At 50.5% G+C, this 57,671-nt stretch carries 59 protein-coding genes, 1 tRNA gene and 1 other RNA gene (1 of these 61 running past the window's edge); 52 read left to right on the top strand and 9 right to left on the bottom strand.

Annotated features, from left to right (window positions below; genetic code table 11):
* From ribD to LPW40_RS12660, 10 genes are all read left to right on the top strand, one after another.
* Positions 1 to 261 carry the end of a bifunctional diaminohydroxyphosphoribosylaminopyrimidine deaminase/5-amino-6-(5-phosphoribosylamino)uracil reductase RibD gene (ribD, locus tag LPW40_RS12705; RefSeq protein ID WP_230822617.1) on the top strand. It extends 777 nt beyond the left edge of the window, so 261 of the gene's 1,038 nt are visible here — the last part of the coding sequence; its start codon lies beyond the left edge, outside the window; its stop codon occupies positions 259 to 261.
* Entirely contained in the window at positions 262 to 891 is a 630-nt protein-coding gene (locus LPW40_RS12700) for a riboflavin synthase (protein ID WP_230822616.1), read from the top strand.
* The gene (gene ribB, locus LPW40_RS12695) at positions 884 to 2,071 is read left to right on the top strand and encodes a 3,4-dihydroxy-2-butanone-4-phosphate synthase (protein WP_230822615.1); all 1,188 of its coding nucleotides are present in this window, start codon (positions 884 to 886) and stop codon (positions 2,069 to 2,071) included. Before LPW40_RS12700 ends, ribB begins: the two co-directional genes overlap by 8 nt.
* The gene (gene ribH, locus LPW40_RS12690) at positions 2,068 to 2,535 is read left to right on the top strand and encodes a 6,7-dimethyl-8-ribityllumazine synthase (RefSeq protein WP_230822614.1); all 468 of its coding nucleotides are present in this window, start codon (positions 2,068 to 2,070) and stop codon (positions 2,533 to 2,535) included. Before ribB ends, ribH begins: the two co-directional genes overlap by 4 nt.
* Before the next feature lie 69 nt (positions 2,536 to 2,604).
* Positions 2,605 to 3,012, top strand: a complete 408-nt coding sequence (locus tag LPW40_RS12685) for a FixH family protein (RefSeq protein WP_230822613.1) — start codon at positions 2,605 to 2,607, stop codon at positions 3,010 to 3,012.
* Between the two features lie 76 nt (positions 3,013 to 3,088).
* Entirely contained in the window at positions 3,089 to 3,772 is a 684-nt protein-coding gene (locus LPW40_RS12680; RefSeq protein ID WP_230822612.1) for an SDR family NAD(P)-dependent oxidoreductase, read from the top strand.
* A 125-nt stretch (positions 3,773 to 3,897) separates the two neighbouring features.
* Entirely contained in the window at positions 3,898 to 4,866 is a 969-nt protein-coding gene (locus LPW40_RS12675) for an ABC transporter permease (RefSeq protein WP_230822611.1), read from the top strand.
* On the top strand, positions 4,859 to 5,818 hold the full coding sequence (locus LPW40_RS12670; protein ID WP_230822610.1) for an iron chelate uptake ABC transporter family permease subunit: 960 nt from the start codon (positions 4,859 to 4,861) through the stop codon (positions 5,816 to 5,818). Before LPW40_RS12675 ends, LPW40_RS12670 begins: the two co-directional genes overlap by 8 nt.
* The gene (locus LPW40_RS12665; protein ID WP_230822609.1) at positions 5,815 to 6,624 is read left to right on the top strand and encodes an iron ABC transporter ATP-binding protein; all 810 of its coding nucleotides are present in this window, start codon (positions 5,815 to 5,817) and stop codon (positions 6,622 to 6,624) included. The genes LPW40_RS12670 and LPW40_RS12665 overlap by 4 nt, the downstream gene beginning before the upstream one ends.
* 137 nt (positions 6,625 to 6,761) lie before the next feature.
* The gene (locus LPW40_RS12660; protein ID WP_230822608.1) at positions 6,762 to 7,835 is read left to right on the top strand and encodes an ABC transporter substrate-binding protein; all 1,074 of its coding nucleotides are present in this window, start codon (positions 6,762 to 6,764) and stop codon (positions 7,833 to 7,835) included.
* 50 nt (positions 7,836 to 7,885) lie between these two features.
* Here LPW40_RS12660 and murB read toward each other — a convergent pair whose 3' ends face one another.
* Complete coding sequence (gene murB, locus LPW40_RS12655; RefSeq protein ID WP_230822607.1) at positions 7,886 to 8,824, bottom strand: UDP-N-acetylmuramate dehydrogenase; 939 nt, start codon at positions 8,822 to 8,824, stop codon at positions 7,886 to 7,888.
* Between the two features lie 140 nt (positions 8,825 to 8,964).
* Between murB and LPW40_RS12650 the strand changes: the two genes are divergently transcribed.
* Positions 8,965 to 9,882 (top strand): EMYY motif lipoprotein, encoded by a 918-nt coding sequence (locus LPW40_RS12650; RefSeq protein ID WP_230822606.1) that lies wholly within the window; start codon positions 8,965 to 8,967, stop codon positions 9,880 to 9,882.
* 10 nt (positions 9,883 to 9,892) lie between these two features.
* On the opposite strand, the gene LPW40_RS12645 is transcribed toward LPW40_RS12650, so the two are convergent.
* Positions 9,893 to 10,132, bottom strand: coding sequence for a hypothetical protein (locus tag LPW40_RS12645; RefSeq protein WP_230822605.1), 240 nt, complete (start codon positions 10,130 to 10,132; stop codon positions 9,893 to 9,895).
* Between the two features lie 106 nt (positions 10,133 to 10,238).
* Here LPW40_RS12645 and ytxJ point away from each other — a divergent pair, with 106 nt between their 5' ends.
* Positions 10,239 to 10,559: a bacillithiol system redox-active protein YtxJ gene (gene ytxJ, locus LPW40_RS12640; RefSeq protein ID WP_097042274.1), complete on the top strand. Its 321-nt coding sequence runs from the start codon at positions 10,239 to 10,241 to the stop codon at positions 10,557 to 10,559.
* 30 nt (positions 10,560 to 10,589) lie between these two features.
* Here ytxJ and LPW40_RS12635 read toward each other — a convergent pair whose 3' ends face one another.
* Together LPW40_RS12635 and LPW40_RS12630 are read right to left on the bottom strand one after the other, a co-directional pair.
* Positions 10,590 to 11,633 carry a GGDEF domain-containing protein gene (locus tag LPW40_RS12635; RefSeq protein WP_230822604.1) on the bottom strand — a complete coding sequence of 348 codons (1,044 nt, stop codon included), beginning with the start codon at positions 11,631 to 11,633 and terminating at the stop codon, positions 10,590 to 10,592.
* A 27-nt stretch (positions 11,634 to 11,660) separates the two neighbouring features.
* Positions 11,661 to 12,620, bottom strand: a complete 960-nt coding sequence (locus tag LPW40_RS12630; RefSeq protein ID WP_230822603.1) for an LCP family glycopolymer transferase — start codon at positions 12,618 to 12,620, stop codon at positions 11,661 to 11,663.
* A 125-nt stretch (positions 12,621 to 12,745) separates the two neighbouring features.
* Here LPW40_RS12630 and LPW40_RS12625 point away from each other — a divergent pair, with 125 nt between their 5' ends.
* On the top strand, positions 12,746 to 13,804 hold the full coding sequence (locus LPW40_RS12625) for a glycosyltransferase family 4 protein (protein ID WP_230822602.1): 1,059 nt from the start codon (positions 12,746 to 12,748) through the stop codon (positions 13,802 to 13,804).
* On the opposite strand, the gene LPW40_RS12620 is transcribed toward LPW40_RS12625, so the two are convergent.
* Positions 13,801 to 14,280, bottom strand: coding sequence for a hypothetical protein (locus tag LPW40_RS12620; protein ID WP_230822601.1), 480 nt, complete (start codon positions 14,278 to 14,280; stop codon positions 13,801 to 13,803). The genes LPW40_RS12625 and LPW40_RS12620 overlap by 4 nt on opposite strands.
* Before the next feature lie 18 nt (positions 14,281 to 14,298).
* Positions 14,299 to 14,931: a YigZ family protein gene (locus LPW40_RS12615; protein ID WP_230822600.1), complete on the bottom strand. Its 633-nt coding sequence runs from the start codon at positions 14,929 to 14,931 to the stop codon at positions 14,299 to 14,301.
* Between the two features lie 99 nt (positions 14,932 to 15,030).
* On the opposite strand from LPW40_RS12615, the gene LPW40_RS12610 reads away from it, so the two are divergent.
* The 22 genes from LPW40_RS12610 (at position 15,031) to LPW40_RS12505 (ending at position 40,114) form a co-directional block, all read left to right on the top strand.
* Entirely contained in the window at positions 15,031 to 15,900 is an 870-nt protein-coding gene (locus LPW40_RS12610) for a DegV family protein (RefSeq protein ID WP_230822599.1), read from the top strand.
* 56 nt (positions 15,901 to 15,956) lie between these two features.
* Positions 15,957 to 17,213, top strand: a complete 1,257-nt coding sequence (locus LPW40_RS12605) for a DEAD/DEAH box helicase family protein (RefSeq protein WP_230822598.1) — start codon at positions 15,957 to 15,959, stop codon at positions 17,211 to 17,213.
* Positions 17,210 to 17,884, top strand: coding sequence for a ComF family protein (locus LPW40_RS12600; RefSeq protein WP_230822597.1), 675 nt, complete (start codon positions 17,210 to 17,212; stop codon positions 17,882 to 17,884). Before LPW40_RS12605 ends, LPW40_RS12600 begins: the two co-directional genes overlap by 4 nt.
* A 55-nt stretch (positions 17,885 to 17,939) precedes the next feature.
* Positions 17,940 to 18,503 (top strand): ribosome hibernation-promoting factor, HPF/YfiA family, encoded by a 564-nt coding sequence (hpf, locus tag LPW40_RS12595; protein ID WP_230822596.1) that lies wholly within the window; start codon positions 17,940 to 17,942, stop codon positions 18,501 to 18,503.
* A gap of 153 nt (positions 18,504 to 18,656) precedes the next feature.
* Complete coding sequence (secA, locus tag LPW40_RS12590; RefSeq protein WP_269063333.1) at positions 18,657 to 21,185, top strand: preprotein translocase subunit SecA; 2,529 nt, start codon at positions 18,657 to 18,659, stop codon at positions 21,183 to 21,185.
* Positions 21,186 to 21,196: 11 nt separating this feature from the next.
* Positions 21,197 to 22,298, top strand: a protein-coding gene (gene prfB, locus LPW40_RS12585; protein ID WP_230822595.1) for a peptide chain release factor 2 whose coding sequence is annotated in 2 segments (ribosomal slippage) — positions 21,197 to 21,268 and positions 21,270 to 22,298 — 1,101 coding nt in all. Because the reading frame shifts where the segments join, the coding sequence is not laid out codon by codon here.
* 585 nt (positions 22,299 to 22,883) lie between these two features.
* A complete protein-coding gene (locus LPW40_RS12580) occupies positions 22,884 to 23,645 on the top strand; it encodes a CHAP domain-containing protein (protein WP_230822594.1) in 762 nt (253 codons plus the stop codon).
* Between the two features lie 142 nt (positions 23,646 to 23,787).
* Complete coding sequence (locus tag LPW40_RS12575; RefSeq protein ID WP_230822593.1) at positions 23,788 to 24,375, top strand: TlpA family protein disulfide reductase; 588 nt, start codon at positions 23,788 to 23,790, stop codon at positions 24,373 to 24,375.
* Positions 24,375 to 25,013, top strand: coding sequence for a YfbR-like 5'-deoxynucleotidase (locus LPW40_RS12570; protein ID WP_230822592.1), 639 nt, complete (start codon positions 24,375 to 24,377; stop codon positions 25,011 to 25,013). The genes LPW40_RS12575 and LPW40_RS12570 overlap by 1 nt, the downstream gene beginning before the upstream one ends.
* 3 nt (positions 25,014 to 25,016) lie before the next feature.
* Positions 25,017 to 25,253, top strand: coding sequence for a DUF2198 family protein (locus LPW40_RS12565; protein WP_097042247.1), 237 nt, complete (start codon positions 25,017 to 25,019; stop codon positions 25,251 to 25,253).
* An 80-nt stretch (positions 25,254 to 25,333) separates the two neighbouring features.
* Entirely contained in the window at positions 25,334 to 27,304 is a 1,971-nt protein-coding gene (gene uvrB / locus LPW40_RS12560) for an excinuclease ABC subunit UvrB (RefSeq protein ID WP_230822591.1), read from the top strand.
* 5 nt (positions 27,305 to 27,309) lie between these two features.
* Positions 27,310 to 30,162: an excinuclease ABC subunit UvrA gene (gene uvrA, locus LPW40_RS12555; RefSeq protein ID WP_230822590.1), complete on the top strand. Its 2,853-nt coding sequence runs from the start codon at positions 27,310 to 27,312 to the stop codon at positions 30,160 to 30,162.
* The gene (locus LPW40_RS12550) at positions 30,152 to 31,345 is read left to right on the top strand and encodes a DUF4097 family beta strand repeat-containing protein (RefSeq protein ID WP_230822589.1); all 1,194 of its coding nucleotides are present in this window, start codon (positions 30,152 to 30,154) and stop codon (positions 31,343 to 31,345) included. Before uvrA ends, LPW40_RS12550 begins: the two co-directional genes overlap by 11 nt.
* 102 nt (positions 31,346 to 31,447) lie before the next feature.
* Complete coding sequence (hprK, locus tag LPW40_RS12545) at positions 31,448 to 32,386, top strand: HPr(Ser) kinase/phosphatase (protein WP_230822588.1); 939 nt, start codon at positions 31,448 to 31,450, stop codon at positions 32,384 to 32,386.
* The gene (lgt, locus tag LPW40_RS12540; protein WP_230822587.1) at positions 32,376 to 33,284 is read left to right on the top strand and encodes a prolipoprotein diacylglyceryl transferase; all 909 of its coding nucleotides are present in this window, start codon (positions 32,376 to 32,378) and stop codon (positions 33,282 to 33,284) included. Before hprK ends, lgt begins: the two co-directional genes overlap by 11 nt.
* A gap of 1 nt (position 33,285) precedes the next feature.
* Positions 33,286 to 33,774 carry an acyltransferase gene (locus LPW40_RS12535; protein ID WP_230822586.1) on the top strand — a complete coding sequence of 163 codons (489 nt, stop codon included), beginning with the start codon at positions 33,286 to 33,288 and terminating at the stop codon, positions 33,772 to 33,774.
* Positions 33,767 to 35,188 carry a tetratricopeptide repeat protein gene (locus tag LPW40_RS12530; RefSeq protein WP_230822585.1) on the top strand — a complete coding sequence of 474 codons (1,422 nt, stop codon included), beginning with the start codon at positions 33,767 to 33,769 and terminating at the stop codon, positions 35,186 to 35,188. The genes LPW40_RS12535 and LPW40_RS12530 overlap by 8 nt, the downstream gene beginning before the upstream one ends.
* Positions 35,189 to 35,272: 84 nt before the next feature.
* A complete protein-coding gene (trxB, locus tag LPW40_RS12525) occupies positions 35,273 to 36,202 on the top strand; it encodes a thioredoxin-disulfide reductase (RefSeq protein WP_230822584.1) in 930 nt (309 codons plus the stop codon).
* 170 nt (positions 36,203 to 36,372) lie between these two features.
* Complete coding sequence (rapZ, locus tag LPW40_RS12520; RefSeq protein ID WP_269063332.1) at positions 36,373 to 37,257, top strand: RNase adapter RapZ; 885 nt, start codon at positions 36,373 to 36,375, stop codon at positions 37,255 to 37,257.
* Positions 37,244 to 38,239 (top strand): gluconeogenesis factor YvcK family protein, encoded by a 996-nt coding sequence (locus LPW40_RS12515; protein WP_230822583.1) that lies wholly within the window; start codon positions 37,244 to 37,246, stop codon positions 38,237 to 38,239. The genes rapZ and LPW40_RS12515 overlap by 14 nt, the downstream gene beginning before the upstream one ends.
* 10 nt (positions 38,240 to 38,249) lie before the next feature.
* On the top strand, positions 38,250 to 39,197 hold the full coding sequence (gene whiA / locus LPW40_RS12510) for a DNA-binding protein WhiA (protein WP_230822582.1): 948 nt from the start codon (positions 38,250 to 38,252) through the stop codon (positions 39,195 to 39,197).
* A gap of 170 nt (positions 39,198 to 39,367) precedes the next feature.
* Entirely contained in the window at positions 39,368 to 40,114 is a 747-nt protein-coding gene (locus tag LPW40_RS12505) for a SurA N-terminal domain-containing protein (RefSeq protein WP_230822581.1), read from the top strand.
* A 311-nt stretch (positions 40,115 to 40,425) separates the two neighbouring features.
* Here the strand turns inward: LPW40_RS12505 and LPW40_RS12500 are convergent, their stop codons facing one another.
* Both LPW40_RS12500 and clpP read right to left on the bottom strand, forming a co-directional pair.
* A complete protein-coding gene (locus tag LPW40_RS12500; protein ID WP_230822580.1) occupies positions 40,426 to 41,340 on the bottom strand; it encodes a TIGR01777 family oxidoreductase in 915 nt (304 codons plus the stop codon).
* A gap of 102 nt (positions 41,341 to 41,442) precedes the next feature.
* Positions 41,443 to 42,036, bottom strand: a complete 594-nt coding sequence (gene clpP / locus LPW40_RS12495; protein WP_230822579.1) for an ATP-dependent Clp endopeptidase proteolytic subunit ClpP — start codon at positions 42,034 to 42,036, stop codon at positions 41,443 to 41,445.
* 155 nt (positions 42,037 to 42,191) lie between these two features.
* On the opposite strand from clpP, the gene LPW40_RS12490 reads away from it, so the two are divergent.
* The 10 genes from LPW40_RS12490 to eno all read left to right on the top strand — a co-directional run bounded on the left by LPW40_RS12490 (position 42,192) and on the right by eno (position 51,117).
* Positions 42,192 to 42,263, top strand: a tRNA-Arg gene (locus LPW40_RS12490).
* A 214-nt stretch (positions 42,264 to 42,477) separates the two neighbouring features.
* The gene (locus LPW40_RS12485) at positions 42,478 to 43,269 is read left to right on the top strand and encodes a threonine/serine exporter family protein (RefSeq protein WP_230822578.1); all 792 of its coding nucleotides are present in this window, start codon (positions 42,478 to 42,480) and stop codon (positions 43,267 to 43,269) included.
* A gap of 12 nt (positions 43,270 to 43,281) precedes the next feature.
* Entirely contained in the window at positions 43,282 to 43,734 is a 453-nt protein-coding gene (locus LPW40_RS12480; RefSeq protein ID WP_230822577.1) for a threonine/serine exporter family protein, read from the top strand.
* 8 nt (positions 43,735 to 43,742) lie between these two features.
* Positions 43,743 to 43,994: a glutaredoxin family protein gene (locus LPW40_RS12475; protein WP_230822576.1), complete on the top strand. Its 252-nt coding sequence runs from the start codon at positions 43,743 to 43,745 to the stop codon at positions 43,992 to 43,994.
* A gap of 173 nt (positions 43,995 to 44,167) precedes the next feature.
* Positions 44,168 to 45,127 (top strand): sugar-binding transcriptional regulator, encoded by a 960-nt coding sequence (locus LPW40_RS12470; RefSeq protein WP_230822575.1) that lies wholly within the window; start codon positions 44,168 to 44,170, stop codon positions 45,125 to 45,127.
* Between the two features lie 22 nt (positions 45,128 to 45,149).
* Positions 45,150 to 46,148: a type I glyceraldehyde-3-phosphate dehydrogenase gene (gap, locus tag LPW40_RS12465; protein WP_230822574.1), complete on the top strand. Its 999-nt coding sequence runs from the start codon at positions 45,150 to 45,152 to the stop codon at positions 46,146 to 46,148.
* 101 nt (positions 46,149 to 46,249) lie between these two features.
* Positions 46,250 to 47,437: a phosphoglycerate kinase gene (locus LPW40_RS12460; RefSeq protein WP_230822573.1), complete on the top strand. Its 1,188-nt coding sequence runs from the start codon at positions 46,250 to 46,252 to the stop codon at positions 47,435 to 47,437.
* A gap of 17 nt (positions 47,438 to 47,454) precedes the next feature.
* Positions 47,455 to 48,210, top strand: coding sequence for a triose-phosphate isomerase (gene tpiA / locus LPW40_RS12455; protein WP_230822572.1), 756 nt, complete (start codon positions 47,455 to 47,457; stop codon positions 48,208 to 48,210).
* Positions 48,207 to 49,736, top strand: a complete 1,530-nt coding sequence (gpmI, locus tag LPW40_RS12450; RefSeq protein WP_230822571.1) for a 2,3-bisphosphoglycerate-independent phosphoglycerate mutase — start codon at positions 48,207 to 48,209, stop codon at positions 49,734 to 49,736. The genes tpiA and gpmI overlap by 4 nt, the downstream gene beginning before the upstream one ends.
* A 79-nt stretch (positions 49,737 to 49,815) precedes the next feature.
* Positions 49,816 to 51,117 (top strand): phosphopyruvate hydratase, encoded by a 1,302-nt coding sequence (gene eno, locus LPW40_RS12445; protein ID WP_230822570.1) that lies wholly within the window; start codon positions 49,816 to 49,818, stop codon positions 51,115 to 51,117.
* 364 nt (positions 51,118 to 51,481) lie between these two features.
* Here the strand turns inward: eno and LPW40_RS12440 are convergent, their stop codons facing one another.
* Positions 51,482 to 52,390: a nuclease-related domain-containing protein gene (locus LPW40_RS12440; RefSeq protein ID WP_230822569.1), complete on the bottom strand. Its 909-nt coding sequence runs from the start codon at positions 52,388 to 52,390 to the stop codon at positions 51,482 to 51,484.
* Between the two features lie 234 nt (positions 52,391 to 52,624).
* Here LPW40_RS12440 and secG point away from each other — a divergent pair, with 234 nt between their 5' ends.
* The 7 genes from secG to LPW40_RS12405 all read left to right on the top strand — a co-directional run.
* The gene (gene secG / locus LPW40_RS12435; protein WP_097042193.1) at positions 52,625 to 52,855 is read left to right on the top strand and encodes a preprotein translocase subunit SecG; all 231 of its coding nucleotides are present in this window, start codon (positions 52,625 to 52,627) and stop codon (positions 52,853 to 52,855) included.
* 114 nt (positions 52,856 to 52,969) lie between these two features.
* Positions 52,970 to 53,719 carry an alpha/beta hydrolase gene (locus tag LPW40_RS12430; RefSeq protein ID WP_230822716.1) on the top strand — a complete coding sequence of 250 codons (750 nt, stop codon included), beginning with the start codon at positions 52,970 to 52,972 and terminating at the stop codon, positions 53,717 to 53,719.
* A 13-nt stretch (positions 53,720 to 53,732) separates the two neighbouring features.
* Positions 53,733 to 56,009 carry a ribonuclease R gene (gene rnr / locus LPW40_RS12425; protein WP_230822568.1) on the top strand — a complete coding sequence of 759 codons (2,277 nt, stop codon included), beginning with the start codon at positions 53,733 to 53,735 and terminating at the stop codon, positions 56,007 to 56,009.
* 6 nt (positions 56,010 to 56,015) lie between these two features.
* Positions 56,016 to 56,480, top strand: a complete 465-nt coding sequence (gene smpB, locus LPW40_RS12420; RefSeq protein WP_097042188.1) for an SsrA-binding protein SmpB — start codon at positions 56,016 to 56,018, stop codon at positions 56,478 to 56,480.
* An 82-nt stretch (positions 56,481 to 56,562) separates the two neighbouring features.
* Positions 56,563 to 56,925, top strand: a transfer-messenger RNA (tmRNA) gene (ssrA, locus tag LPW40_RS12415).
* 205 nt (positions 56,926 to 57,130) lie between these two features.
* On the top strand, positions 57,131 to 57,331 hold the full coding sequence (locus LPW40_RS12410) for a cold-shock protein (RefSeq protein ID WP_230822567.1): 201 nt from the start codon (positions 57,131 to 57,133) through the stop codon (positions 57,329 to 57,331).
* Positions 57,332 to 57,545: 214 nt separating this feature from the next.
* A partial coding sequence (locus LPW40_RS12405) for a cold-shock protein (protein ID WP_230822715.1) occupies positions 57,546 to 57,671 on the top strand: 126 nt, incomplete at its 3' end.

Below are 57,671 nucleotides of genomic sequence, written 5' to 3'. Positions count from 1 at the left end.
GAGGAAATATTGAAGAAGTTATACATTGATTACGATATCGGCAGTGTTTTGGTTGAAGGCGGCAGCCGGATACATACTGCCTTCATCAAGAGCGGACTTTACGACCAGATGATTTTATACATTGCCCCGAAATTATTTGGCAGGTCCAGGCATGAACTGTTTCAAGATGCACTCAGCGGCATGGAAGAAACGATTGAGCTGGAACTTGCAGACGTCGAAAAACTCCGGTCAGATTTAAAATTGACTTACAGGAGGAATTAGATGTTTACAGGTTTGATTGAAGAAAAAGGCAGAATCGCAGAAATCAGAAGTTCAGAGGAAGATACGGAAATAAAGATCACACACACAACGCTCGATGACATCAAAGAAGGTGATTCCATCGCCGTGAACGGTGCCTGCCTCACGGCATATGACATAAGCCCGGAGTCATTCAAGGTGACGATGATCAATGAAACGAAGCGGATCACGAGCCTTGACGGCATCCAGACCGGCGACGCGGTGAATCTCGAGAGGGCGGTGAGATTGTCGGACCGCCTCGGCGGCCATCTCGTCAGCGGCCATGTCGACGGCACAGGGGAAGTCGTTTCCCTGAGGCATGACGGCAACGCCCTGGTCATGAAGGTGGCTTGCCCGAAACGTCTGATGAAATATATGACGGATCAGGGTTCAGTGACGATCGACGGCACAAGCCTCACTTTATTCGAAGTCGATCACGGGGCGTCGGTCATCACGCTGAACCTCATCCCGGAAACTTTGGAGCGTACGATATTATCGGACAAGGCGACAGGCGATAAGGTGAACATTGAAGCGGATCAAATCGTAAAATATGTGGAGCATCTGCTTAAAAACGGCGATGCAGAATTATTGAAAGCAGGTGGTCTGAATGTTTGATTCAATAAAATCAGCGCTCGAAGATTTGAGGCAGGGAAGGCTGATCATCGTCGTCGATGATGAAGACAGGGAAAACGAGGGAGACCTCGTCGGCATTGCGGAATATATGCAGCCGGAGTCCATCAACTTCATGGCAACGCACGGGCGCGGCCTGATCTGCGCGCCGATCTCGAAATCCATAGCACAAAAGCTTGAGCTTTCGCCGATGGCGGAGAAAAACAGCGATCCGCACGGCACGGCCTTCACCGTCTCTATAGACCATGCGTCCACGACGACGGGCATCAGTGCATTTGAACGTTTTGATACGATACAGGCATTGATTGACGACAACACAAGGTCGGCGGATTTCAATACACCCGGCCATATATTCCCGCTCGTCGCAAAGGACGGCGGGGTGCTCGAGAGGATGGGGCATACCGAGGCGGCGGTCGACCTCTGCTGGCTGACGGACGCAAAGCCTGCAGGCGTCATATGCGAAATCATGAATGACGATGGTACGATGGCAAGGGTCGACGATTTGAAGTCATATAAAGAGAAGCACGGACTGAAGATGATCACGATAGAAGACCTGAAAGCATATATTGCCTCGAATCACCGGGTGGCGCTGGACAGTGAAGTCAAGATGCCGACCAGATACGGCAGTTTCAAAATGTTCGGCTTCAAGGACAGGGTGACGGGCGAGGAACACATCGCGCTCCTTCACGGGGAAGTGCGCGCGAATATGAATGTAAGGATTCATTCGGAATGCCTGACGGGCGATGTTTTCCACAGTGAGCGCTGCGACTGCGGGGAACAGCTGGACCTCGCGATGAAAATCATGAGTGCCGAAGACGGCGTCATCCTGTATATGCGCCAGGAAGGCAGGGGCATCGGCCTTTTGAATAAGCTCAAAGCCTATGAGCTGATCGAGCAGGGATTTGATACGGTGACGGCCAATGCACATCTCGGATTTGATGCGGACCTCAGGACTTATGAAGCGGCGGCGGGGATGCTGAAAAGCCTCGGACTCCACCAGGTGACGCTGCTGAGCAACAACCCGGCCAAAGTGTCGGGCCTTGAAAAGGAAGGAATCGAAGTCAACAGACGCAGTCACATCATAGAAGCGAACGTCAATAATGCCGACTACCTGAACGTCAAAGAAGAGAAGCTCGGCCATCAATTACAGGAGGAAACAAAATGAATATCATTCAGACAGGCATGAAAGGTGAAAATTTAAAGGTCGCGATCGTTGCGGGCAGGTTCAATGACTTTATCACGGAGAGGCTGATCGCCGGTGCGGAAGGTACGCTGACCGCCCACGGTGTGGATGCTGAAGACATCGACCTCGCCTATGTACCGGGTGCATTCGAAATACCGATCGCTGCAAAACAGATGGCGGAATCGGGGAAGTATGATGCAATCATCGGCCTCGGCTGTGTCATAAGGGGCAGCACGACCCATTATGATTATGTCTGCAGCCAGGCTGCATCCGGCATCATGGAAGCGGGCCTTTCGACAAATGTGCCGGTGATGTTCGGGGTAATCACGACGGAGACGATAGAGCAGGCGATAGAGCGCGCCGGAACTAAGCTCGGGAACAAAGGCTCGGACGCTGCCGCCGCCGCGATCGAAATGGCGAACCTCCTCAGTGAAATAAAGTCATAAAATGGTTATAAACTCCGGGGGCCGGCCGTTTCAACAGATGCTATAGTGATAAGGAAAGGAGTTTTTCAAATGAAACTTAAATCTTTATTGCTCGTATTATTTACAGGCATCCTCCTTGCAGGCTGCGGCAACGGCGGGGACTCCGGGGAAATGAACCATGATGCGCCCGACTCCGATGAGATGAGGACGCTGGAAGTCGATCTTGCCGCACCGGACCATATCATGGCAGGGGACACTGAAGTCCTGACGGCCTATGTGACATCGAACGACGAAGATGTGACCGATGCGGACCGTGTGATGTTTGAAATCCAGGACGAGGAAGGCGAAACGGTTGAGGAAATCGATGCCGAACATTCCGGTAACGGCGAGTACACCGTGGAATATACTTTCGAAGAAGCGGGTACATACACCGTCATCTCCCATGTCGATGCATACTCACTGCACACGATGCCAAGCTCGGAGGTCATCGTGGAATAATTCCTGCAGGCGAAAATCTGTGTAATCCAATGTCCGATTGGGTATAATACTGGTATCACAGTAGCAGGAGGTAAACATGAGACTGGATGATAAGACTTATATCATAGCCAATGCGACATCGCCTCTTGGTTCTGATTTATCCAAACACCTTGCGGGTGTCGGTGCCAATCTGATCCTGACGGGGTTGGACCATGTTGCACTGGACCGGTTGCTCGAAGAGATACAGGAAGGGTCCGGGGGGCATCACAGTGCTGTACTGCTGCAGCAATCGAAGGAAATCGACTGGCAGAATGTGCTCTCTGAAATAGAGCGGGACTTCGACAGCCTGAATGGCATCATCCTGATCCACACGATCCACAGTGAAAGCAAATCAATCTATGACTTGACGTTCGAAGAATTCAACGAAGTGGTCTATGAGCACGTGTGGGGCACTTATCTCGGCACAAGAGTGCTGCGTCCGCTTCTGAAGGATGAAAGTGAAGCGAAAATCATCAATGTGATTGAACCTTCCTTTGAAGAAGTTTATGAACGCAATTTATACTATACTGTGACGGGTGCCATCGAAGCGCTGACCCACTCGACGGCGATCGAGCTCAGTAAGGAAGACATCGATGTGTATGCACTCAGTTACAGACCTTCATACAAGGAATCCATGGAGGATTCGCTGGAGCGGTCCAACCCACAGGCCATCAATACATTAATGGATATTTTATCGGACGGGGGCAGCCAGCCCACGGGAGAAACGATAATCATCAATTAAAACTACCTTGCCAAAGGTAGTTTTTTCTTGGGATTGTCACTCTTCCAGCTTGAAAATCGAGATATACGGTGTATAATACTAATTATGATCGTATTGATAATCATTATCAGTTAAGGATGGTGGAAATGGCACAAAAATTATTTCGTCTTGATATATTGATTATCATACTTATAATCCTATCAATAATTTCAATGTTTGTAGGAGTAATTCCACTATCTATAAACGAAATATTCAACTTGTCGGAACAGCAGCAGAACACACTGGCAACCAGCAGGTTCCCAAGGACCGTTTCCATCATCATAGCGGGTGCATCCCTTGCTGTCAGCGGTTTGATCATGCAGCAGCTGACCCGCAACAAATTCGTATCTCCCACGACGGCGGGGACGATGGACTGGGCACAGCTCGGCATACTGATCGGGCTCGTCATGTTCCCGGCGATCAACCTGTTCGGCAGGCTGGCGTTCTCACTGGCGCTTGCGATTTTCGGCACACTGCTCTTCATGCAGATCATCACCAGAATCAAATTGAAAGATGTGATTTTCGTCCCGTTGATCGGGCTGATGCTCGGCGGTGTGGTTTCAAGCATAGCGACCTTCATTGCACTCAGGACGAATTCACTGCAGGTCATATCCGGATGGATGCACGGCAGCTTTTCAACCGTCATCTCCGGAAGGTATGAAATTCTATACATAAGTATTCCATTGCTCATCATCGCGGTTTTATTTGCAAATCAGTTCACTGTGGCCGGCATGGGGGAGGATTTCTCCAAAAACCTTGGAATGAATTACACGAGGGTTTTATATACCGGGCTCTTCATCACTGCGGCAATCACGGCGCTGGTCGTGGTGACGGTGGGCATGCTGCCCTTCCTCGGACTGATCATCCCGAACATCGTATCGATGTTCAAAGGTGATCACCTTCAGAAGACGATCTACTCCACTGCAGTTCTCGGTGCGATCTTCGTCATGTTCTGTGACATACTGGGCAGAGTACTTATTTATCCATACGAAATATCGGTCGGTCTGATGATCGCGATATTCGGCAGCTTCATCTTCTTGTGGATGATATACAGGAGGGTGAAGACAAATGCTTAAAGACTACAAGAATAAACTCCTTTTGGGGCTGTCCATACTGACGCTCCTTGTGACAGGCTTTTATCTGCTCTATCAAATCGATATGGATATCTTCTTTTATCAGGCGCCCTCACGCATCCGGCGTGTGGCTGCCATCGTCATAGTCGGAGTTGCCATCGCGGTTTCAACGGTGATTTTCCAGACCATCGTGAAAAACAGGATCCTGACACCTTCGATAATGGGACTGGATTCGGTGTACGTCTTCATACAGACGACGATCGTCTTCCTGGCAGGCGTGAGCTCGCCCCTGCTTTTGAATTCACAGTTGAACTATTTCCTCAGCCTCATCATGCTCACTTTGTTCACGCTTTTCGTGTTCAAGTACCTGTTCAGGCTCACGAGGAACAACATATTCATATTACTGCTCATCGGAATCATACTCGGGACGTTTTTTGGAAACCTGTCCACATTCATGCAGCAGCTGATCAGCCCCGATGACTTTTTGGTTTTACAGAATGCGTTATTTGCATCGTTCAATGCGGTCAATGAAAACCTGATGGTGCTTACGGCAGTCATACTCATCATCATGCTCATCATCGTGTTCATGGATTTTCATTCGCTCGATGTACTGGCGCTCGGCAGGGATGCCGCAATCAACCTCGGCGTCAATTATGACAGGAAAGTTTCACAGCTCCTTGTCATAATCGCAATCCTCGTATCGGTGTCGACGGCGCTCGTCGGACCGATCATGTTCCTGGGCCTGCTCGTCGTGAACATAGCCCATGAACTTTTCAAGACGTATAAACATGTATATCTGTTGGTGGGCACATCCTTGATCAGCATCATCGCACTTGTCCTCGGACAGATGATCGTCCAGTTCGTTTTTCAGAACAGTGTGGAAATCAGTGTTATAATCAACTTAGTCGGCGGCGTTTACTTTATTTATTTAATGCTTAGGAGGGGACGCAAATGATTAGCGTCAAAGGAATCACAAAGCTGTACGGTGACAAAAAAGTGGTGGATGATGTATCGTTATCGATTGCGAAAGGAAAGATCACTTCATTGATCGGCCCGAACGGGGCGGGGAAAAGTACCGTCCTGTCCATGATCACACGGCTCCTGGACAACGATTCAGGTGATGTGCTGCTGGAAGGTGAAAACATCTTCACACAGCCGAACAGTGAACTTGCCAAAAAGATCTCGATACTGAAGCAGTCCAATCATCTTGAATTGAAGATCACCGTCCGCGAGCTGATTGCATTCGGACGTTATCCCTATTCAAAAGGGCGGTTGACCGACGAGGACAATGCGCTCATAGACGAAGCCATCGATTACATGGAGCTCGGTGAATTTGAAGACAGGTTCATAGATGAACTCTCAGGCGGACAGAGGCAGCGTGCATACATCGCAATGACGATCGCCCAGGATACGGAGTATATCTTCCTGGATGAACCGCTCAACAATCTGGATATGAAGCACTCGGTGCAGATCATGCAGATTTTGAGGCGTCTTGTGCGCGAGAGGAATAAGACGATCATCATCGTCATACATGATATCAACTTCGCATCATGTTATTCGGATAACATCGTTGCACTGAAAGACGGCGAAGTTGCGATCAGCGGCACCAAGAATGAAGTGATCAAGAAAGATATCCTTGAAGACATATATGAAATGGAAATCAACATCGAATGCATCATGGGCCATCAGATCTGCATCTATTTTGATGAACATGCCGATGCGACGGTGGACGATTTCGTCAAGGAGCAGGCACAGATTTAGAGCGTCATACTTTAAGGAGGTGATGGGCTGAATATCGAATGTAACGTGGTAGTAGTTTTTAGTGGGGGCTAAAAATCACTATTATTTGGAAAGAGGTAGGAGTTATGAAGTTTAGAAGTTTTTATTTGATGTTGGCAATGGCACTTGTACTGGTGCTTGGAGCATGCGGCAACGCCGGAGATGAAGGCGCTGCTTCCGAAGGTGCGGAAACGGATGAAGGCGCAGAAACAGAAGAAAGCGCAGAATCTGAAGGCAGCACGGAAACGGTGACTTTCGACAATACATTCCAGGTGCTCCCTGGTGACGGTGAAGACAATTCAGCTGAAGGCGAAGAAGTTTCAGAAACTGTTGAAGTGACGAAAAACCCGGAAAAAGTGGCAATCTTCGATCTTGGTGTCGCTTCGACATTCCAGGCACTTGATGTACAGGAAAATATTGCAGGCTTACCTAAAGGTGAAGGAGATACGTCCTTATCCGATGAACTGGCGGAATTCGATTCTGATGAGTATGCAAACCTCGGTGGATTGAAATCGCCGGACTTCGAAGAAATGGCAAGAATCCAGCCGGACCTGATCATGATCAGCGGCCGTCAGGCGACTGAAAACAACCTGACCGAGTTTGAAAGGGTTGCGCCTGATGCAGAAATCGTTTATGTGGCTGCGGACAGCACTACATACTTTGAAGATATTGCGGAAATGACGAAGAAGATCGGTGAATTATACGATAAGGAAGAGGAAGCCGAGCAGCTTGTCGAGGAAATGGAAACAAGGATCGATGATGTAAATGCGAAAGTTTCCGAACTGGAAGACAACTCAATCCTTTACCTCCAGACAAATGGAGAAAGGGGCGTTTCATTCCACGGACAAGGTGGAAGATTCAGCTACCTTTACGATACATTCGGTTTCAGTTCAGCCGATGAGTACGATGAGGAGACGGACAACCATGGTTCCCAGGTCAACTATGAGTTCATCGCCAATGCAGATCCTGCAATCATGTTCGTGATGGACAGAGGTGCAGTGGCCGGCGGCGGAGATGCGACACCGGTCGATACACTCATCAACTCGACGACTGAATCTGCGACAGCAGTCCAGAACGAAAATATTTTTGAGCTTGATCCATATGTATGGTACTTGAATGCAGGCGGTCATGAGACCGCGATGGCTCAAATCGATGAAGTTGAAGCGGCAGTGGACAATTATACTGCAGAGTAAATATAAAAAAAGTATGCGGTCAGTTTAAACTGACCGCATACTTTTTATATTCATTTATGTCTGTCCGAACGTTTATAAACCGGTTCGCCGATGACCCGGACTTCGGTGTCCAGTTCAATGCCGTATTCTTCCTTTACGGTCTGCTGGACGAAATTGATCAATTCTTCGTAATCCCCGGCTGTGCCGTTATCGATGTTCACCATGAATCCGGCATGCTTTTTGGATACTTCGACGCCGCCGATCCGGTGGCCCTGAAGGCCTGCATCCTGGATCAGTTTGCCGGCAAAGTTGCCGGGCGGCCTCTGAAAGACACTGCCGCATGACGGATATTCAAGGGGCTGCTTGCTTTCCCTGCGTTCCGTGAGATCATCCATGACTGCATTAATGGCATCGATGTCGCCTTTTGCGAGCTTGAATTTCGCTTCCAGTATCACATAATGGTTATCCTGGATGATGCTCCTGCGGTAACCGAGTTCAAGTTCCTCATTCGTCAAAGTCAGGATTTCGCCTTTTTCCGTGGCCACGGTGACTTCAAGCAGGCAGTCCTTCACTTCGCCGCCGTATGCACCGGCATTCATGTATACCGCACCGCCGATACTTCCGGGGATGCCGCATGCAAATTCCAGGCCGCTCAATTCATTATCACGCGCAAACCTTGAGACTTCGATGATCGCCCGGCCGCTGCCGACGCTGATGACATCCCCGTCCAAATTGAGGTGTGTCAGCTCCAGCAGGTTCAGGACGATGCCGCGTATGCCGCCGTCCCGGATGATGATGTTGGAGCCGTTGCCGAGATAGGTCACGGGGATATGATTTTCATGGCAGTAGGTCAGCAGTATGGAGACATCGTCGAAGTCCCCGGGGGTGATATAGAAATCCGCCGGGCCGCCCGTTTCCGTATAGGTGTAATTTTTTAATGGTTCATCTATTTTTATTGTAGAGTTTTTTAATTGCAGTTTTAAATCTTTCTCAATCCGAGTCTTATCCACACTAATGATTCCCTTCAAAACGATTCGATTTTTATACTATCCATCATTATAAATGATATGACCGGATTTTGGAACTGGGACATGGAGAAGTTTGTACAGGTCAGTTCAAGTGTGTTATATTTTTACCGCAGAAGTTTGATATGAATAAGGATGTGAAGCATGTGAAAGCAGGGCCCAAAGGCACTTTCACCTTATTGCTGATATGTACCTTCATTTTAAGTGCATGCGGGGATCCCTTTGCACAGGAAATGGAAAATTATCAGGAACAGATGGACGGAGTCCATAAAATGAATGAAGAAGTGACGCGCGGACTGGATAATATCGATGGGGAAGAAATCATACAGCATGTTTCCGATATTGAGGCCGGTGCCGAGGATGATGAATTTGAAGATCTGGCGGCCGAACTGGAAAGTGAAATCCTCCCATTGGCCGAAACGCTGGAGGAAGAGGCCTCAGCAGTCGAGACAGACCGGGAGGAAATTCAGGAGCAGCATGACATTTTCCTCGAAAGTGCAGAGGCGAAAGCCGATTTTACAGAACAGCTGAGTGATTATCTGATCACTTACCAAAATTCAATCGAGGCAAGTGAGAGGCTGATTGCATTGAGCCAGTCGTTCATGGAGAATCAGAGGGAAAGAGACGACATCATAGAAAGTGCCGAAGATGAAGAAGTGGTCAATGAAATAGATATGCTGATAGAACAGCTCAATGAAAACAGTGAAGCACTGTATGAAGCTTCCGATATGCTGGAAAGCGATGAACCGATGGAGAAGAAGCAGGAGCAGATCGATGAAGTGCTGCTGCCCATGCTCGATGAGCATGTGACCTCGCTTGATACGATCAATTTATCGACACAGCAGGCGAACAGGGTGAGAAGTATCAGCCTGGAAATGTATTATGGTTATCAGGCATATTATGAAGAGCGTAAAAATACGATGCTTTATAATGAAAAGCTGCAGAACATACAGCTGCAGAACATACTGTCACTGCAGGAGAGCTATCAGAAGATGGATGAGGAGTACCGGCGGGGGATGGAAGAATTGAAGAACGGGGAGTGAGTCGCCCGCTCTATATTTTTTTCTTTCCTTGAAGTTGGGTTTCATGCAGCGGATGGCCCGGGTCATTTTCAATCTTATTGATGAAGATGTTGCGGAATATGAGTGTGATGACCCAAAGCAGGAATACGCCGAGCAGCAGATAGGACACCGCTGCATTGTTATTGAAGTCCAGGAAGAACAGAACGACAACGATGAACAGGGCAAGATTCACCGAGTCGAGGAGATTCCAGCGTTTAATCGGTTTGTTCATTTTACTACCTCCAATCCAAGGATATTATAGCATATATCAAAATTGTGTTTGCTATATATTTGAATTAATGATAAATTATACTAAGTTTAATTAAAAGGGTGATGAAATGTTAACTAAAGTGACAAATATCGATTCATTTGATGCGCTCCTCGATAAAAATGAATTCTTTTTCTTCCTAAAACATTCGAACACATGCCCGATTTCAGCAGGAGCTTTTGAGGAATTCAAGAAATTCCATTATGAGAGAGACATAGACGGCTTTTACCTGATTGTACAGGACCATCGGGAGCTGTCAAACTATATCAGTGAAAAATTTGATATCAAACATGAGTCGCCGCAGGCATTTTATTTCGATAAAGGTGAAGTCAAGTGGCATGCGTCACATGACAAGATCACCTTATCAAAACTTGCGTCGGTCGAAGACTGATTGATGAACCCAAACGAAGGTCGTTTGGGTTTATTTTATTAGCGGGAGGAACATGACCTGATTCTGGCCCATCTTCTTGGCCGCATGCAGCATATTGTCCGCATCCTTGAACAGCTGCCGCCTCGTCCCGCCGCTGTCCTTGAAGCCGATGCCGACCGAGACGGTCAGGCTGATCACCTCGTTTTTCCCGACATGGAAATTGGTGTGCTCGACCGCATTCCTGATGGCTTCGGCGAGGCGTACGGTCCTGTCGAAGGAGACATCCGCAAGCACGATGGAAAACTCTTCACCGCTGTTCCGGTATATGGAGCCGCCTGCCGGCACATAGTTCTTGAGCAGGCCGGTGATCTGCTTGATGACCGCGTCCCCGGCACCGTAGCCGTATGTATCGTTGACGACCTTGAAGTTGTCGAGGTCGATCAGCAGCAGGCTGATGGTTTCCGTACGGCTTCCGAGCCGGTTGACTTCATTATCCAGTGCCTTGATGTTGCCGAGCTGGGTCAGGTGGTCCGTGTACTCCTCCCTGTTCAGCCGGTCAAGCACCCGGATGATCGAGTGGATATCCTCATACATGACGCTTGCAGTGATCATCAGGGCGGTGCTCATGAAGGTGATGATCAAAAACTGCATCCACCCGAGCGGTTCCACGAAGAGGTCGATCCCCGTCAGCAGCAGGATCGTGAATATGAAGTTGAACCATGTCATCAGCGGCGTCGTCTGTGATTTGAAGAAAGGCATGATCAGGATGGCGGCGATGTAGAGCACGCCTGCGATCAATATCTCAATCACACTGTTGCTGCTCAGGAAGTAGTGGGCAGCAGCGACGAGGGCGAAGGCGGCAATTTTTAAATGCAGCTTATTCCGGATCAGAATCAGAGGGACGAAGAACAGGCTGAAGCTGTACCCCCTGTATTCAATCGGGACAAATAAAAGAAGGACGGCCAATGTGACCATCAATGCCGCCTGAAAGGCTGCCGATGTCAGCTTGGCCGAGTCCTCACTGTACTGGATGCGGTGGAAGAGATAGATCACACTGATCGTTATGGAAATATTCAACACGAAATCGATTAACATGGATCATCCCTCCCGGCCATTAAAAAATTAATCTATATCCAGATTTTCCTCCAGCTCGTCGGTCACTTCATTGTAAGATTCCTCGTACGGATAGAAGTAATAAAGCCCGTCTTCCTGGGAACGTTCGTCATAACCTTCGAGCAGCAGCTGTTCGATGTTCTGGGCCGGCTCCTGGTATGTCGAGCGCAGCTCGTTCATCTCGTTGAACTGGATGTTCGTACGGATGTTTTCACCCAGTACATTTAAAATATCATTGAAATTCGTCACGGTCTGGACACTGAGCAGCTCACTCGCAATGGCCTGGACGATCTGCTGCTGCCTTTGCTGGCGTCCTGCATCCCCGCCTGAGCCCGGGTCGTACCTGGCTCTCGAGAATGCGAGCGCCATGTCGCCGTCCATCTCGTACGTCTCGCCTGCAACAAAGGAATAACCCGACTGGTCGAACGTATCGTTGCTTGTGACGGTGATGCCGCCGACTTCATCGATGATGTTCGTGAAGCCGTCCATATTTATGGAAACAAAATAATCGATTGGCACATCGAGGAAGTTTTCAACGGTGTCCTTGGCCATCATCGGGCCGCCGTATGCATATGCATGGTTGATCTTTTCAACGGTGTCACGACCGACGATCTCCGCCCGCGTGTCCCTCGGGATGCTCACGATCCTGCCTTCACCGCTGTCCGGGTTCAGGGTGACCACCATGATGGTGTCGGAACGCTGCCCCATCATGACCTCATTGCGTGCCTCATCGTCGTCGGTGCCGAAAAGGACGACGGAAACCGGTTCCCCTTCACTGATCTCCACCTGCGCTTCCCGGAGGTTGGACTGTGAACCTTCAAATTCCGCATCATACATGTTGTTTGCCGTACTTCTGATCTGAAAGTATACATATGCGATCAAACCGCCTACAATCAATATGAAGATGAGCAGCAGGGCGATCATCACTTTGAAGACGGGATGCATCCCGCTTCGCCTATTTTGTCTCATAACTTTAACTCCTTAGTTTGATTGACTATAATTATACAATGAAAAGATTATAATTTAAATATCAATTCGATTTCACATTTTGTATATGATATATTAAATTGAAAATATTATGAACGGTGATGGGTATGTACACTACATTTCTACTCACGATGTCATTTATGATATCGCTGATTTTAACCCCTATATTTATTTGGATTGCCAGGAAGACCGGCTTTGTGGATCGTCCCGGGGGACGTAAAATCCACCTCAAGCCGATCCCGCATCTCGGCGGGGTCGCCATCCTGATTTCATTCGTCGTCGGTGTGCTGGTCTCACGGCCCATCGAAATCGAGTTCCAGCCCATCATCATCGGCGGTGCGCTGATCGTGCTGCTGGGTCTGATCGACGATAAATTCGACATGAAACCCCTCACCAAACTGATCGGGCAGATCCTGATCACGCTGGTGCCCATATATTACGGCATCGTCATCGACAGGATCACGCCGTTCGGCATTGAAATCGAGTTCGGCATATTCGCCGTGCCCATCACCATAATATGGATGATAGCGATCATCAATGCCATCAATCTGATCGACGGGCTTGACGGACTCGCCACCGGCGTATCCATCATCGCCCTCTCAAGCATCGCCTTCATCACGATCCTGCAGGGGAACATATTCGTCATGATGATCTGTGTCATCCTGATCGGTTCATGCCTCGGGTTTCTCGTGTACAATTTCCATCCGGCGAAAATCTTCCTCGGGGATAACGGTTCGATGCTGCTCGGCTTCGTCATCAGCGTCATTTCACTGATGGGCTTCAAGAACATCACGCTGATCTCTTTATTCTTCCCGATCATCATACTCGGCGTCCCGATCGTCGATATGCTGTTTGCGATGTTCAGGCGCTACAGGAATAAAGTCTCGATCGTCAGTGCCGATAAGAGCCATATCCATCATAAGCTCCGTACCCTCGGCTATACGCATGTCGAGAGCGTCATACTGATCTACTTCATGGCGGCGCTCTATGCGGGTGCGAGCATCATCCTGTACTTGTCGACCGTCCCGGGTGCGCTGATCATCACCACTCTCGTGATATTCACGACGGTGATCATCGTCGAGGCGACGAACCTGATCGGCAACGGGAAAAAGCCGGTGCTGAACTTCCTGCGCAGGCTCGTCCATAAGATCGTCTCCGTCAATTAGAAGAAGAGATGGAGGGCGGTCAGTATGAACATCGTGAGTCCGAGGCCGAAATGCAGCCGCCGCGTCCTCAGATTATGGCGGATCAGCAGGCTGTACCACCCGGAGAGCACGAGGGCGAGCAGGTTCACGGATGCGAGCAGGCCGGTGAGGATCTTCATGCTGCCGGGGTTGAAGCCGTAGAGATGAAGCACCGCTGCCCCGTGCAATAAAATGATGATAAATGATAATGTCCCCACCCACCGGTGCCAGGGCATTATTTTTTTTGACATCCGTGCAAGCCGTATCTTCACCGCCCTGTCTTCGGTGCTGCGGATGGTGGCGAAGACGGCGTTCCGCGTCCAGTTGAAGATGAAGAAGAGCAACCCCGCGAAACCGAGCAGTATGTGGTGATACACGGAGTGACCGGCAAGGCTTTGAACAGTATTCCACAACGCCCACAGAAGGAGCGCGCCGTTTAAGAAAAACCAGATGCTCATGATACCGCCTCCCTAAAGTCAGGTGAGCACATTTTCAGCCATCAGCACATCCCCGTCCTCGGAACTGTGCGTCCCCTGGGTGATTTCATCGAGCATGCCGTACAGGTCTTCAAGATCTTCCGTCCGGGTGTGGACGGTGTAGGTGACCTTGTCGGTGTAGGCGGTGTCTTTGATGATGTGCGGGCTGCTCTGGGCGGCATGTTCGAACTTGCTCGTGTAGGTGTAGTCCATCGTGACGGTGACCGGCACCATCTCGACCTCATACACCTTGCCGGCACTCTGCACGACTTCGGCTGCGGCGCCGGAATAAGCCCGGATGAGCCCTCCGGCACCGAGCTTGATGCCGCCGAAGTATCTTGTGACGACGACGGTTACATTATACATGAGCTCCCTTTTCAGGACTTCCAGTATCGGCACCCCAGCCGTGCCTGACGGCTCCCCGTCGTCATCGGCCTTCTGGATCAGGGCACTGGCACCGATGATGTAGGCGCTGCAGTTGTGTGTGGCGTCTTTGTGCTTTGCCTTGATCTCGGCGATGAATGCTTTTGCCTCCTCTTCGGTTTCCGTCCTTTTGATATATCCGATGAAGCGGGATTTGTTGATGATGATCTCAGTATTTTCAGTCCGGTGGTTCATATATTTCTGTTCCATTGCATATCACCTCTTAAAATTATATTAACACATAGACTTAAGCTGGTGGATTTAGTAAAATATTCATGAGTGCGAGTGGTTTAAATTGGAGGACGTTAAATGAAGATTGCAATAGTTACAGACTCGACAGCCTATATACCTGAAAATCTTTTGGAGAAATACGATATACACACGATACCGCTCAGTGTCGTGATGGGGGATGAGACGTACAGGGAGAACGTGGATATCACCACGGAGGAATTCTTTGAAAAGATGGCGCAGATGGACACACTGCCGAGGACGAGCCAGCCATCGATCGGGGACTATATACTGCTCCTTGAATCATTGTACCGTGACGGCTACACGGATGTGCTCAGCTTCCATCTGTCGGCCGAGCTCAGCGGTACATACCAGAATGCGGTGGCGGCGGGCCGGAGTGTTGAAGGGATCAATGTGCATGTCATAGACAGCCAGATCGCCTGCCTCGTCCAGGGTTTCATGCCCCTTTATGCAGCGCAGCACAAGGACAGCATGCCGCTTGAGGACCTGATCGCCGAAGTGGAAGAGATGAAGAAGAAAGAGAACATGAATGCATATCTCATCGTGGACACTTTGACGAACCTTCAGAAAGGCGGCCGGCTGTCCAATGCACAGGCACTGGTCGGCAGTCTCCTGAAAGTGAAGCCGATCCTTGAATTCCAGGACGGGAAAATCGTCCCTTATGAGAAGATCAGGACGAAGAAGAAAGCGAAGAAGAAAGTCGAGGAAATTTTTGCAGAAGAAGTCAGACGTCACGAGGGCAAGGATATCACGGCAGCCGTCATACACAGCAATGTGGAGGATGAGGGGCGTGAATGGATGGAAGAACTGCAGGAACAATTCCCCCAGGTGAATTTCATTCTCAGCTATTTCGGTCCGGTCATCGCGACCCACCTCGGTGAAGGCGCGCTCGGCCTCGGATATACGACATATGATGTGAAGATCGACTGATCGGGAAACAAAATCAAATATTCAGGACGCAGCTTATTTTGCTGCGTCCTTTTTTTATGGAGGATGCCATGTACTTCGACAGCAAAGGGGACATATTATATAAGGAAGCAGGCGTCGACAGCGTTAAAAATCTTTGCCACCGATGCCTGAACAACGACAAGACGCTGTTTTATGAATTCCATTCACCGCTTCATCAGAAGAAGGTGAAATACTGCCTGAACTGCATCGGGATCGGGCGCTCGGATTCCGTCACGCCGCTGATCGCAGCAAGGTCGATGTCAAGGAGGGAGGAATGCGGATATAAGCTCCACTTCGAGCTGACGGAGATCCAGAAGGCGGCCTCGCGGAAAGTCGTGGAGGCGGTGCGTGAGGAGAAAAACCTGCTGCTCCATGCAGTGACCGGCGCAGGAAAGACGGAAATCATCTTCGAGGGAATCAAATATGCAAGGGAGAACGGCCTGAACGTCGCCGTGGTCAGCCCGAGGATCGATGTGGTCAAGGAACTGCACCTGAGGCTTAGCGGGGCATTCAAGAAGTCGAGAATCGATTTGATGTTTGCAGGCGTCAAGGTGAAATTCGAACATCACTTCACCGTATGCACGGTGCATCAGCTCTACAATTTCACAGACCATTTCGACTGCATCATCGTCGATGAATTCGATGCCTTCCCGCTCGCGGGCGACACGCATCTTCAGGGGGCGGTCCACAAGGCGCTCACGGCCCGCGGCAGCATCATCATCATGACGGCGACGCCGACCAGGAAGATGCTGAAACTTGCAGGCGGCAATGTGTTCCAGATCGCAAGGCGGTATCACGGGCATGACCTCGCGATACCGGAAATCCACTATGCCAATGTCAGGCGGGCCATGGAGAAGGGGCGCCTTGATGCGAAACTGGAGCGGCTGCTCGACGGGATCATGACGCACGGACGGAAAGTACTGGTTTTCTTCCCCGAAATTAAAATGATGCATGAGGTGCATGGACTGATGGGGGATTTCGACAGTGTGGAGGCGGTCTACAGCGGTGATGCGGCGCGGTATGTGAAGGTGCAGCGCATGCGGGAGGGGGACATCCGGATCCTCCTTACGACGACGATCCTCGAACGCGGCGTCACATTCAGGGATCTGGACGTCATCGTCGTTCACACGGAATATTTCCCCGCCGACACATTGATCCAGATATGCGGGCGTGTGGGCAGGAAGCCGCAGGATCCGACCGGGAACGTCCATTTCCTCACACTCTACAACACCCACCATATCCGGGCGACCATCAGGAAAATAAAGGCCTTCAACAGCGGGCGGACCGTCTTATGAGGTGCCTTTACTGCCACCGGAGGCTGGAGCCGGAACTGCATCTTCTGAACTTGTTCACGGCCCCCGGCCCGTTGTGCGGAGAATGTGAAATCAGGCTGAAGGAATGGCGGCGTGGGGAGCGGTGCGGCAGGTGCCGCCGGCTGATGGGTGAAGGGGAATCGGAGTGCAGGGACTGCATCTTCCTAAAAAACCGCTTCCCCCCGGTCGGGAAAATCATGTGCATGCTCGATTACAACGAGGAAGTGAAGATGCTCATGCACAGATATAAATTCGTAAGGGACATTGCGCTTGCGGAAGTGCTGGCACAGTTCATCACAGTGAGAAAGCGGGACTATGACCACTTTGTGCCGATCCCGGTTTCTCCCGGGCGGTTCCGTGACCGGGGGTTCAACCAGATCATCGAAGTGCTGGCCCGTGCCCGCCTCCCCCACAGCAGTCTGCTTGAGACCGGAAAGGTGAAGCTGCAGTCGGAACTTTCCAGGCATGAGCGTATGAACAGCGCCAATCCTTTCACTTTCAATAAAGAATATCGGGATGTTAGACTGCGGGATACAAGGATATTGATAGTGGATGATATATACACCACAGGAATCACAGTCCATCATGCGGCGGAAGTCTTATTACACCATGAACCTGCCGCATTGGATGTGTTAACGTTTTCAAAAGCATGATGGACTATGGTACAATGGGAATGAAAAGAAAAAGCAATTCAAGGAGGCGTGCATCATGATAAGATGTGAGATAAGAGGAGAAAATATTGAAGTGACGGATGCGATCAGATCGCATATCGAGGAAAAAGTCGGCAAGCTCGAGCGTTACTTCAATGATGTACCAAATACTCATGCGCATGTAAACATTAAGACTTATAACAACAAGCAGGGCAAGGTTGAAATTACAATCCCTATGAAAGGCCTCACTTTACGTGCAGAAGAAAGACATGATGACCTGTATGCTGCAGTGGATCTGATCGTCGACAAGCTTGAAAGGCAGATCCGCAAGCATAAAACCAAAATCAACCGTAAGTTCAGGGAGAAAGATCCGGAGCTTGAAATGTTCAGGGCAGCCGAGAATGACAACGGAAACGGCGACGCCACGGATCATACCGACGAAGGCATTGAGATCGTGCGTACGAAAGAATTCACCCTGAAACCTATGGATTCCGAAGAAGCGGTGCTGCAGATGAACATGCTCGGCCACGATTTCTTCGTCTTCAATGACCGTGAAACCGAAGGGACCAGCATCGTATACAGACGCAGGGACGGAAAGTATGCAGTGATTGAAACGAACTAAATTGCTTATTCTTTGAAAAAGGACCAAATGATTGGATGAACAGGACGAGGACTCTTCTTTGGGAGGGAAACGTCCTGTTTTTATTTTCTGTGGAAAAATGGTAAAATTATGTGATGTATAACGACATGTGTAAAGAATGAGGAGAGAGCTATCTTGGGCGTACTGAATAAATTATTTGATGGCAACCGGTTCGAAGTCAGATCATTGCGCAAGCAGGCTGAAAAAGTGGACGCTTACCGTTCCGCGATGATGGAACTTGGCGATGCAGAACTTCAGGCCAAAACTGATGAATTCAAGGACCGGTTGAAAGATGTTGAAGATGATGTTAAACAAGAAGAAAAGTTATTGGATGATATATTGCCGGAAGCATTTGCTGTAGTGAGGGAAGCTTCCCGCAGGACACTCGGGCTTGAACCGTTCCTTGTTCAGATCATGGGCGGGATCGCGCTCCATAAAGGCGACATTGCAGAGATGAAGACCGGTGAAGGTAAGACGCTGACCGCCACAATGCCGGTGTATCTGAATGCACTGACGGGCAGGGGTGTCCATGTGATCACCGTCAACGAATACCTCTCTGCAACACAGATGGAGGAAATGTCGGTGCTGTACAACTTCCTCGGACTGACCGTCGGACTGAACCTGAACCAGAAGAACAGTGAAGAGAAGCGGCACGCTTTTGCACAGGACATCACCTATACGACCAACAACGAACTCGGTTTCGATTATCTGAGGGATAACATGGTGACGTATAAGAAGGACCGGGTGCTGCGTGAACTGAATTATGCGATCATTGACGAGGTCGACTCGATCCTGATCGATGAAGCGCGTACGCCGCTGATCATCTCGGGCAAGGCGGAACAGTCGGAAACGCAGTACATGCAGGCGAACGCATTCGTCAAAATGCTTAAGATGGATGAGGACTTCACATATGATGTGAAGACGAAAGGCATACAGCTTACGGAGGACGGCATCCATAAGTCGGAGAAATGGTTCAAGATAGACAACCTGTTCGACGTCAAGCACGTGAATCTGCTGCATCACATCAACCAGGCGCTCAAAGCGAATTTCTCGATGGAGCGGGATGTGGACTATGTGGTGGAGGACGATAAAGTCGTCATCGTCGACCAGTTCACAGGTCGTACAATGAAAGGCCGGCGCTTTTCAGACGGCCTGCATCAGGCGCTTGAAGCGAAGGAAGGCGTCGACATCCAGAATGAGTCGAAGACGATGGCATCCATCACCTTCCAGAACTTCTTCAGACAGTTCAGGAAGCTCTCCGGCATGACGGGTACGGCGAAAACGGAAGAAGAAGAGTTCATCAACATCTATAATATGAAAGTCACCCAGATTCCGACGAACCAGCCGGTCGCCCGTGAGGACCGGACGGATAAGATTTTCTCGAACAAGGAATTCAAATTCAACGCGGTCATCGAAGAAGTGATGGAAAGGCACCGTAAGGGCCAGCCGATACTGATCGGTACGGTCGCGGTCGAGACGAGTGAACTGATCTCCGAAATGCTGCGTAAAAAAGGGATACGGCATAATGTGCTGAATGCGAAGAACCATGAACGCGAAGCGGAAATCATCCAGAACGCAGGGAAAAAGGGAGCGGTCACGATTGCCACGAACATGGCGGGCCGCGGGACGGACATCAAGCTCGGTGAGGGCGTCAAGGAAGTCGGGGGCCTCGCGGTCATCGGTACTGAACGCCATGAATCCCGCCGTATCGATGATCAGCTGCGCGGACGTGCCGGCCGTCAGGGCGATGTCGGTGTGAGTACATTCTACCTGTCGCTTGAAGATGACCTGATGAGACGTTTCGGCTCGGAACGCATCCAGGGCGCCATGAACCGGCTTGGCATGTCCGGAGAGGAACTGACTTCGAAAATGATTTCAAGAGCGGTCGAGTCTTCCCAGAAACGTGTGGAAGGGAACAACTTCGATGCGCGTAAACGCCTGCTCCAGTATGACGATGTGCTGAGGCGCCAGAGGGAGATCATCTATCAGGAGCGTAACGAGATCATCGACAACGAAGATGTACGAGACCTTTTGATGGGAATGATCGAGTCCTCCGTGGAACGCACAGTCGGCTTCTATAATCTTGAGGACGAGGAAAACATCGACTATGATCAGTTCGTGAACACTTTGAATGATCTTTATTTCCGTGAGGAAACAGTCACTGCAGAGGATCTGAAATATAAGGAATCCAAAGAGATCATCGAGCTGCTGATGGAAAAAGTCAGGCATGAACTGGAATTGAAGGAAGAGAAACTCGGCGAAGAGAAGATGCGCCTGTTTGAGCGCATGATGATGCTCAGGACGATGGACAGGAAGTGGACGGAGCACATCGATGCGATGGACCAGCTCCGTACCGGCATCCACCTGCGTTCATACGGCCAGATCAACCCGCTCCGTGAATACCAGAATGAGGGGCTCCAGATGTTTGAGGACATGCTCGTTGCGATCGAGGACGATACGGCGAAGTATGTGCTGAAGACGCAGGTGAGGTCCGATGAGGAACTGAAGCGCGAGCAGGTCGTATCGAAGAGCGATATGCAGACCGGCGACGGCAAGCCGAAAGTGAAGAAGGCACCGAAGAAAAGGGAAGTCAGAGTCGGACGCAACGACCCGTGTCCATGCGGATCGGGTAAAAAATACAAGAACTGCCATGGGGCGGCATAAAGGAGACTGTTATGGAATTATCAGATATCAAAAATTTTACAGAAGCAAAGAAAGAAAAATTAAAAGACTTTAGGGGGTCTCTTTGACTTAGAAGAAAAAGAGACTCAAATTAGAGAGAATGAAGAAGAGATGATGCAGCCGGAATTTTGGAATAACCCGGAGGCTGCACAGAAACTGATCGACAGCAACAACCATGTCAAAAAAATTGCAGACGGCTTCAATGAACTGGTCGAACTGATCGATGACATCGAAGTGACATATGAGCTGCTCAAAGAAGAATATGATGAAGATATGAAAGAGATGCTCGATGAAAGTGTCAAGGAAGCAGAAGAGAAGTTCAATGAATATGAGCTGAACATCCTGCTGAGTGACGAGCATGACCATCTCGACGCACTGCTCGAGCTGCATCCCGGTGCCGGCGGTACTGAAAGCCAGGACTGGGCGGAGATGCTCCTCAGGATGTATCAGAGGTATGCCGAGCAGCAGGGCTTCAAAGTGGAGACGATTGATTACCAGGCAGGGGATGAGGCAGGGGTCAAAAGCGTCACACTGTCCATCAAGGGCCCGAATGCCTACGGCCTCCTGAAGGCGGAGAAAGGCGTCCACCGGCTGGTGAGGATTTCGCCGTTCGACTCCTCGGGCAGAAGGCACACATCATTCGTATCATGTGAAGTGACTCCGCAGTTCGACCACGATGATATCGAAATCGAAGTGAGGAGCGAGGACATCAGCGTCGACACCTACCGTTCCAGCGGCGCCGGCGGCCAGCATGTCAACACATCCGATTCCGCCGTCCGTATCACGCACCATGAAACGGGCATCGTCGTGACATGCCAGAACGAAAGGTCCCAGCTCAAAAACCGGGATCAGGCGATGAAGATGCTGAAGTCGAAGCTTTATCAGAGGGAACTGGAAGCCCAGCAGGCCGAAATAGACGCCATCAAAGGCGACCAGAAGGAAATCGGCTGGGGATCCCAGATCCGCTCCTACGTCTTCCACCCTTATTCAATGATCAAGGACCACCGCACGAATCACGAAGTCGGCAATACGGACAAAGTGATGGACGGCGAGCTCGGCCCGTTCATCGAAGCATACCTGCGGCAGAATATATAATGAAGGAATCAGGACACCCCCCCCGGGGTGTCTTTTTTATTGGAGATGGTCATTTATGCGTGCTCTGATGTTTATTATAGTAGGAAACCGGCTTTTGGAAACGAGCAAATCGTTGGAAAATGGAGATATGCCCGGATCCCGCCTTCTCCCCGGATGAAGTGAAGATAGTCCGCCGGTGAGAAACCACACGACTTATTATTAACATCACAAAACATGAAAGGGTGAAATGTTAACAGTGAAATCCCTTACAATCCTCCGTCCGGTTCATCACCCGGGCCGGCCCCTTACCCGAAATCCTCTTGAAGTAAAGATTTTTTTAAATTTCACAATGAGTTCATCCTGTAATATTCGTGTCATATTAAAGATGAGAATGCCGTCATATCAACGTTTTTCACTGTAATAAAGTGTGTCATATATTACATTCGGCCGTTCTAAATTTCGTTTGTTTTACAATTCCTTTACATCCTACACAACTGAAAATTTCTGTGCTATAGTACTAAACATAGATTTAACAAGGCGGGTACGGCCCATCAGTTACCGTACGAAAATCAACTTGTTATATATCATTAGGAGGAAATATTTATTATGAAGAAGACAGTAGTATCAATAGCAACTGTTACAGCGTTGACAGGAATTGCTTCAACTAATATATCAGCAAATGAATACGTACCGGCAGAGGTACAGCAGAACCATGACTATACTTATAACTATGAAACGAATGGCGACAGCTATTCCTACTACTGGTACTACGGAGATGTAGACGGCAGCCAGTATGCCAACCAGTATTCATCAAACTCAAACGAAACAGCTTCAGCACAGAATACATACACAGCTCAAGCAGCACCTGCAGTGAACGAAGCTCCGGCAGTACAGGAAGCATCCGCACCTGCAGCGACACAGTCACAGGCATCTGCTGATGTACAGGCACCAGCAGTCACTGACGTACAGGCACCGGCAGTAGTTGAAACTCCGGCAGCAAGCAGCAGTTCATCATTTACAGGCGGCACTAACTTCTACCCGGGCGGCGAGTGTACTTGGTATGCTTTCGAACGCCGTGCAGAACTTGGTAAAGCTGTCAGCGGCAGCTGGGGAAATGCCAGTAACTGGGCAGGCCAGGCAAGCGCGCAAGGTCTCACTGTAAACAACTCGCCTTCAGTCGGCGCAATCATCCAGACACCTGCACACACAAATGGTGCATACGGAATGGGCCACGTTGGTGTTGTAGAATCAGTGAACGGCGACGGTTCCATCACGATTTCAGAAATGAACTGGAGCGGCGGCCTCGGCGGAAAAACATTCAGAACACTTTCTGCTTCACAAGCTGCAAGCCACAACTTCATCCACTAAAATCTGCTTTACAGCAGATCAGGATCGGGACTCATGTCCCGGTCCTTTTTTAATGTCCACAAATATTCAACGGTTGCACCGTGTCCGGGCGGTGATGTTATGTTAAAATAATTGCAATAACTATACTGGGGAAGTTTTTGATATGAACAGGAAACGTATACTCATCATTATTGCCGTCGCCGCGGGTTCCCTCCTCATCGGCGCGGCCATCGGCGCAGTGTTGAACTACTCGGAAGATCAGTTCGACAACCAGGCGCTGGAGACGCTCAAGTCCACAGAAGGCAGGGACAACCATCATGCCGTCGGCGGGAACATCATGGAAAACGAGCTGACGGAGATCATGAATGCAAATGCGGGTTTTAATGATATTATAGGGAGTAATGAAGTGACGGTCGTCAATTTCTTCGCCTCATGGTGCGATCCATGCAAGCGGGAAACGCCGGCACTCAATGAATATCATAACGAGCACCTGGACGAGCCGATCGACATCATCGGTATCAACATCAGCGACAGCGACGCCAACCGGGATGCGTTCCTGGAAGAGTATGAAGTGCAGTATCCGGTCTTCGAATTCGAAGATGAAGATCAGGCAATGTCGGATCATCAGATTCATCTGATGCCGACGACTTTCTTCGTCAACGGCGAAGGTGAGATCATCCGGGCATATATCGGCGAAGTGTCGCCGGAACTCGTGACGAACTATATAAATTACGTTAAGGAGGCATCCTGATGGGTGTGCATCAGTATTTTAAAAGCTTGAATGATTTGGAAAAATTGATCCGCTGTCCCGGAAAATTCAAATATCAGGAACATAATGTGGCAGCACATTCTTTTAAGGTGACGAAAATTGCCCAGTACCTCGGGACGGTCGAAGAACATAACGGCACGGAGGTCGACTGGAAAGTACTGTATGAGAAGGCCCTGAACCATGACTATCCTGAAATATTCACAGGCGACATCAAAACACCTGTAAAGTATGCATCAAGTGAGCTCAACACCCTCTTCAGGGAAGTCGAAGAGACGATGACGGTCATGTTCATCGAAGCGGAATTCCCGGAGTCGTACCAGAAAGAATACAAGAGGCGCCTGAAGGAAGGGAAGGATGATTCGATAGAAGGGCAGATACTGTCGGTGGCGGATAAGGTCGACCTGCTCTATGAATCGTTCGGGGAGATCCAAAAGAGGAACCCCGAGAAGCTTTTCTTTGAAATGTATGAGAACTCCCTGATCACGATCAAGCAGTATTCGCATCTTGCATGCGTGCAGGATTTCATCAATAATATTTTAACCGAAATGCTGAAAGAACCGTTCATACCGAAGACCGAACTCCTGGACATCACGGAGTCGATCCTCAATAAGGAGTTATGATATATGGATCTGTTCTGGTATATGATGGCCCTGGTCGCGCCCGCCGTCACGGTGGTGATTTTCGCCAGGCTGACGCGGAACAAGTATGTGGCTGTCATACTGACATTCATCCTGTTCGCCGTGTCGATATACAGAGGGTTCTATAACTCCGAATGGGTCATATATCTGGATGCGATCTCGATCGTCATCGGCTATATGCTCGTTGAATTATACAATATAGATAAAGTGGAAGATGAGTAGAGATGACCGAACAAATGTTTGTCGTTGATGCTCATTTTTTGTTAAAATAAAGTACACGAATATTTTTCGGAGGCGTATTTATGGCTAATTTTGAATTGGTTTCCAAATTTGAGCCGGCAGGCGACCAGCCCAAGGCAATCGAAGAACTGACAAGACAGATCAAGTCGGGCCAGCGGCACCAGACACTCCTTGGTGCCACAGGTACCGGCAAAACATATACTATGAGCCAGATCATCCAAAAGGTGGGCAAGCCCACGCTGATCATCGCGCACAATAAAACACTCGCCGGACAGCTTTACGGCGAATTCAAAGAATTTTTCCCGAATAACAGGGTAGAGTATTTTGTAAGTTATTATGACTATTACCAGCCTGAAGCATACGTGCCCCACACGGATACATTCATCGAAAAGGATGCATCCATCAATGACGAAATCGATAAGCTCAGGCACAGTGCAACGAGCGCTTTATTCGAAAGGGATGATGTCATCATCATCGCTTCGGTCAGCTGCATATACGGCCTCGGTAATCCGGAAGAATACCGCGACATGGTCGTGAGTGTGCGTGTCGGCATGGAGATGGACCGCAACGAATTTTTAAGGAAGCTCGTCGACATCCAGTATTCAAGGAATGACATCGACTTCCAGCGGGGGACGTTCCGGGTGCGCGGCGACATCGTCGAAGTCTTCCCGGCCTCCCGTGATGAACAGTGCATCCGGGTTGAATTCTTCGGTGACGAAGTCGACCGCATCAGGGAGATCAATTACCTGACGGGGGAAGTCCTCCATGAAAGGGAGCACTTCGCCATATTCCCGGCCTCCCACTTCGTCACGCGTGAAGAGAAGATGCGCGTGGCGATCGAGCGCATCGAAAAGGAACTCGAGGAGCGCCTCAAGGAACTGCGCGACGACAATAAACTGCTCGAAGCCCAGCGACTCGAACAGAGGACGAATTACGACCTTGAAATGATGCGGGAGATGGGGTTCTGCTCCGGCATCGAAAACTACTCGGTGCATCTGACGCTGCGCCCGATGGGCTCGACGCCGTATACGCTGATGGATTATTTCGATGATTTCCTCATCATGATCGACGAGTCCCATGTGACGCTCCCTCAGATCAGGGGGATGTTCAACGGGGACAAGGCGCGTAAACAGGTGCTCGTGGACCATGGTTTCAGGCTGCCGAGCGCCCTCGACAACCGGCCGCTGCAGTTCAGTGAATTCGAGGAGAAGGCCCAGCAGCTCCTGTATGTCTCGGCCACGCCGGGTCCGTATGAGCTTGAACACACCGAGAAGATGGTCGAACAGATCATCCGTCCGACCGGGCTGGTCGATCCGACCGTTGATGTCCGTCCGACCGAACACCAGATCGATGATCTGCTCGAGGAAATCGTCAAAAGGAGCGAGCGCAATGAGCGTGTGCTGATCACGACACTGACGAAGAAGATGTCAGAGGACCTCACCACTTATCTGAAGGAGGCGGGCGTGAAAGTCCAGTACCTGCATTCGGAAGTGAAGACGCTCGAACGGATCGAGATCATCCGTGAACTCCGGCTCGGCACTTATGACGTGCTCGTCGGCATCAACCTGCTCCGTGAAGGGCTCGATATACCGGAAGTCTCGCTTGTGGCGATACTCGATGCGGACAAGGAAGGATTCCTCCGCTCGAACCGCTCGCTGATACAGATCATGGGGCGTGCCGCGAGGAACAGCGAGGGCCACGTCATCATGTATGCGGACAAGATCACCGACTCCATGCAGTATGCATTGGATGAAACATCAAGGCGCCGTGAAATCCAGAAAGCCTACAATGAAGAACACGGCATCACACCGACGACCATCAAGAAGGATGTCAGGGAAGCGATCAGCGCAGAAATTGAAGTCAAGGAAGACAGGGAAAAATCGTCAGGCAAGCGGAAGAAGATGACGAAGAAAGAAAGAGAGAAAACAATGGAACAGCTCGAGCGCGAAATGAAGCAGGCGGCCAAGGACCTCGACTTCGAAACGGCTTCAGAGCTGCGCGATGCACTGTTTGAACTCCAGGCAGAAGGGTGAACTCTATGAAAAATAAAAATATAAGCATCAAAGGTGCAAGACAGCATAACTTAAAAGATATCGACGTCGAGATCCCGCGTGACCAGCTCATCGTCATTACGGGACTTTCAGGCTCAGGGAAATCATCGCTCGCCTTCGACACCATCTATGCAGAAGGCCAGCGGCGCTATGTCGAATCATTGAGCGCATATGCCCGGCAGTTTCTGGGGCAGATGGAAAAGCCCGATGTCGATTCGATCGAAGGGCTCTCGCCCGCCATCGCGATCGACCAGAAGACGACGAGCAACAACCCGCGTTCGACGGTTTCGACCATCACTGAAATCTACGATTACCTGAGACTGCTGTATGCGCGTGCAGGCACGCCGTACTGTCCGAACCACGGTGTCGAAATCAGCTCCCAGACGGTCCAGGAAATGGTGGACCGTGTGATGGAACTGCCTGAACGGTCAAAGATCCAGGTGTTCGCACCGATCATCCACGGCAGGAAGGGCCAGCATAAGAAACTGCTGGAATCCCTGAGCAAGGAAGGTTTCGCAAGGGTGCTCGTCGACGGGGAGATTTATGATATCGAAGAAGTGCCTGAACTCAATAAAAACCAGAAGCACAACATCGAGCTCGTCATCGACCGTCTCGTCGTGCGCGACGGTGTGGAAGCACGCCTGGGCGATTCGCTTCAGACAGCGCTCGAAAAAGGTGAAGGCAATATCGTGATCAATGTCATCGACGGGGAGGATATGTTCTTCTCGGAAAACTACGCCTGCCCGCTGTGCGGCTTCACGGTGCCTGAAATGGAGCCGAGGCTGTTTTCATTCAATGCGCCGTACGGTGCATGTAAAGAATGTGACGGGCTCGGGATGAAGATGGCGGTGAACGAGAAGCTCGTCATCCCGGATGACGGACTCACGCTTGAAGAGGGTGCCCTCGTCCCGTGGGAACCGATCTCCTCCGGCTATTATCCGCAGCTTTTGAAGCAGACATGCGAGCATTTCAACATCGATATGGGCACACCTTTCAAGGCGCTCAGCAGGAAGGAAAAGAATCTTTTATTGTACGGTGCGAAAGGTGAAGTCGTCACTTACAGGTTCAGGCAGGAGAACGGCGTTGAGCGGACGAGGAAGATGCCGTTTGAAGGTGTCGTCAACAATATAGAACGCAGATACCGGGAGAGCCCTTCCGAATATACGCGGGACGTCATGAGCCGCTATATGCGGGAGACGGCATGCCAGTCATGTAAAGGTTACCGCCTCAGTGATGAGGCGCTGGCCGTCAAAGTTGACGGGCGCCATATCGGTGAAAGCGTCGACCAGCCTGTCAATGATGCACTGGCCTTTTTCAGCGACCTTGAGCTGTCACGTCAGAACCGCTCCATCGCGGCACCGATACTGAAGGAGATCAATGAAAGGCTCCTGTTCCTCCGGAATGTGGGGCTCGATTATCTGACATTGAACCGGAGAAGCGGTACGTTATCCGGCGGCGAGGCACAGCGCATCCGTCTGGCAACACAGATCGGCTCTAGATTGAGCGGCGTATTATACATCCTGGATGAACCTTCGATCGGCCTCCATCAGCGGGACAATGAGCGCCTCATCAGCACATTGAAGGATATGCGGGACCTCGGCAACACCCTGATCGTCGTCGAGCACGACGAGGACACGATGCTTGCAAGCGACTATCTGATCGACATCGGACCGGGTGCAGGTGAGCACGGCGGGGAGATCATGGCTTCCGGCACGCCTGAAGAAGTCATGCATGATGATAATTCGATCACGGGCCTTTATTTGAGCGGGAAGCGCCAAATACCGCTTCCGGAAGACTACCGCAAGCCCGACCCTGAGCGGATGATCCGCATCAGGGGTGCGCGCGAAAACAATCTGAAGAACATCGATGTGGATATACCGATGGGCGTGATGAACCTTGTGACGGGCGTATCAGGGTCCGGCAAGAGCACACTCATCAACGAAATCGTCTATAAGGCGCTGCATCAGGAGCTGTATAAATCCAAGCAGATTCCTGGCGAACATGACAGCATCACGATGCCCGACAAACTCGAGAAGATCATCGACATCGACCAGTCGCCGATCGGCCGGACGCCGCGGAGCAACCCGGCGACATATACGGGTGTCTTCGACGATGTCCGGGATGTGTTCGCACAGACGAATGAAGCGAAAGTGCGCGGTTACCAGAAAGGCCGGTTCAGCTTCAACGTGAAGGGCGGACGCTGCGAGGCCTGCAGGGGCGACGGCATCATCAAGATCGAGATGCATTTCCTCCCCGATGTCTTCGTACCGTGTGAAGTGTGCGACGGCAAACGTTACAACCGTGAGACGCTCGAAGTCAAATACAAGGATAAGAGCATTGCGGACGTCCTTGAAATGACGGCGGAAGAAGCATTCTACTTCTTTGAAAACCTCCCGAAGATCAAGCGCAAGATCAAGACGCTCGTCGATGTCGGCCTCGGTTATGTCCGCCTCGGACAGCCGGCGACGACGCTGTCGGGCGGGGAGGCGCAGCGTGTCAAGCTTGCCTCCGAACTGCACAAACGCTCGAACGGGCGCTCGCTTTATATACTGGACGAACCGACGACCGGCCTCCATTCCGAGGACATAGGGAAGCTGATCAAAGTGCTCCAGAGGCTGGTGGACAACGGGGACACGGTGATCATCATCGAACACAACCTCGATGTGATCAAAGTGGCGGATAATATCATCGATCTGGGTCCTGAAGGTGGTGTCGGTGGCGGAACAATTGTCGTTGATGGTACAATTGAAGATGTCATAAACGAGCCGGAGAGCCATACGGGGCATCATCTAAAAAAATGGTTGAACAGAAACCATCAGGAGGTTAATCATGGACAGTAAAGAACGTATTTTGAAGATGTTAGAAGAGGGCAAGATCACTTCCGAAGAAGCCATACGCCTCATGGAAACCATGGACAAGAGGGAAAATACGGACCAGTCGACTTCCGCAGATGACGCTGAGCAGAAGAAGAAGACCGGTGATGAGTACTGGGACGGCGGGATGGTCAACGACCTCTTCCAGCAGTTCATGGGTGAGGTCAACAAATACGTGAAGCCTGATAAACTGAACAAGACCTACAAGGACGTCAATGAGCGGGCCAGCAGGACATATCAGGATATGAGGACGAGGTTCGACAGCAACCAGCAGGCCTCACAGGTGTTCAAATCCGTGGAGCGCGCCTTCGATTCCGTCAAAAACACGAACTTCGATTCGGTGTTTTCAGGCGGTGCAAAAAACCGGCTGATCGAAACACTGGATGAACCGTTCTCTTCGATATCACTCGATATCACGAACGGCGACATCAAGATCGTGCCGACGGACCGCGTGCAGACTGCAAAATTTGAAGTGACGCCTTTCTACAGGAAGCTCGACACCAAAAGGAACTACTTCCAGGACATCATATGTGAAGTCAAAAATGATGAGCTGATCATCGTCTCGGATATCCGGGCGGCGAAAGTGAATGTCGAACTCAACCTGAGCCCGGAGAACATAAGGCGGATGATCGTGACCGGTTCGAACGGCAACATCTTCCTGAAAGACCAGGAAATCAAGGATCTCACGGTCGATGTGCTGAACGGCAACGTCAAACTTGAAGATACGGTGACGGATAACGCCTTCGTCCGGACTTCAAAAGGGAACATCTCCGTTGAAAGGGGCGCTTACGGCAATGTGGAGCTGATATCGATGGTCGGAACGATCAATACCGATCAGTTCAATGCAAAGGACATCACGGTGTCGGCCAACGGTTCCGTGAACATGACGCTCCAGAGCACGACGGAATCCGCCACGATCACCACCAACATGGGCAGCGTCAATTTGAGCATCCCGCAGGGACGCCCGCTGGAAGGCAGGCTTTCAACCGTGGTGGGTCAGCTGAACTATCCGCCTGAAGTGGACGCGAGGTTCATGAAACACCAGGACTTCGGCCTGAAGGAATTGATGCTTGTGAATGATTCGGATGAGCCCGGACTGTTCATAGAAGTCAGCACAAAGTTCGGCAGTGTAACTTTGCACAGAAGTTGATGATTGATGAAAAAGGCCGGGATATTCCGGCCCTTTTTATTTTGCTGCGGCTGTTTTTGGGGTAAGATGATACATAACATTAGGAATTCAAGAGGTGATTACATGTTGACGGTACACGAACTGGTTGAACAGTTCACTTTGAAGGTGGTGGCGGGCAATGACGGTCTGACCAACGAAATCAAAAATTACGATATATCACGTCCGGCACTGGAAATCGGGGGCTATTTCTCCCACTATTCATCGGACCGGGTGCAGATCCTCGGTATGACGGAGATCTCATTCTTCGAGAGGATGCTTACGGATAAAGACCGCGAAGACCGCTCGAAACGCCTCTGCCGCAAGGAGACGCCATGCATCGTGCTGGCCCGTCAGCTGCCCCCGCCGCTGGAGCTGATAGAAGCATGTAACGCCAGCAACACACCCCTCCTTGTCACCGATGCCAACACGACAACGTTTTACTCAAAGCTTTCAAACTATCTCGAAAAAGCGCTGGCGCCGGAGACGAACATGCATGGGGTGCTCGTCGATGTATACGGGATCGGTGTGCTGATCACCGGGGAGAGCGGCATCGGCAAGAGTGAAACCGCACTTGAACTGGTGAAGAACGGGCACCGCCTGGTCGCCGATGACAACGTGGAAATCAAGGAAGTCTCGGATAACGTCCTGATGGGCAGTGCGCCGAAGCTCATCCAGAACCTGCTTGAAATACGCGGCCTCGGAATCATCAATGTGATGACCCTGTTCGGGGCAGGCTGCATACTGGCGGAGAAGAGGATCATGCTGAACGTCAACCTGGAGCCCTGGGAGAAGGGCAAGGATTATGACAGGGTCGGGCTCGACAGGAAGAAACTTTCGATATTGAATTCCGAAATCGAGATGCGGACCATCCCGATCCGCCCGGGCAGAAGCCTCGCCGGCATCATCGAAGTGGCCGCGATGAACTACCGCCTGCGCCACATGGGGTATGACGCGGCGGCGGAATTCAATGACCGGCTGAACAAGCAGATCAAGCTCAACGGAGGACTGGAAAATGATTTATAATATACAGCCGCTCGACCCCGTGCTCATCTCCCTCGGTCCGCTGGACCTCAGATGGTACGGTGTCATCATAGCATTCGGCATGCTGATCGGCTTCCTCATCGCGAACCGGGAAGCGAATAAGAAGAACATGCCTGAAGGCATGTTCGTCGATCTGATGTTTTACATAATATTATTCTCCCTGATCGGGGCGAGATTGTACTATGTCCTGTTCAACCTGGACTACTACCTTCAGGATCCGATCTCAATAATAATGGTCAATGAAGGCGGCATGGCGATCCACGGCGGGCTGATCGGGGGCATACTCGCCGGCCTCATATACTGCCGCAGGAAGAACTTGAGCTTCTTCCAGGTGGCGGACATCGCGGCACCGAGCCTGATCCTCGGGCAGGCGATCGGCAGATGGGGCAACTTCATGAACCAGGAGGCCCATGGCGGCGAAGTGACGCGGGGCTTCCTTGAATCACTGATGCTCCCTGAATTCATCATCAACCAGATGTACATCGACGGCAGCTACTACCATCCGACATTCCTGTACGAATCGGTATGGAACATCATCGGTTTCGTCATCCTGCTGCTGCTCAGGCCGAAGCTCAAAATCGGCCAGACGATGCTGCTCTACCTGATCTACTACTCGGTCGGCCGCTTCTTCATAGAAGGCATGCGCACCGACAGCCTGATGATCGGGGACCTGCTCAGGACCGCACAGGTCGTTTCAATACTCACCATCATCATAGCCATCGCCATATGGATCTACCGCAGCAATAAATACAACCTGCCGAAATACGGTGAGGTGGACGGCATTTACGATCCGGACGGCAAACGCCGGAAAAAACGTTCCGGACCGAAAGGACAGACTGTAAGCAAGAATCATAATAAGAAACATAAAAGGAAGAAATGATATGAGGAATACGACACGCTACAAAGTCGGGAAATATAATCCACTATGGAATCTGTACAGGACGGTCTCGTTCTTTAAAGTCGTCAAAAACTTCATCATCATCGAAATCGGGCGTTACTGCCCGTCCACAAAACTGAAGCACCTCCTGTACCGGAAATTTTTGAAGATGGATCTCGGGGAGAAGGTCTCATTTGCCTATAAGGCGATGCCGGACCTCATGCACCCCGAGCGGATCCACATTGGCAACAACAGCATAATCGGTTATAATACTGTAATATTGACCCATGAATATTTAGTAGATGAATACAGGCTCGGGGATGTCCATATCGGGGACAATACGATGATCGGCGCAAACGTGACCGTCCTGCCGGGCGTCACCATCGGCAGTAATTCAAGCGTCGGTGCAGGTGCCGTCGTGTCGAAGGATATCCCGGATGATTCGAGCTGTTATGGGAATCCACTTGTGATAAGGAGCAATATAAATGAATGATAGAAAAGTAATCCCCTTCAATCAAAGTGGTTCGTTTTACTTCAATCAAGGACTTAAAAAAATAGATCAGCAGAAAAAGGGCGATGCCCTGAAGAACTTCGAGAAGGCATATAATGCAGATGAAGATAATCTCGCTTATTTGTCACAGTATGTATATCTGCTCGCAGAAAATGGAAGGCATGCTGAAGCTGAATATTTACTGATCAACAAATTCATTCAGCATCAATATGATGCTGAATTTTATTTTATACTCAGCCAGCTGTTCGTCATCACGAACGACCCCAATAAGGCTTTCCTGTTCGGTGTGGAATATGCGAAGCATTTCCCGGAGGCGGGGTATCATGAGGAGCTCGAAGACATGTTCGAGCTCGCAATCGAGGATGAGGAGGAAGTTGAGAAGGAAGCGGAGCGGTTCGTCAGCCACCACATCTTCCAGCACCTCTTCATGAACGCCCGCATAGAGGAATCGCTTGAATACTTGTCGATGCTCCCACTCTACCTTCAGGAGGAACGCACTTTCAGGAACCTGAAGGCGATGGCCTACCTGTTTTTGAATAAATTTGATGAAGCATATGAACTGCTGCGGCAGCTGCACATGGAGGACAAGACCGATATGCATGCCCTCAGCCATCTCACGCTGCTCTACTACCATACGGGCCGGGAGGCGGAATTTGAAGCCAACTTGAAGAAGATGGAAGTGGTCGAACCGCTCGATGATGATTCCAGGTTCAAAGTCGGCCTTGTGCTCAACTTCCTTAAACAGTACGCAAGATCTTATGAACTCCTGTACCCGCTGTATAAAAATCAGCAGTACATCAGCTTCCAGCTGCTGCATGCACTGAGCTTTGCGAGCTATCACACAGGCCGGGAGGAAGAGGCGCGGATGTTCTGGGAGAAGATGCAGAACTTCCATGCGGTCAGTGAAGTATACAGCCCCTGGGAGAAAGAGCGGGCGGCGGATCTGATCACCGTCACGGCCGAAACCCACCTTCATGAGGATGATGTCCATCTGAGGCTGCTCGGCCTTTACAAGCTGCACCTCATCAGGCCGAGGGAAGCGATACTCGGCCATACTGTATGGGAAACGATCGAAGGGCTGGATGATTATGAAAAGCTGTATGTCACTTTCCTTTTCCAGGGCGTCAAGCTCGTCAGGCTCGGGAAGATGCACAGCGGCCTCGAGATATTGAGGGGTGCCGGGTATGAGGGGGATGAAGATCTGCTGCAGTGGATTGACACTTTCCATCTTTTATACGACAGGATCAAAGATTTTGAAGATATTGCCTCGCTCGTTGCAGCGACGGTTTATTTATATCCAAAGGGCAGAAAGATCACGAAAAAAAGCATGACGGAAGAATTCGGGATCACTTCATACAGGCTGAACAAAGCGATCGGAATGATCAAGCAGATATGATGAAAATGCCCTTGGAAATGTTTATAATATTGAATGGTATGAAATGACAACTGAAATGATCATCAGAAAGTTAGGAGATTTGAAATGGCGGAAGAAAAAGTACATGATGTTGTAATAATCGGTGCCGGACCGGCGGGCATGACAGCTGCCGTCTATGCATCGAGGGCCAATCTGGATACGGTGATGCTTGAAAGAGGCGTACCGGGCGGACAGATGGCAAACACTGAAGATGTTGAAAACTATCCGGGATTTGATTTCATCACGGGACCGGAATTATCTTCAAAAATGTTTGAACATGCACAGAAATTCGGTGCACAGTATAAATATGGCGACATCAAGTCGGTGGAGGACCACGGGGAATACAAAATCCTGAAGACATCCTCCGAGGAAATCAAGACGAAGACGGTCATCATCGCAACGGGTGCAGAGTACAAGAAGATCGGCGTACCGGGCGAAGACACACTCGCAGGACGCGGTGTGAGCTACTGTGCGGTCTGTGACGGCGCGTTCTTCAAAGAGCGTGAACTCGTCGTGATCGGCGGCGGCGACTCGGCTGTGGAAGAGGGCGTGTACCTGACGAAGTTCGCAAGCAAGGTGACGATCGTCCACAGGCGCAATGAGCTGCGTGCCCAGAAAATCCTTCAGGACCGTGCATTCAAAAATGAAAAGATCGAATTCATTTGGGATACGGAACTGCAGACGATCAACGGGGATGACAAAGTCAAGAGTGTGACGCTCCTCGATAAAAACACCGGAAACAAATATGATTACGACGCGGACGGGGTGTTCGTCTACATCGGCATGAAGCCTTTGACGCAGCCGTTCCAAGATCTCGGCATCCTGAATGAACTGAACTATATAGAGGCGAACTCCGAAATGGAGACGAGTGTTCCCGGCATCTTTGCGGCCGGTGACGTGATCGACAAGACGCTCCGTCAGATCGTCACAGCAACAGGCGACGGCAGCATCGCCGCAGAAAACGCCCAGAAGTATATCGAAACGCTGGCGGACTGACCGCTGAAGAAGGCAAACTGAAATGTTTTGCCTTCTTTTTGCTTTGCTTTCATGGGAGGCGGGGCGCAGGGGACGGTGGATGCGATTGTGATATCGCCGTCTGTATGCTTTAGTTCGGGTAATTAATCATGTAAAATGAAGTAAGAATAAAAAAACAGGATGTGGAGCCATTGAAGAATTTGATCATTCTCACAGGTATGAGCGGATCCGGGAAATCCGTCGCGCTGGAAGCACTGGAAGATATGGATATCTTCTGCATCGATAATCTGCCGCCGATACTGATTCCAAAAATAGTCGATCTGATGGAGACGACCGAGGGCAGGATGGACAACGTCGGACTCGGCATCGACCTCCGGGGCAAGGAACTATTCGATACACTCATATCCGAACTTGAAAAAGTGCAGGATAACCCGCACATCAACCTTAAAATCATCTTCCTCGACACGACGAACGAAAAACTTGTCGCACGCTACAAGGAGACGAGGCGTTCCCACCCGCTGGATCACGGCATGAACGTCCTGCAGGCGATCCAAAAAGAGCGGAAACTGCTCGATGAATTGAAATACAGAGCAGGCACGATCATCGATACGACCGAATTGAAGCCGAAGGAGCTGCGTGCCAGAATGTTCGAGGAAATCACCGGCGACGGGGATGGCGGCTTCAGCGTCAATATACTGAGTTTCGGTTTCAAGCACGGCGTGCCGATAGATGCAGACCTCATGTTTGATGTGCGCTTCCTCCCGAACCCGCATTATGTGGATGCGCTCCAGCCCTACACAGGGCTTGACGAGCCGGTCTATAACTATGTGATGGGCTTCAAGGAAACCAATATATTCTATACGAAACTGCTGGATATGGTCCGTTACCTCCTCCCGCAGTATTTAAGGGAAGGGAAATCGCAACTGGTCATCGGCATCGGCTGTACAGGCGGCCAGCATCGTTCTGTCGCGCTAGCGGAACGGCTGGCAGATGAGCTCCGGGAATACTACGACTTCAAAATAGTGACAGAACACCGGGATGCTCTGATAGAAGGCGTCAGAAATGAACAAAATTAGAGTCACACTGGTCGGCGGCGGCACCGGATTGAGTGTTTTAGCGCGTGGTTTGAGGCAGTATCCGGTGGAAGTTTCAGCAATCGTCTCCGTCGCCGATGACGGCGGCTCCACAGGCATCATACGCGACCAGATCGATATGCCCGCACCGGGTGACATACGGAATGTGATGTCCGCCTTATCCGATGTGGAATCGAAGCTTGAGAGCCTGTTCAATTACAGATTCAAGAAAAACGAAATCAGCGGCCATGCCCTGGGGAACCTGATGCTTGCGGCTATGTACGATATGACGGGGGACTTTGCGCTCGCTGTCGAAGAGCTCAGCGTCATCCTCAACGTGCGCGGCACGGTCATCCCATCGACCAATTTCAGCCCGAAGCTCGCTGCCCGCATGCAGGATGACTCGATCATCATCGGTGAGAGCTACATACCGAAAGTCCACCAGCAGATTTCGGAAGTGTTCCTGCTGCCGAAAGATACGATTGCGACCCCCGAGGCCGTCCAGGCGATCGAAGAAGCGGACATCATCGTCCTCGGGCCCGGCAGCCTCTATACGAGCATCATCCCGAACCTGCTCCCTTCAGGGATGAAGGAGGCCCTCATCAGCTCCGAATGCACAAAAGTCTATGTGTCCAACATCATGACCCAGGTGGGCGAAACGATCGGTTATACGGCTTCCGACCACCTTCAGGCGATCAACAGGCACATGGGCGAGAATATCTTCGATTACATCATCCAGAATGAAAGGAACATCACATCCGACGTATCCGACTACTACAAGGAGAACGGGATGTCCGTCGTGACGAGTGATCAGAAGGAACTTGAGGAAATGGGCGTCTCCGTCCTCACGCATGAAAATCTCGTGAGTGTCGATTCCGACGGGGCAGTCAGGCATAACAACGATGTGATCGCAGAAATGATTTACGATATTGCACTGAAGGAGATCGGCACATTGCAGTATCGCGCGAATAAAGATCAAAGTTAGGGTTGATGAAATGTCATTTGCATCAGATATGAAAAATGAACTTACACGTGTTGATGTGGATACATGCTGCAAGAAGAGTGAATTATCCGCGCTGATCAAGATGAACGGTGCGCTCAGCTTTTTCGACGGCGACTGGATCATCAACGTACAGACCGAAAATGCGGCGATTGCACGCCGCATATTCTCACTTATCAAAAAAGTGTATGGTGTGGATATAGAGCTGCTCGTCCGCAAAAAGATGAAGCTGAAGAAGAACAACGTCTATATCAGCAGGGTGAAAAAGGATGCACATAAAGTCCTCAAAGACTTGAACATCATCGAAAACGGCATGATCATCCATACAATCGATGAGGATATCAAGAAGAAGGAATGCTGCATCCGAAGCTATTTGAGGGGGGCGTTCCTTGCCGGCGGCTCGGTGAACAACCCGGAAACCTCCGCCTATCACCTTGAGATCGCCTCGCTCTATGAAGATCATGCCATCGCCCTGACCGAGCTGATGAACGGCTATGATCTGAATGCAAAATATATAGAGCGCAAACGCGGCTATATCACCTACTTGAAGGGCGCCGAAAAGATTGCGGAATTCCTGAGCCTGATCGGCGGTTATCAGGCGCTTTTGAAGTTTGAAGATGTCCGCATCGTCCGTGATATGAGGAACTCGGTGAACAGGCTGGTCAACTGCGAGACGGCAAACCTCAACAAGACCATCAGCGCTGCGATGCGTCAGGTGGAGAACATCCAGCTGATCGACGAAGAGATCGGCATCGATGAACTGCCGGAAAGGCTGCAGGAAATCGCAAGGCTGAGGGTTGAGCATCAGGATGTCTCCTTAAAGGAGCTCGGCGAGATGATGTCATCGGGTGCGATTTCGAAGTCCGGCGTCAATCACAGGCTGAGGAAGCTCGACAACATCGCAGAAAAGATCAGAAGCGGCGAGACAATAGATTTCAAATAGCCGATGGTTTTTATTTTCCCGGAATGGTGATGCCTCCGGGAATTTAATTTTGACACCGGATGGTCATATTTGGAAGGGAATATTCACGGGAGAGATACCATTTGAATTGAAATGGAATGCTCCTGTGGTAAAATGACGGACGATAACGATTTGGAAGGTAGGAAACAATAATGAAGAAATGGTTGATGATGATAACGGCTGCGGCCACGATGTCACTTGTCGCTGCATGCGGCGATGACAACGCAGAAGAGGCACAGGAAGAGACTGCACAGGAAGGCCATGCAGGCGGAGAGGCAGAAGAGATGCCTGAACCGGATCTTGAAGATGTGCCGGATGTCGTCGCTGAAGTGGAAGGCGAGGAGATCACGAAGGATGAGTTTGAGCAGGTGTATACTCAAGAATTCCAACAGAGGGTCATGATGCAACAGATGACGGGTGAGGAAATCGATGAGGGTGCTTTGAAGGAGCAGGTTGTAGAAAGGCTAGTTTCTAACGAATTATTATTACAAGAAGCGGAAAGCCGAGATATGGAAGCATCTGAGGAAGAGATTGATGAGATTATTGATCAACTTATAGAAATAAATGGTATGGAATCGGAAGATGAATATATCAGTGCTGTGGAAGAAAGCGGCATGAGTGAAGAAGAACTGAGGGCGCAAATCGCCGATCAGGTGAAAATGCAACAGCTGATTTCTGAGGAATCCGGCGATACTGAGCCGACCGAGGAAGAGATGCAGGAAGTTTATGACGAGCAGATTGCGGCACGTGAAGATGCCGGAGAAGACTCCGAGGCACCTGAATTCGAAGAAGTGAAGCCGCAGATTGAAGAACAGTTGACGATGGAAAAAGAAGCTGAAGCAGCACAAAATCTTTCAGACGAGCTGCGTGAAGAAGCAGATGTGACGATTCATATTTAATTGCTGATTGTTTGAGTATGACACGAACGGGTGGTTTTCCCTGGTTTCGTGTCACGAATAGCCTCAATATGACACGAGCGGGGAGTTTTTCCGGGTTTCGTGTCACGGACGGCCTCAATATGACACGAGCGGGGACTTTTCCCTGGTTTCATGTCACAAACGACTAAAATATGACATGAACGGGCACTTTTCCCGGCCTTCGTGTCACGAGCGACTGAAATATGACACGAACGAAGACTTTCCCCGACCTTCATGTCACGAAACAAAATAAAGCCCGAGGGACTCATCAAAAGAGTCCCGGCGGGCTTTTTTCATTCTCCGTATATTTCATCTAGGGCGACATCAAGGCTCGGATAGTTGAATTTGAATTCCTGGGCGAGCAGCTTTTGAGGGATGACTTTCTGTCCCTTGACGAGCATTATCGACTGGTCGCCTAAAACTTTTTCGAAGATGAACCCCGGCATATTCACAAAAGTCGGCCTGCCGAGCGCCATGCCGAGGTATTTGGCGAAGTGTGCCTGCCTGAGCGGCGAGGGCGCGGTCATATTGACCGGGCCTGAAAGTTCCGTATCGGCCATCGCGAAAAGGAGTGCGTTGACCAGGTCTTCCACATGGATCCAGCTGTAGTACTGGTCACCTGACCCGATCTTGCCCCCCGCCCCGAATTTGAACGGCAGTGCCATCATCGGCAGCACGCCTTCATCTTTATCGAGCACGAGGCCGAACCTGCCGAGGACGACCCGCGTCCCGAGCGTCTCGAATCTGAGCGCCTGATTTTCCCAGGCGGTCACGACCGACGACAGGAAATTCGAAGGGCTGAATTCATCGTCTTCGGTGTAGCTCACGGTTTCGCTCGTCGGGTAGTAGCCGACGGCACTCGCATTGATCAGGACGCCGGGTTTTATTTCCGCCTGCTCCGCCCAGTTGTAAAGCAGTTTCGTGACATTGATCCTTGAATCGAGGATCGCTTCTTTATGGCTGTCGGTCCACATCTTGCTCAGTGACGCGCCTGCAAAATTGTAGACGGCATCGATATTCATGGGCAGTGATTCCGCAAAACTCAAATCCGTCAGATTGTCCGGGTTGTATTTGATGTAATGGATGAAAGGATGGTCGCTTGTGTGCTCCCCCCGGCTTAATATATAAACGTGGTGCCTGTCTTCCACCAGCGCATCACGCACATGGGAGCCGACCAGGCCGGTGCCTCCAGTCATTAATATGTTCATTGATGGGGTGCCTCCTTAAAATCGTATAGTTTCTAGTCTCATACCCGAAAAGACGACAAAATAAAAGTGCTGCATATCATTTTGATATGCAGCACCAGAATATTATCCCTGAAGCTTTTCAGGTTCCATCACTTCGTCGATCAGGCCGTACTCTTTCGCTTCTTCTGCTGACATGAAGAAGTCGCGGTCGGTGTCCTGTTCGATTTTATCCAGTGACTGGCCTGTTCTCTCAGCGAGGATTTTATTCAATTTTTCACGGGTTTTCAGGATGTGCTTGGCGGCAATCTCGATTTCTGTCGCCTGACCCTGTGCACCGCCGAGCGGCTGGTGGATCATCACTTCGGCGTTCGGCAATGCAAAGCGCTTGCCTTTCGTACCTGCTGCAAGCAGGAATGAACCCATGGAAGCAGCCATGCCGAGGCAGATCGTCTGAACATCCGGTTTGATGTGCTGGATCGTGTCATAGATCGCCATTCCGGCCGTGACGCTGCCGCCCGGTGAGTTGATGTACAGATAAATGTCTTTTTCAGGATCCTGTGCCTGCAGGAATAAAAGCTGGCTCACGACCGAGTTCGCGACATTATCGTCGATCCCTGTCCCGATCATGATGATTCTATCTTTTAATAATCTACTATAAATGTCATAAGCACGCTCTCCGCGATTTGTCTGTTCAATCACTGTAGGTATTAAATTCATGTTTTTCCCTCCGTGTTTTAGTTTTATAATTAATGCTGATTTATTTATATCATATTAGTCAAATAAGGTCAAAAGATAAAACCGGCTTTTCATTTTCAGGATTTATGCTATAATGGTTATGGTCTGAAATACATACCGGCCTGAATATTGATCAGGCCCCCATGGTGTAATGGATAACACGTAAGATTCCGGTTCTTGAGATAGGAGTTCGATTCTCTTTGGGGGCGCTGCGTAAAGTCTTTGGACAGATGATCCAGCCATAATCCTCAAGGGTTATGGCTGTTTTTTTATTTCTTTTGAATGCTTCATGCATACAACGTACCAGAGTGGTGTAATTTTTACAATAAAAATCAATCGCTTCAAATCATCCGGCATCCACTGTATAATTGTGGCTGAAAATGATCCGGGATGCGGGTTTTTATTCACTGTGAAAAGCAGGTGATGAATGTGCTGAATGATATGGAAATTATCGACGAACCCAATGATGACCTGAAGGAAAGCTATGTGCGGGATGTCTTCTTTGTGGCTTTGAACTGCGGCAAGCTGCTCCTTGAGAGCGGTGCGGAGACATACCGCATCGAGGACACGATGATGCGCATATCCAACAGCTACGGCATCAGCAATCCCCAGGTGTTCGTCACACCGACCGTCATCATCTTCTCGATGAATGAGCATGCACTGACGCAGACGGTGCGGATCGATGAACGTGCAAACGACCTCGGCATGGTGAATGTGATCAATAACTTATCCCGCGAGATCACCGCCGGCATGCCGCTTAAATCGGCGATCAGGAAAATTGAGAGGATCCATGAATCACTCGTATTCCCCCTGTGGCTGATGGTGCTCACCGGAGGTATGGTCGGCTTCATGTTCCTCCTGCTGTTCGACGGTGCGCTCATCGATCTGCCGGCTGCGGCATTCGGCGGTGCGCTCGGCGTATTCATAATGGAGGGGATCCTCCGCTTCACGAAGGTCAAATTCTTCACGGAATTCTTCGCGTCCCTGTTCATCGCGCTCACCGCCCACCTCTACTCTACATACGGGCCGGGTGCGAACATGGACACCATCATCATCGCTGCAGTGATGCCTCTTGTGCCAGGGGTCCTGATCACGAATGCGATACGTGAGATGATCCGGGGCCATCTGCTCGCCGGCATCATGAAAGGTGCGGAAGCGACTTTGACTGCATTTGCGATCGGCGCAGGGGTGGCGCTCGTGTTCATGATCATTTAAGGAGGCGGTTGGATGGCGGTGTTCGTTTATCAGTTTATTTTAAGCTTTTTTGCTTCCATGGGTTTCGGCATACTCTTCAATGCGCCGAGGCGGGCGCTCATCAGCTGCGGGCTGACCGGAGCTGCAGGATGGCTTGTATATTTCACTTTCATGGACATGGGAGTGACACAGATCGTTTCGAGCTTTGCGGGTGGCATCGTGCTGACTGCGGTGTCGATCTATAATGCAAGGTACTTGAAGATGCCGCTCGTCATCTTCATCACATGCGGGATCATCCCGCTCGTCCCGGGCGGCATCGCCTACCAGGCGATGCGCAATGTCGTGCTTGAAAACTATCAGCTGGCGATTTCATTCGGTATTGAAGCGGCGCTCATCGCCAGTGCGATCGCGCTCGGCATCATCACATCGGAGATGCTCCATTCACTGGTGAATACGATTTTATCAAAATTAAAGACAGGTGAGTAATTGTGTTAATGTTGGATTATTATATGAGGGAACGGTGCGGATTATGCGATGAGGGTCTCCTGCAGATCAAAGTCGCATTATCGGAGCTCAGGGAGATGGACGTCAGGATCAATAAGATCGACATCGACCATGATGATGCACTGCAGGAAGAGTACATGGTAAGGGTCCCGGTGCTGAAACATGATTCCGAAGTCATCCAGGAGGGCATCCTCGATTTCGTCCAGATCTATGATTATATAAAAGCAATTAAGGGTAAGTAAATAAAGGATACAAAAAGATTGCATTGTTATATATAATTTTGATATATTAATGATGTAATTTTTTTGTCCCTGGTGGGACGGTTTTTGTCTCACTATAGCGAAAGGTGGATAATGATATGTGGCAGAGACTCATTGACATCCAGAAAAGCGTAGTTCCCGATATTTTATCTCACATGTTGAAACGCCTTGATATTTTAGGTTACATCGGAGCAGAACAGCCGATCGGCAGAAGGACGCTGTCGAAGCAGCTGGGCATGACGGAAAGGGTGCTGCGCAGGGAAGTCGAGGAACTGGCGGCACTCAACCTGATCAAAGTGGATGCCAAAGGCATCTCTTTATCGGGGAGCGGCAGGGAAGTGCTCCGTGAAGTGGAGCCCTTCCTGACGCTGATTGAAAGCCGCAACGACCTCGCCGGCCAGCTGAAGGACCGATATCCTCTGAAAGACATCATCGTCGTCCGCGGTGATGCGGAGGAGAACCCCTTCGTCAAGGAGGAGCTCGCGAAGCTGACGGCTGAACACTTGACGGAGCAGCTGTTCCTGGGTGCGGTGATATCTGTTGCAGGCGGATCCACGATGGCACTCGTCAGCAAGTTCTTAAGGCCGAAGCACGAAGACCTGCTGTTCATCCCTGCAAGGGGCGGGCTCGGTGAAGAGGTCGCCTACCAGTCGAACTCCATCGTCGGTCATCTGGCGGAAGCGACGGAAGGTCAGCACAGGATGTTATACGCACCGGACAGCATCAGCGAAGCTTCACTGCAGTCGCTGAAGGCAGAGCCGTTGGTGAGCGAGATCATCGAACTGAATGAACGCTCGTCATTCGTCATCCATGGCATCGGCGATGCCTTTGAAATGGCACGGCGCAGGAATGTGGATGAAGCGACCATGCAGAAACTGGCTGAAGGTCAGGCCGTGGGCGAAGCGTTCGGGTTTTATTTCGATGCTGACGGGGAATTGGTCCATAAGGTGACGACCATCGGACTGCAGCTTGAGGACCTTGGAAAAAAAGAGGCCATTTTTGCAGTTGCAGGCGGTGGGAGCAAGAAGGAAGCGGTGAAGGCTTATTTGAAGCTGGCACCGGAAAATACGATATTGATCATTGATGAAGTCATTGCCGGTCATTTACTGGCATAAAAATATAAGGAGGCCATATTTTATGGTTAGAGTAGCAATTAATGGATTTGGAAGAATCGGCAGACTTGCAGCAAGGGAAATCGAAAATTATGACGATATGGAAGTCGTGGCGGTCAACGATCTGACCGATGATGAATTCCTTGCGCACCTGTTCAAATATGATACGACCCAGGGCCGTTTTGAAGGTGAGATAGAAGTCACAGAGAACGGCTTCAAGATCAACGGCCAGGAAGTGAAGTCATTCAACGAGGAAGACCCTGCGAATCTGCCTTGGGGAGATTTGGATATAGATATCGTCCTCGAATGTACAGGCTTCTTCACGGACGAGGAAGGTGCGAGGAAGCACCTTGAATCCGGAGCGAAGAAAGTATTGATTTCAGCACCCGGCAAAGGCGATATGAAGACGATCGTCTACGGCGTGAACGAAGATACGCTTGAAGGCGACGAGGAAATCGTCTCTGCAGCCTCATGTACGACGAACTGCCTCGCACCGGTCGTCAAAGTGCTGAATGATGAATTCGGCATCGAAAAAGGGCTGATGACGACAATCCATGCGTATACGGGCGACCAGAATACACTGGATGCACCGCACAGGAAAGGCGACTACCGCCGTGCGCGTGCTGCAGCCGAGAACATCGTGCCGAACTCCACAGGGGCGGCCAAAGCGATCGGCCTTGTGCTGCCTGAACTTGAGGGCAAGCTTGACGGCGGCGCACAGCGTGTACCGGTCGCAACGGGCTCACTCGCTGAAGTGACGGTATCCCTGCATAAGAATGTGACCGAGGATGAAGTGAACAGCGTGATGAAGAATGCATCGAACCCTTCATTCGGCTACAATGAAGATCCGATCGTCTCGTCCGATATCATTGGCATCAAGGAAGGGTCTTTATTCGATGCGACACAGACACGTGTACTCGAAGTCGACGGCAAACAGCTCGTCAAGACCGTAGCATGGTATGACAATGAAATGTCCTATACTGCACAGCTCGTCCGCACTTTGAATCATATGACGGCAAAATAATTCAATATTATGACGGATGGAGGTATTCCATCCGTTTTTTTATTTTTCTGCAGGCTTAAATTGGGTATAATGAAAACAATGAACAATTTAGGAGGCATGTCATGAAGAAGACTGTTGAAGATATTGAAGTGAAAGGCAAGAAGGTACTGCTCCGTGCAGACCTGAACGTACCGATGGAAGGCGGGAAGATCACGGATGACAACCGTATCGTGCAGGCGCTGCCGACCATCAGATATCTGCTCGGACAGGGCGGCCGGGTCATTTTATTCTCCCACCTCGGGAAAGTAAAGACCGAGGAAGATAAAAAAGACAAGACTTTGAAGCCGGTTTCGGAGAAGCTCGGCGAACTGCTCGGACGGACGGTCACATTTATCCCGGAAACGCGCGGTGCGGAACTCGAGCAGGCGGTGGACGGGCTTGCCGACGGTGAGATTCTTTTATTTGAGAACACCCGCTTCGAAGATCTGGACGGCAAGAAGGAATCCGGCAATGATCCGGGGCTCGGCCGTTACTGGGCGGGGCTCGGCGATGTATTTGTAAATGATGCATTCGGCACGGCCCACCGTGAACATGCTTCAAACGTCGGCATCGCATCAAACATCGAAACGGTCTCCGGCTACTTGATGCAAAAGGAGATCGACTTCATCGGCGGTACGGTGGACGAGCCGGAGCGGCCTTTCGTCGCGATACTCGGCGGTGCAAAAGTGTCGGATAAGATCGGCGTCATTGAGAACCTGCTCGAGAAGGCGGATAAAGTGCTGATCGGCGGCGGCATGGCCTATACATTCTTCAAGGCGCAGGGCAAGGAGATCGGCACGTCACTGCTGGAGGCGGACAAGGTGGACCTTGCGAAATCGCTGCTTGATGCCGGCGGGGATAAGATCGTCCTGCCGGTCGATGCGGTCGTCGCGGACAAGTTCGCGGAGGACGCGACTCACAGGACGGTCTCCGTCGATGACATCCCCGGCGACATGATGGGGCTCGATATCGGCAGTGAGACGGTTGAGACGTTCAAATCGCATCTGAAGGATGCCAAGACCGTTGTCTGGAACGGACCGATGGGTGTATTTGAATTCGAAAACTTCGCTCACGGCACGATCGGTGTATGCAAGGCGCTTGCAGGCCTCGAGGGCGCCATGACGATCATCGGCGGCGGTGACTCGGCTGCAGCGGCAGCTTCACTCGGCTACGAAGACGATTTCTCACATATATCCACAGGCGGCGGCGCATCGCTCGAATACCTCGAAGGCAAAGAGCTGCCGGGGCTTGCAGCGATCAATGACAAGTAAATCATAGGAGGATTATAATGAGGACACCATTTATTGCAGGAAACTGGAAGATGAACAAGACGATTTCAGAAGGCGAGGAGTTTATCGAAAGCCTTGGGAAACTGCCGGCAAAAGATGAAGTGGAGAGCGCCATATGCGCACCATTCATCCATCTGCCGGGGCTGGTCGAGAAGGTACGGGACCTCGAGCTCGGCATCGGTGCGGAAAATGCGCATCACGAAGACAGCGGTGCGTTCACCGGCGAAGTCTCTGCAGCGATGCTCGAAGACCTCGGCGTGGACTATGTCATCATCGGCCACTCGGAACGCAGGGAACACTTCAACGAAACAGATGAGACGGTCAATAAAAAGACCCATGCCGTCTTGGATAAGAACATGGTCCCGATCGTCTGCGTCGGTGAATCGGATGCGGAGCGCGAAGCGGGCAGGCATGCCTCCGTCGTCGAGGACCAGGTCGAAAAGGCACTGTCTGATATACCGGCGGATGCGGTGAAGAAGGTCGTCATCGCCTATGAGCCGATCTGGGCGATCGGCACAGGCAAGTCTGCAACAAGCGGGGATGCTGGCGAAATGTGCGGCGTCATCCGCAAAAAGATCGCATCCCTCTACGGTGATGAGGCGGCGGAAGCCGTGCGCATCCAGTACGGCGGCAGCGTGAAGCCGGAAAACATCGGGGAATATATGGCCGAGGAGCATATCGACGGCGCCCTCGTCGGCGGTGCATCCCTCGCACCGGATGATTTCATGGCGCTCCTGGAAGGTGCCGGACGATGAGTAAACCGACGGCTTTGATCATACTGGACGGTTTTGCGAACCGGGACGAAGAGAAGGGCAATGCGGTGAAGGCCGCACATAAACCGAACTTCGACCGTTATTTCAACCGCTACCCGCACAATGAACTGTCCGCGGCCGGCCTGGATGTCGGCCTCCCGGAAGGTCAGATGGGGAATTCCGAGGTCGGGCACCTGAATATCGGTGCCGGCCGCATCGTCTACCAGAGCCTCACGCGGATCAACAAGGCGATCGAGGACGGCAGCTTCTTCGAAAACCGGGTGCTGCTTGATGCGATCCGCCACGTGAAGGAGGAAGGGAGTGAACTCCATCTGATGGGGCTCCTCAGTGACGGCGGCGTTCATTCGCATTACGAGCATTTATTCGCACTGCTGAAACTCGCAAAAGACGAAGGGCTCGGGCGTGTCTATGTTCATGCCTTCCTTGACGGCAGGGATGTCGGGCAGAGCTCGGCCCTCGGATTCATAGAGGAGACGGAGCGCCGCTTCAAAGAGATCGGCATCGGCGAGTTCGCAACGGTCTCCGGCCGCTACTATGCGATGGACCGCGATAAGCGCTGGGACCGCGGGGAGAAGGCATACCACGCCATCTCGAACGGCCGCGGACCGGTGTATGAAAGTGCTGCGGAAGGCGTGCAGGCAAGTTACGATGAAGAGGTATATGATGAGTTCGTCGTCCCTTTCGTCGTGAAAGGCTACGACGATAAGGAAGGGACGGGCGTGAAGGACAATGACTCCGTCATCTTCTTCAACTTCCGTCCGGACCGGGCGGCCCAGCTTTCAGAAATATACACGAATGAAGATTTCATAGAGTTTGAAATGGACCGGAAGTATTCAAATCTGAAATTCGTGACTTTCACGCGGTACAGCGATGATATCGTCGCAGATGTCGTCTTTGAAAAGGAGGACCTCGTGAACACGCTCGGTGAAGTCGTGGCGGATGCGGGCGGCAGGCAGCTCCGGATTGCGGAGACTGAAAAATTCCCGCACGTCACTTACTTCTTCAGCGGCGGGCGCCACCGTGAGTTTGAAGGTGAACGTCGTGTGCTCATCGATTCGCCGAAAGTGGCGACCTACGATCTGCAGCCTGAGATGAGCGCCTATGAGGTGCGGGATGCCTGCCTTGAGGAACTTGGAAAAAAAGATCTCGATCTTGTGGTGCTGAACTTCGCGAACCCGGATATGGTCGGCCACAGCGGCAAGTTCGAGCCGACCGTGAAGGCGATCGAAGCGGTGGATGAATGCCTCGGGCCGATCGTGGATGAGATCATCGCCCAGGGCGGTGCCGCCGTCATCACTGCAGACCACGGCAACTCGGATGAGGTGACGACGGTCGATGGCCAGCCGATGACTGCACATACGACCAACCCGGTCCCGATCATCGTGACCAAAGAAGGTGTCGAAGTGAGGGACGGGGGCATCCTTGCAGACATCGCGCCGACGCTGCTCGACCTTATGGAAATCAGGCAGCCTGAAGAGATGACGGGCGAAAGCCTGATACGGAAGTGACGGATTTTTATTATTGTTGAAATTATTCACTCTTTCTCACATAATGAAAGAGAACAAATACATTTAAGGAGATATCGATATGCCAATAATTACAGATGTTTATGCCCGCGAAGTGATCGACTCCCGCGGTAACCCTACAGTTGAAGTGGAAGTGCTGACTGAAAGCGGTGCATTCGGCCGCGCACTCGTCCCATCCGGTGCCTCGACAGGCGAATATGAAGCCGTTGAACTGCGTGACGCGGATGATACACGCTACATGGGCAAAGGCGTGGAAAAAGCTGTAGAAAACGTCAATGAAGTGATTGCCATTGAACTGATCGAAGGAGAGTTCAGTGTGCTGGAGCAGGTCTCCATTGATAAGATGATGATTGCGCTTGACGGCACCGGGAACAAAGCCAAGCTCGGGGCGAATGCAATCCTCGGCGTATCCATAGCTGTGGCGAAAGCGGCCGCAGAATTCCTTGGACAACCATTGTATAAATATCTGGGCGGATTCAATGCTGTGCAGCTGCCGGTGCCGATGATGAACATCATCAACGGCGGTGAGCATGCGGACAACAACGTCGACATCCAGGAATTCATGATCATGCCTGTAGGTGCGGAAAGCTTTAAAGAAGGCCTGCGCATGGGTGCTGAAATATTCCATAATTTGAAAAAAGTGCTGAGTGAAAAAGGCCTGAACACCGCTGTCGGTGACGAAGGCGGATTCGCACCGAACCTCGGATCGAATGAGGAGGCACTCTCCACGATCATAGAAGCGATTGAAAGAGCAGGGTATGAGCCGGGGACGGAAATACGACTCGCAATGGATGCCGCTTCATCCGAATTCTACAATGTGGAAAAAGGCGTTTATGAATTATCCGGAGAGGGCAAGACCTTCACATCCCAGGAAATGGTCGACTGGTATGCTGAAATGGTGGATAAATACCCGATCATTTCCATTGAAGACGGACTGGATGAAAACGACTGGGATGGCCACAAGCTGCTGACCGACCGCCTCGGCGACCGGGTTCAGCTCGTCGGTGATGATTTGTTTGTAACGAACACCGAGAAGCTCGCACGCGGCATCGAAGAAGGCGTCGGCAACTCCATCCTGATCAAGGTGAACCAGATCGGAACTTTGACCGAAACGTTTGAAGCCATCGAAATGGCGAAGCGCGCAGGATATACATCCGTCATCTCCCACCGCTCCGGTGAGACGGAAGATACGACGATTGCCGATATCGCGGTTGCGGTGAATGCCGGACAGATCAAGACAGGCGCCCCGTCCCGTACGGACCGCGTCGCCAAATACAACCAGCTGCTCCGCATCGAAGACGAATTATACGAAACAGCCAAATATGACGGCCTCGACTCCTTCTTCAACCTGGAGGAAGTGTAGAATAAAGCCCCCCGCTTCTTGTGAAGCGGGGGGCTTTTTGTGGGTGGTGGTGCTGGCCGGCCACAAGAGAAGGATATATATCGATTTGAGGTGTAACTAGGCATAAATAATGCTTATTCAAATAAGTTGTGTCGATTTCAAAATCATTTAGGCATAAGTAGGGAACAATCAATAAAGTTATGCCTTTTCTCAGGTCATTTAGACATAAAGCCGCGTAAACCAAAGAGTTATGTCGATTATTGATGAAAATCGGCGTAACTCTCTCTAAATTAAAGTTATATGTCTAATATCAAATAAAAAAGACATAACTGGGAAAAGCTGATTCCAATTATGTCTACCAGTCAGATAAAGTTTAAATAAGCAATTAATAGTCAATGTTACCAAGTCTTTTTTGGGTGCGTATATAGGAATGGGAAACCAGGTTACCACTATATTTCGATATTAAGTAAGAACTCAGCTTCCACCCCTCATTCAAAATCTTCAATTCGGCAATCAGCCGGGGGGTGACCGACAAAAGGTCATAATCTCTTTCGCATGAAGAGCAACGGTACTGATTCCTATGAACCCGCTCCAGCTCCATATAACAAACCTCACAGAAAACCCCGCCCCGCAGCTCATCGACCCCGACATTAACCGGCGCATCGTACATCGATTTCGCCAGCCGGCGCGATTCCAAAAACCCGGCGAGCCTGTCGTAGGAATAGTGGTTATCACGCACGATCCGGTCCAAAAACTTCCCGACCGCGCTGTGCACCAGTATGTTCTTCCCGTAAGGCAGACTGTAGATCGTCTGGGCCGGGTTGATGAGCACCAGGCAGCTGTAGACATCCATCCCGGCACCCGACTTTTTCAAAAGATGGCGGAAGGCATCATTCTGCCTTGACACCTGCTGCATCAGATTTTTGAACTTCTCCCCATTCGTATACGTCCATACTTCATCACCGTAAATCAAATCAAAATTATACTTCTTCACTTCGAAGGTGAATATCCGGTCCCCGGCAATCAGCACATTATCAATCTGCACTTCACTGGAACTCCGGACAATCTTCCCGTCACCGCCCGCCTGATTGACAGCAAATCTGTAATCCTTAAAATGCACGCAGTTACGCCCGCGGACCCTGCAATCGATCATCGCATCCATCTCGCCTTCCCCCTCCCACCCGAGCTTCAGATTATCAAGTTCATTCAGTTCCGCGCTCCCGACACCTGCCCGGCATTTCATGATCTCCAGCTGTTCCATCTTCATCGGTTTATGTCTCAACAGCACAACCATCCCCTTCCACCCCCAATTTAAAATTCACCCAAATTGTTGTCAAAACGCAACAATTCAATATCTGCACACAGAAAAGGAAAAACTGCTAAAAACAGCATACAAAAATCCAAAAACCCGCAAAATCCCACCCCAAAAACACGAAATCTGCCATTTTCCAAAAATCCCGGCAACTTGCATTTATACACCGATTTTGTTATGATTCCTAATGTTAATATTTATTGGAGGGACTACCACATGCAAACAGCTTTGATTGTATTGTTGATAATCGTTTGTATATCATTAATTGCAGTGGTATTGCTACAGTCAGGAAAAAGCGCCGGCCTTTCGGGTGCAATCAGTGGCGGGGCAGAGCAATTATTCGGTAAACAGAAGGCACGCGGAATGGATCTCGTGCTGCACAGGGCAACTGTGATTCTATCCATACTATTTTTCTTAATAATGCTTTTACTGACTTACGTCAGCTAATCGAATGAAAAAAGTCGAAAGAAAACCCTCCATACTGCAGGGTTTTCTTTTTCTTTTGTTTGCCCGCACTTTAACGTACAATTGAAGTAACAATCGGAAAGTGGGATATCCATGATGAACGTGAAAATGCCCGGAGAATTTTATTTTGATGAAGGGTCTGAATATGCGGTGCTGCTGCTGCATGGATTTACAGGCAACACATCGGATGTGAGGCAGCTCGGCCGCCATCTGCAGAAGAAAGGCATCACTTCATACGCCTTCAACTATGAAGGCCATGCAGAACCGCCTGAAAACATACTGGAATCATCACCGCACACATGGTACCGCCAGGTGCTCGAAGCATACGACTTCCTGAAATCCGAAGGGTACGAAAAAATATTCGCAGCAGGCGTCTCCCTCGGCGGCGTCTTCGCACTCCTCCTCTCACAGGACCGGGACACCATCGGCACGGCAACGATATGCAGCCCGATGTTTATGAAATCACACGATGAGCTATTATTAAGTTATAAGACATACGCCGAAAACTTCAAAAAGCGTTTTGAAAATAAAAACCAGCAGACGATTGATAACGAGTTGGAAGCGAGCCTCGGCGACGCTCATGATACGCTTTCCGACATCAACGTCATGATCGACCGGGCCAGGGGATCGCTTGAAGATGTATTCGATCCGGTATTCACCGCCCAGGGGGCGCTTGATGAGGTCATCGATCCGGAATCGGCGAATGTCATTCATGACGGCATATCGACCGATCCGTCCGAAAAACGGCTGAAGTTCTATGAAAATTCAGGGCATGTGCTCACAATAGATGAAGATAAGAAAGAACTGTTCGATGATATATATGGATTTATGGAAGAGATAATATAATGGAGGTATTCTCATGAGTAACTACAGGGAAATGATTTTGGACATCATAAACAAAGAAGAGTACAAACCGGTGACGATCGATCACTTTATACAAGCACTGGATGCCCATGATTCAGAGGACTTCAAAGAAGTGGTCAAAGTGATGGTTGCTCTTGAGGAGGAAGGCATCGTCGTCCGCACCAAGAAGGACAAGTACATGAAGGTGACCGAGACGAACCTGGTCAAGGGTAAACTCTCCATGCATAAGCGGGGGTTCGGCTTCCTGCGCCCTGAAGAAGAGGAGGTGGATGATGTCTTCATCCCGCCGACTGCGGTCAACGGCGCGCTTGACGGCGACACGGTGCTTGTGGAAGTTGCTGCGGACTCTTCCGGCGAGAAGGTGGAAGGCAGTGTCACGAGCATACTGACACGGGGCATCACGAAGGTCGTCGGCGAATATGTGGACAACAAGTCATTCGGCTTCGTCCTGCCGGATTCCAAGACATTCAAGACGGATGTCTTCATCCCGAGAGGCCAGAACCTAGGTGCTGTGGACGGCCATAAGGTGCTTGTTGAAATCACCAATTACCCGGAGGGTAAAAACGACAATCCGGAAGGGCATGTCGTCCAGATCCTGGGGCACAAAAACGACCCGGGCGTCGATATACTCTCAATCATCTACAACCACGGCATCGACATCGAGTTCCCGGACCCGGTGCTCAATGAGGCGGAAAATGTGCCCGACAGCATCCAGCCGGGTGAACTGGAGGGGCGAGAGGACCTGAGACATGAGAACACCATCACGATCGACGGCGCCGATGCGAAGGATCTGGATGATGCGATCGCAGTGAAGCGGCTGGACAACGGCAATTATGAACTTACCGTGAGCATCGCGGATGTGAGCTATTACATCAAGGAAAATTCTGAGATGGATAAAGAGGCGTATGACCGGGCGACGAGTGTCTACCTCGTCGACCGTGTCATCCCGATGATCCCGCACAGATTGTCGAACGGCATCTGTTCCCTGAATCCGGATGTCGACCGCCTGACGATGAGCTGCCGAATGGAAGTGGACGATGACGGCAACGTGGTCAACCATGACATCTTCCCGAGTGTGATCCACTCCAACCGCCGCATGACCTATGAAGCGGTGAACAGGATGCTGGAAGATGAAGATCAGGCATTGATCTCCGAGTATGATGACGTGTATCCGATGATCAAGGATGCAGGCGATCTTGCGGCGATCCTCCGGAAGAAGAGGGACCGCCGCGGTGCGATCGACTTCGACTTCAAGGAGGCCCAGGTCCTCGTCGGTCCGGACGGCGTCCCTGAAGACGTTGTGATCCGTGAACGCGGGACGGGTGAGAAACTGATCGAGGAATTCATGCTGCTTGCGAACGAAACGGTGGCGGAGCACTTCCACTGGATGGATGTGCCGTTCCTTTACCGTATACACGAGGATCCGAAAGAGGAGAAGCTCAAGAAGTTCTTCGATTTCATCTCAACTTTCGGCATTGTGGTGAAGGGCAAAGGCAGCGAGATCCATCCGAATGCGCTTCAGGATATTTTAGAGGAGATCGAGGGCCGGCCGGAGGAACTGGTCATCAGCACGCTGATGCTGCGTTCGATGCAGCAGGCGAAGTACTCGCCGGAAAGCCTTGGCCACTTCGGACTGTCCACAGAGTTCTATACACACTTCACCTCACCGATACGCCGCTACCCGGACCTGATCGTCCACAGGCTGATCCGCAAGTACCTGATCGAAGGCAGGACGGACCACAAGACGGTCAACAAAGTCAATTCGTGGCTGCCGGAAGCGGCCGAGCACACATCCGAAAGGGAGCGCCGCGCCCAGGATGCCGAGCGTGACACGGATGACCTGAAGAAGGCGGAGTTCATGAAGCAGTACATCGGTGAGACGTTTGAAGGCGTCATCACAGGTGTGATGAACTTCGGGATGTTCGTCGGGCTGCCGAATACGATCGAAGGCCTCGTCCATATGTCGAATATGACGGATGACCACTACCAGTTCCATGAGCGCAGCATGGCGCTCATCGGTGAGCGTACCGGTAAAGTGTTCAGGATCGGGGACCCGGTCGAGATTGAAGTGCTGGATGTGAACATCCCGGAAAGGCTGATCGACTTCAGGGTCATCGGCATGCCGGAGAGGCAGAGAGCAGAAAGACGTTCAAGACCGGTGGAGATCCGGGCGAAAAATAAACCTTCTGATAACAATAAGAAGGGTGATAAGAGGGGCGGGAAGAAGCCTTTCTATAAAGCACCGGCCAAAAAAGGACAAAGGAAGAAGTAGTGCATTATGAAAAAAGGACATACGAAACCACTTGCCCAGAACAGGAAGGCAAGACACGACTATACAATTGAAGAGACAGTGGAAGCCGGCATCGCGCTGAAGGGGACGGAGATCAAGTCGATCAGGCGTGGGTCCGCGAACCTCACCGATGCCTATGCCAAGACTTACAAGGGCGAAATGTATGTGTACAACATGCATATCGCCCCGTATGAGGAAGGGAACCGTTTCAACCATGACCCGCTCCGCACACGTAAGCTGCTGCTCCATAAAAAGGAGATCGACAAGCTTGCGGGCCACATCCAGGAGACGGGCAATGCCCTGGTCCCGCTCAAGCTCTACATCAAGAACGGCGTCTGCAAAGTGCTGCTCGGCGTGGCGAAAGGTAAGAAGAAATACGACAAGCGTGAAGATTCGAAACGCAGGCAGATGAAGCTCGAAGCGGACCGCGCGATGAAGGACCGCATGAGGTAGGGCCGTGAGCATACGGGGTTGAAATATACGGGCATTCCTGCTATAATATACTTCACTCGAAAATATCGAGGCTTTTTAATCCGGGGACGTTCCGGATTCGACAGGGGCTGTTTGAGCATTTTAAGCGTGTTGGAGGTTTCGGCTCCGTCATAAACGATACTCAGTTTATAATAACTGGCAAACAAAACAATTTCGCAGTAGCTGCCTAAGAGCACTCTGCATCATCCCATGGGCAATCCTGCGGCCCATGACGATGATTCAACCTTAGCGGGATACGCACTGGGTCTGCCGTCTTAAGACCCAATGCGGAAACCAATAAGACTAGCATGGATTTGAAGGTCTGTTCATTACCTTGATCCATGCGAAACTGAAAAATGAACTACACACGTAGAAAGAAATGTGTCAAAGTCTCTGGACGCGGGTTCAACTCCCGCCGTCTCCATATATCAGACGGATGCGATTCAGTGCATCCGTTTTTTTATTTCAATTAATTTCCATCACCCCTTGACTTTTCGGAGAAAATGCTGTAGTATACTAAGAGTAGTTTAAATTAACAAATTTTAATTTTTTCATTCATCTGAAAAACTCTTAAAAGAAATTAATTTACACGAACAAATATTTAAGTGCAAAAGCACTAGGAGGTTTTTTCTATGAATGAAGGAACAGTAAAATGGTTTAACGGCGAAAAAGGTTTCGGTTTCATCACACAGGAGCAGGGTGACGATGTATTCGTACATTTCTCAGCAATCCAGGCTGACGGTTACAAAACTCTTGATGAAGGTCAAAAAGTGACATTTGAAGTAGAAGAAGGTCAGCGTGGTCCACAGGCGACTAACGTTACACCTGTTTAATCTACAAACCATATAAAACTTGAAGGGACGGCCTCTGGCCGTCCTTTTTAATTGTTTCGATCCATCCCTTGACTTTTTCGGGGAAATGCTGTAGTATACTAAGAGTAGTTTAAATTAACAAATTTTAATTTTTTCATTCATCTGAAAAACTCTTAAAAGAAATTAATTTACACGAACAAATATTTAAGTGCAAAAGCACTAGGAGGTTTTTTCTATGAATGAAGGAACAGTAAAATGGTTTAACGGCGAAAAAGGTTTCGGTTTCATCACACAGGAGCAGGGTGACGATGTATTCGTACATTTCTCAGCGATCCAGGCTGACGGTTACAAAACTCTTGAA

It is taken from the genome of Salinicoccus halitifaciens (assembly GCF_021026095.1).
GTDB classification, from domain to species: Bacteria; Bacillota; Bacilli; order Staphylococcales; family Salinicoccaceae; genus Lacicoccus; species Lacicoccus halitifaciens.
This window is presented reverse-complemented; position numbering and strand designations above follow the sequence as displayed.

Excerpts from the sequence above, each read along its gene's own strand:
- LPW40_RS12410 (WP_230822567.1), top strand. The coding sequence starts at position 57,131 with ATGAATGAAGGAACAGTAAAATGGTTTAACGGCGAAAAAGGTTTCGGT.
- LPW40_RS12505 (WP_230822581.1), top strand. The coding sequence starts at position 39,368 with ATGAAGAAATGGTTGATGATGATAACGGCTGCGGCCACGATGTCACTT.
- ribH (WP_230822614.1), top strand. The coding sequence starts at position 2,068 with ATGAATATCATTCAGACAGGCATGAAAGGTGAAAATTTAAAGGTCGCG.
- LPW40_RS12620 (WP_230822601.1), bottom strand. The coding sequence starts at position 14,280 with ATGAGCATCTGGTTTTTCTTAAACGGCGCGCTCCTTCTGTGGGCGTTG.
- LPW40_RS12535 (WP_230822586.1), top strand. The coding sequence starts at position 33,286 with ATGAGGAATACGACACGCTACAAAGTCGGGAAATATAATCCACTATGG.
- LPW40_RS12680 (WP_230822612.1), top strand. The coding sequence starts at position 3,089 with ATGAGACTGGATGATAAGACTTATATCATAGCCAATGCGACATCGCCT.
- LPW40_RS12635 (WP_230822604.1), bottom strand. The coding sequence starts at position 11,633 with ATGTTAATCGATTTCGTGTTGAATATTTCCATAACGATCAGTGTGATC.
- LPW40_RS12605 (WP_230822598.1), top strand. The coding sequence starts at position 15,957 with ATGGAGGATGCCATGTACTTCGACAGCAAAGGGGACATATTATATAAG.
- whiA (WP_230822582.1), top strand. The coding sequence starts at position 38,250 with ATGTCATTTGCATCAGATATGAAAAATGAACTTACACGTGTTGATGTG.
- rnr (WP_230822568.1), top strand. The coding sequence starts at position 53,733 with ATGAGTAACTACAGGGAAATGATTTTGGACATCATAAACAAAGAAGAG.
- LPW40_RS12630 (WP_230822603.1), bottom strand. The coding sequence starts at position 12,620 with ATGAGACAAAATAGGCGAAGCGGGATGCATCCCGTCTTCAAAGTGATG.
- secG (WP_097042193.1), top strand. The coding sequence starts at position 52,625 with ATGCAAACAGCTTTGATTGTATTGTTGATAATCGTTTGTATATCATTA.
- LPW40_RS12460 (WP_230822573.1), top strand. The coding sequence starts at position 46,250 with ATGAAGAAGACTGTTGAAGATATTGAAGTGAAAGGCAAGAAGGTACTG.
- LPW40_RS12470 (WP_230822575.1), top strand. The coding sequence starts at position 44,168 with ATGTTGAAACGCCTTGATATTTTAGGTTACATCGGAGCAGAACAGCCG.
- LPW40_RS12485 (WP_230822578.1), top strand. The coding sequence starts at position 42,478 with ATGAATGTGCTGAATGATATGGAAATTATCGACGAACCCAATGATGAC.
- trxB (WP_230822584.1), top strand. The coding sequence starts at position 35,273 with ATGGCGGAAGAAAAAGTACATGATGTTGTAATAATCGGTGCCGGACCG.
- gap (WP_230822574.1), top strand. The coding sequence starts at position 45,150 with ATGGTTAGAGTAGCAATTAATGGATTTGGAAGAATCGGCAGACTTGCA.
- LPW40_RS12675 (WP_230822611.1), top strand. The coding sequence starts at position 3,898 with ATGGCACAAAAATTATTTCGTCTTGATATATTGATTATCATACTTATA.
- LPW40_RS12550 (WP_230822589.1), top strand. The coding sequence starts at position 30,152 with ATGGACAGTAAAGAACGTATTTTGAAGATGTTAGAAGAGGGCAAGATC.
- smpB (WP_097042188.1), top strand. The coding sequence starts at position 56,016 with ATGAAAAAAGGACATACGAAACCACTTGCCCAGAACAGGAAGGCAAGA.
- uvrB (WP_230822591.1), top strand. The coding sequence starts at position 25,334 with ATGGCTAATTTTGAATTGGTTTCCAAATTTGAGCCGGCAGGCGACCAG.
- LPW40_RS12530 (WP_230822585.1), top strand. The coding sequence starts at position 33,767 with ATGAATGATAGAAAAGTAATCCCCTTCAATCAAAGTGGTTCGTTTTAC.
- LPW40_RS12645 (WP_230822605.1), bottom strand. The coding sequence starts at position 10,132 with ATGAACAAACCGATTAAACGCTGGAATCTCCTCGACTCGGTGAATCTT.
- LPW40_RS12625 (WP_230822602.1), top strand. The coding sequence starts at position 12,746 with ATGTACACTACATTTCTACTCACGATGTCATTTATGATATCGCTGATT.
- LPW40_RS12615 (WP_230822600.1), bottom strand. The coding sequence starts at position 14,931 with ATGGAACAGAAATATATGAACCACCGGACTGAAAATACTGAGATCATC.
- LPW40_RS12430 (WP_230822716.1), top strand. The coding sequence starts at position 52,970 with ATGAACGTGAAAATGCCCGGAGAATTTTATTTTGATGAAGGGTCTGAA.
- eno (WP_230822570.1), top strand. The coding sequence starts at position 49,816 with ATGCCAATAATTACAGATGTTTATGCCCGCGAAGTGATCGACTCCCGC.
- LPW40_RS12600 (WP_230822597.1), top strand. The coding sequence starts at position 17,210 with ATGAGGTGCCTTTACTGCCACCGGAGGCTGGAGCCGGAACTGCATCTT.
- clpP (WP_230822579.1), bottom strand. The coding sequence starts at position 42,036 with ATGAATTTAATACCTACAGTGATTGAACAGACAAATCGCGGAGAGCGT.
- LPW40_RS12565 (WP_097042247.1), top strand. The coding sequence starts at position 25,017 with ATGGATCTGTTCTGGTATATGATGGCCCTGGTCGCGCCCGCCGTCACG.
- LPW40_RS12440 (WP_230822569.1), bottom strand. The coding sequence starts at position 52,390 with ATGGTTGTGCTGTTGAGACATAAACCGATGAAGATGGAACAGCTGGAG.
- ribB (WP_230822615.1), top strand. The coding sequence starts at position 884 with ATGTTTGATTCAATAAAATCAGCGCTCGAAGATTTGAGGCAGGGAAGG.
- LPW40_RS12515 (WP_230822583.1), top strand. The coding sequence starts at position 37,244 with ATGAACAAAATTAGAGTCACACTGGTCGGCGGCGGCACCGGATTGAGT.
- hpf (WP_230822596.1), top strand. The coding sequence starts at position 17,940 with ATGATAAGATGTGAGATAAGAGGAGAAAATATTGAAGTGACGGATGCG.
- LPW40_RS12665 (WP_230822609.1), top strand. The coding sequence starts at position 5,815 with ATGATTAGCGTCAAAGGAATCACAAAGCTGTACGGTGACAAAAAAGTG.
- lgt (WP_230822587.1), top strand. The coding sequence starts at position 32,376 with ATGATTTATAATATACAGCCGCTCGACCCCGTGCTCATCTCCCTCGGT.
- uvrA (WP_230822590.1), top strand. The coding sequence starts at position 27,310 with ATGAAAAATAAAAATATAAGCATCAAAGGTGCAAGACAGCATAACTTA.
- hprK (WP_230822588.1), top strand. The coding sequence starts at position 31,448 with ATGTTGACGGTACACGAACTGGTTGAACAGTTCACTTTGAAGGTGGTG.
- LPW40_RS12660 (WP_230822608.1), top strand. The coding sequence starts at position 6,762 with ATGGCACTTGTACTGGTGCTTGGAGCATGCGGCAACGCCGGAGATGAA.
- tpiA (WP_230822572.1), top strand. The coding sequence starts at position 47,455 with ATGAGGACACCATTTATTGCAGGAAACTGGAAGATGAACAAGACGATT.
- LPW40_RS12480 (WP_230822577.1), top strand. The coding sequence starts at position 43,282 with ATGGCGGTGTTCGTTTATCAGTTTATTTTAAGCTTTTTTGCTTCCATG.
- LPW40_RS12500 (WP_230822580.1), bottom strand. The coding sequence starts at position 41,340 with ATGAACATATTAATGACTGGAGGCACCGGCCTGGTCGGCTCCCATGTG.
- LPW40_RS12650 (WP_230822606.1), top strand. The coding sequence starts at position 8,965 with ATGAATAAGGATGTGAAGCATGTGAAAGCAGGGCCCAAAGGCACTTTC.
- LPW40_RS12670 (WP_230822610.1), top strand. The coding sequence starts at position 4,859 with ATGCTTAAAGACTACAAGAATAAACTCCTTTTGGGGCTGTCCATACTG.
- LPW40_RS12570 (WP_230822592.1), top strand. The coding sequence starts at position 24,375 with ATGGGTGTGCATCAGTATTTTAAAAGCTTGAATGATTTGGAAAAATTG.
- gpmI (WP_230822571.1), top strand. The coding sequence starts at position 48,207 with ATGAGTAAACCGACGGCTTTGATCATACTGGACGGTTTTGCGAACCGG.
- LPW40_RS12580 (WP_230822594.1), top strand. The coding sequence starts at position 22,884 with ATGAAGAAGACAGTAGTATCAATAGCAACTGTTACAGCGTTGACAGGA.
- LPW40_RS12700 (WP_230822616.1), top strand. The coding sequence starts at position 262 with ATGTTTACAGGTTTGATTGAAGAAAAAGGCAGAATCGCAGAAATCAGA.
- LPW40_RS12575 (WP_230822593.1), top strand. The coding sequence starts at position 23,788 with ATGAACAGGAAACGTATACTCATCATTATTGCCGTCGCCGCGGGTTCC.
- LPW40_RS12610 (WP_230822599.1), top strand. The coding sequence starts at position 15,031 with ATGAAGATTGCAATAGTTACAGACTCGACAGCCTATATACCTGAAAAT.
- ytxJ (WP_097042274.1), top strand. The coding sequence starts at position 10,239 with ATGTTAACTAAAGTGACAAATATCGATTCATTTGATGCGCTCCTCGAT.
- LPW40_RS12475 (WP_230822576.1), top strand. The coding sequence starts at position 43,743 with ATGTTGGATTATTATATGAGGGAACGGTGCGGATTATGCGATGAGGGT.
- LPW40_RS12685 (WP_230822613.1), top strand. The coding sequence starts at position 2,605 with ATGAAACTTAAATCTTTATTGCTCGTATTATTTACAGGCATCCTCCTT.